This window comes from Ruminococcus difficilis (genome assembly GCF_016680995.1).
Window position 1 is genome coordinate 57,672 of sequence record NZ_JAEQMG010000061.1, and the last position, 41,787, is coordinate 99,458.

The following is a 41,787-nucleotide window of genomic DNA, read 5'->3' on the forward strand; positions in this document are numbered from 1 at the left end:
GATGTATTTGAACCATCTCAGATAGGTCTCATAGCTGATCGTGAGATCGCCGGGGAACAGAGCGGGCTCCGACGCGCCGATGTTGACGCCGGTCATGAACTGCTCTTTCCAGCCGCCGTTTTGATACACGCTGAAATATTGACCCTCCGCCTTGAAGCAGTAGCTCAGGTTGTTGGCGGTATCCATATATTCTTCGCTCGAGGTATCTACGTCGGAGCTTTTCCTGTTCTCACGGCCGAAGACAGAGAGCTGCTTGATACCGAACGGCGCGAGCAAGCCGGTTTGCGCCAGAAAAAAGAGCACGACAATGGTAGCGATAACAGAGATGACGATCTTCTTCATTGTTCAAACTCCTTACGCTTGATCTTGCCCCATGTTTTACGGAGCTTACGGTATTTGAGGATACCTTCCACACGGAAGATGGTGATGATCTGTCGGTAGCCGAAGTTCTCGAGGATCGCGTAGACGGAGATCGCGATGCTCTGCTTGGCGGTCATCGCGGCGCGGTGGGTGTACTGCTCCAGCACGAGGCTGCCCTCGGAGAGGATAACGCCCAGGGATACCGACAACAGGAAATAGATGACGAAGAAGAACATATTTAATTCACCCATGATCAGCGTGAACGGTATCAGGAAGTAGCCGATCGTCTCGACCAGCGCGCCGAATAACTCGAAGATCCAGTTGTAGGGCATCGATACCAGTCCGACAAAGCCGTAGCGCGGGTTGAAGGTCATGCTCGCGTGCGAGATCAGCGTATCCATCAGACCGATCTGCCAGCGGCGGCGCTGGCTGCGGATGTCGTTGAGCGACATCGGACCCTGTGTCCAGCAAACCGAGAATTCGTTGAATTTGACCTTGTATTTTCTGCAATGCTTGCGCATATAGTGGTGGATACGGACGACGATCTCCATATCCTCGCCGATGGTGTTCTTCTTGTAGCCGCCCACCTCGATAACGGTCTGCTTTCTGAACAATCCGAAAGCGCCCGATACGATGAGCAGAGAGTTGGACGCCGCCCAAAAGACACGACCCATCAAAAAGGAACGATAGTACTCGACGATCTGGAAACGCTCGATGAGCTTTTTAGGCATCGTAAAGCCCTTGAGCTCGCCGTCGACGATCTTGGAGCCGTTCGCGATACGCACGATACCGCCCGCGACCACGGTGCGGGAATCCTTGATGAACTCCATCGACAGGCGCAGCAGCGCGTCCTTCTCGATACGGGAGTCGGCGTCCAGACAGGTGAACAGCGGATACTTTGAGATATTGATGCCGGCGTTCAGCGCGTCGGATTTACCGCCGTTTGCCTTTTGTACATACAGAAGGTTGGGATAGGTCTTGCTGTAATAGACCGCCTCGATCTTCTGGGTCGGGATCTGGTAGCGGATCGAGGTCTCGATCTTGTGCATATGAAAGGCTTCGATGACCTTATCGCCCGTTTTGTCCGTTGAGCCGTCGTTCACGACGATGATCTCAAAATGCGGATAGTTGAGCTTCATCAGCGAGCGGACGTTCTGCACGATATGCTCCTGCTCGTTGAACGCGGGGATGATCAGCGAGATGGGCAGGAGGTTTTCGCTGTCCTCATAGCTGAGATAATCATCGGAAAAGGTCTTGTTATAGTTGCGGTTTACGCGGAAAAAAGACACAAACAGCTGGACGATGTATATTAAGTTGAGCAACAGCGTAAATGCCATGCAGAAGTAATTGAAAAAAACGATAAAGTGGCGTATCGCATTCAAAAATCCCACAGTCTGTTCCTCCTAATCAGATACTTTGCGTTAACGGATCGTCAATAGGCGTGCCTAAACGATCATAAAAAGCTTGCGATAGATAAAAGATCACGTGTCGACCGTCTTATACAGGACGTTCTTCATCGCGTCGGCGGCAAAACGGTCGTATCCGCCTAAAATCTCTTCCAGATCCTTGGGCGAGATATCCATGCGGGTGATCGACTGTGCCGCCGTCTGGCGCACCCACCATTCCTTGTCGCCCAGCGCGTGCTTGACGGTATTGAGCGCGCTCTGCGTCTTTAAGAGCGACAGTCCTCTGACTGCCGAGGAACGGATCACCCAGTCCTTATCGCCCGCGGCGATCTGCAGGATCTGTTCATCCTCGGGATAGCCGAACGCGGCAAGCGCCTTGACACAGGCGATCTTCAGCTGGGTATCGTTGCCCGACGCGCCCTCGATATACATATTTCTGAAGCCGTCGATCTTGTACTGCGCGATCGTCTTGATGACCGTACACTTCATATACTTGTTGCATTTTTCAAAGAGCTTTGCCGCGAGCTCCTCTCTGTCGCCGGTGAACTGGGCAAAGAACTCGTTGACGATCCTGCCCGAATACTGGGTATCGTTTTCGATGCTCAGCAGGTACTCGGCGACCTCATAGACGTCGCCCATCTGACACAGCGCCATCGCGGCGTTATAAGCCAGATCTCTGTCCTTGCTGCCGACACATTCCTTGATCTTATCGCGATACTCCATCGCCTCCAGATCGGCGAGCCTTCTGCAGGCATAGCCCTTGTGGTAGACGTCGCCCTCGTCGAGCATCTTGGCGTACATCTCGATGGGTTCGACCTGCGTGTTGATGCGCTCGATCAGCTTCTCTTTTGCTTCATCATCAAAGCCGGAGCCCTGATGTTCTTTGATTTCCTTGACAGCCATCTCATAAACGGTGAAATCTCCGTTTATCTCGTCTGCCAATGCGGTTATCTCGGCGTTACGGCTGCCCTCGGTGGGTGCATAGAGCACCCCTTCCACGTGGATATCAAGCCTGCGCCTGATGTTATCGTTGCGGGCTGTATGCTCATCCTGCAGTTCAGCCAAACGATAAAGAAGAATGTACTCTATGCCGATGATCAACAGGCACAGCAGTAACCCGATAACGCTTAACAGTTCGATCTTCAAGCGATTATCTCCTGATTGTCGGCCTCCCCGTCAGCCGTACTATTACGGCTGACGGGAGGTGGGGCTTTTCTCAATCCCCTTGTTTATTGTCCCGAAAAGTATTGTTTGAGTATATCAAAGCTCTCCTTGTGGCGGGAGGTGTATTTGACGGTCTCCCATTTGCTCCACTGGAATACTTTGTATCCGGGGTCGTGTTTATCCATGGGGAAGGCATACATGACGTCGCCCTCCTTGCGCTCGCCGATCATGACGGAGATCAGCGCGCCGTTGGTAGTAACGGTCTTGGCGGTATCTCCCTTGAACGAGTCGTCGTTGATCACGAGCTTTTTGGACGGATCGGCGACGTTGAGCCATGTCCACGGCAGGCGGATATAGATGGTCGAGCCGGTCTGGTAGAACTGGGTATCACCCGAGGTAAAGCCGCCGTAGCTCAGATCCGCCACCTTGTTGTAGTCGCCGGTGTAGCTTTCTTCCGTATATGCTCTGTCTTTGCTGCGGTCATAGGTATCGATAACGTACAGCGCGGCGTTTTGCTTGCCCTCAAAGCGGAGAGAATACTCCATACCGGAGAGGGAGTTCGCCGTGAAGTCGTCGGCGTAGTAATACTCGCCGTCGTTGCGCTGGAAGGTATCCAGACCGATGAACATGGCGTTATCTTTGTAATCGATCTCCTGTAACAGCTGCAGGGTGATATACAGATACCCCGCGTCACTGTACATGGAGACCGCCTGCGCCATATCGTCGTCGGAGAGGACCAGACCGGGCGTTTCCGGCATCACGCTGTCCATGGCGATCAGACCGGACATCTGTTTGCTGTCACAGGTGTTGTGCCACAGATAGCTGTCGGAAACGGAGGTATAGAATTCCATATCCTCGCTGACCTCGCTCCAGCTGTCGTTCAGGTCATATACGGTCGCGCCTAAGATACCACTGTCCTTTGCGGCTTTCAGCGCCGAGGTGATCCGCTCGCCCTGCTGTGTCTCGGTGACAGCGTCCTGATCGTAAACGGCGTTTACATCCGAGAACGATACACCCGACGCGAGTACAGGCGAGGTGACCTTTTTGAGCTCATTGAAAGCGCTCATATACTTTGATTCTATGGTGTCGGAATTCTTGCCGCCGCCGGCGATCTTATCGTTATCAAGATCGATATCACAGAAGTAATATTCCTTATAATCGGCAGACACGATGTCGTTGAAGACATACGCGTTTTTATCTTTTACGCCCGACATGTCCTTGATCATATTATAAGAACCGCAGACGGAGATGGGCGTATAGTAATCATAATCGTCGTAGGAGACCTTTTGAGCGGTATCGTACAGATACGCCGCAAAGCCCTCGACGCCCTTGCTGTCCTTGACATATTCGCCGCTGTAGGAGTAGTCGGAAAGTCCGGTCATCGCCGTGACATTCTTTGAGGTCAGCTCGGGATCGATGCTCACGCCCAGCACATACTCCGATACATCGATGAAGTAGGTGGCCGCGCCGAGCTTTTCACTTTGCGCGTGGCCGTTGCCGTGGAGGGCGTTGATCGACGTCGTGACGGCGTCTTTCCATTTTTCCAGACCGTCGGATTTTAGATAATCAGCGGCGCTGAGCTCATCGGGGACGGTGACGCGCTGGAGGATGTAGATCGTTCCGTTCTCCGGATTTTTGTTATAGCGGCTGACTGCCGCGTAGAATTCCGGCGGCAGAAGATCCTTTGCCACAAGACAGTTGATCCCCATCTCACCGGCGGATTTGATCAGATCCTCATAGAAGGTGAAATCGCGCGAATAGGTCGCCTTGCCGGGCTCCTGCGCGTTCAAAGCGGCTGCCTTGAGCGTCATGCCGCGCCACTTCTCGTCCTCGAGTATCTGGAAGCTGCCGTTATTGACGCGCGCGACCTCCGCGTGATCCTTCTTGTCCTCCACATACTGCTTGCTCTTGGTATCGGACAGGATGTGGCGAATCAGCGGATTATAGAACCGCCAGTAAAAGTTGGAAATATCGCCCTGTCTGTCGTAGGACAGGAATTTGAAAAACTGGTTGGAAAACAGGAAATCGCCGTAGCGGTCGCCGTTGACATAGTCGTTGCAGTCGCCCGCGAAGTAGTAGACGGGCGCGTAGCCTTCCTCCTGATTGCGGGAGATCGCGCAGAAGCGCGGCGTCTTGCTGATCTCACTGATTTTTTCCATACCGGTGGCGTTGAGGTCAAAATCAAAGGTCGCTATCGTCTCGACGCCGTAGTTCGGTTCGACCAGCTCGAACCAGTTATAGAAGTTGCATTTATCACAGCCGGAGAATTCCTTGCGGTATTCTTCGTTGATATAGATCCTAAGAAGATCCTTGGATAAGAAATCCGTGTTTTGTTCCAGAATGATGATCTTGCCGTCTGACGATACCAGCAGGATACCGGGGCCGGTAAAGCGCCATTCGACGCCTTCCTGCTGCTCATACATCGGAGGCGCCCAGTCGGGAACGTCGGTAAAGTCCTCCAGATCGACGATATATCTGCCGATCCACTTGGTCGGATTGACGCCGGTGAGCGCGATCAGCTGAGCGCGTACCGAGTCGGACAGCGGGGAGCTGAAGAAGGTGCTTTCCGTGATGATCGGCGCACCGCTCTCATGCGCGAAGGAGATGTAAGACATATCGTCTTCCGAGATACCGCCGTTAAGCGGAGAACCGCCGTTATAATGGCCGAAGGTATCGTTGCCCAGCCCGTAGGCGTCGGACAGATACAGCAGATCGGGTGTGGACTCCGCGTCCTTGAGCTCGACGTTGTGGTCGAAGTTGCCCTCTTCATCGAGCATGGGGCCGAAATAATCCTTTTTATAGTCGTAGAACTGTCCCTCGGGATTGACATACCGCTGCTGATGCAGGATCCAGTAAAAGCCCTGATGCTTACGGTATACGGTATGCTTGATGATGTTTTCATCATCTGCGTAGGCGAGTACGGTTTTGTCCAGTACCGCGACATTCATCACTTTTTTGGGGATCAGATGCCATATGCCGAACAGCAGGATGAGAAACAGGACGATGACGGCAGCCACGATGTGGTACCATTTGAATCTTTTGATATAGAACTTGACCTTTGACTTGCGCGCGTCCTGTTGCTCTTCAAAAGCCTTTTCCTCAGGCGTGGTCGGGACATAGTCATTCTGTTTATTCTTTTTTTCTTTTGACATGAACACACCGCCTTACAGTCGGTTATTGCGCGGCTGCCGGTTTCTTTGCTTCCGCTTCTTCGCCGATGAACGCAATGAACTTCTCGCAGATATCGGGATCGAAGAGCTTGCCTTCGTTCTCCTTGAGGTAATGCATCGCGTCCTCTTTGCTCCACGGCTTTTTATAGGTTCTTTCGGAGATCAACGCGTCATATACGTCGCAAACCGCGACGACGCGCGCCTCGATGGGGATCTCCTCACCCTTGAGGCCGTTGTTGCCGGTACCGTCGTAGCGCTCGTGGTGATAGCGCGCGATCACGGCGGCTGTGGCGAGGATGGGGTCGTCGTCATACGCCGAGAGGATCGTGTAGCCGAATTCCGTGTGGCTGTTGATCATCACGCGCTCTTCCTCGGTCAGCCTGCCTTCCTTATGGATGATGTCCTTCGGTACGGCGATCTTGCCCAGATCGTGCAGCTCCGAGGCGATGGAGATATGCTCGGCTCTTTCTTCGTCGATGCCGATCCGCAGGCACAGCTCACGGCTGTTGTTTCTGATATTGATCAGGTGATCGACGCTGCAGCCGTTATCGAGCTCTGTGTTCTCGGCGAGCTCGGCAAAGATCACGTTGATATCGCGGTGGGTGCCGTCGGTGAAGATATCTTCATAGGTGGTTACCAGACCGCAGTAGGTCGCTTCGATCATGCTGATGAAAAAGACGTCCATACCGTCCTTGATGTTTTCAAAGTGGAAGATGGCGCCGACTTCGTCTTTGTTTTTGAGGATATATTCAAAATAGGTTCCGGCAAACAGACATTCCCTATCATTCTTTCGTCCGTTTTGCTCGATCATCTCGTAGTTACAGGACGATATGCCGTTGTTGACCACTTCCGTGTATGTACCACCGTCTTTTACGGCGACGCAGTAGCGGATATCGGTGTTGTCCGGATTATACTTGACGATCAGATCAAGGATCTCGCGGACGGCCGTATCGTAAAACTTCGATTTGTCGCGGCAGTCGAGCATATTGCGGATAAACTGCGAGATGCCCTCTACCGATTTACTGTATTTGACGCTCTGATCGCGCACATCGATGGTCTGCTGTTCCAGCCGGAAATCGTGGATGTAGATGTATTCGAGCACGCACATGATGACGATCGAAGAGATCGTGACGTTATAGATATACAGGATCCTCTGGCGGGTGCTCATAAAGATCGCCGCGAGTACCATGATCATCACGCAGAATACGCACATCACAAAGACGGGCGCCGCGTATTGGATACGTCTGTCGAGCTGTACCATCGCCGTGCGGGCAACATACACCGCGGCAGCCGTGGTGAGCAGGCACATCAGCAGGATGGCGAGCTTGATCGTCAGCGGATTGAACGCCACCAATACCGCGATCGCGGAGATTCCGGACGCGAACAGGATGGCGATCGCGGTTTTGCGCGATTCCTTGAACAATCCGTTCAGGCACAACAGCACGACCATAAAGGTGAGGTGTACGGGCAGAGCGGTAATGTTCATCCACTTCGGCGTGTTGAAGAGATAGGTGACCTCAGGCAGCATATACAGCGCCAGAGCGAGTCCGACATAGAACAGCAGTCCCGATACGATGATCGAGCGGAACAGGCGTTTTTTGACTGCCGAGAGGAGTCCGAAGACGATCGCCGCCAAGAGACCAACTCCCATCATGATCAGTCCGATCATAAAGCCGGGCATGTTGGTGAACGCCGGGTCACCCGGAGGATTCAGATAGGTTTCAAACCGCACCGAGAGGGGCAGCTTGAGCATGACCTCCAGCTGTCGCTCCTGCGTGGACGGCTCCAGTGTGACGGCGTTGTAGCAGTTGCCGACATACTCCGCCGTATCGAATTGGTTATTATAGATCTCTTTGCCGTTGAGAAGGATCTTGACCGGCGCGAAATCGGTGATGAGCACAAGGTTGCTTGCCTTATCCGATGGCTCCAGCGTCTTTGTGAAATAAATATTGCCTTTTTTTCCTTCCGTTATGATCGGGTTCTGCGCGTTATAGATGCGCAGCTCACCGTCGGGCACGGAGCCCGCCTTTTCGGTATACAGATAGTTCCAGTTGGAAAAACGGTTCTCATCCGTATAGCTGTTGGCGACATAGTGCGCGACAAAGTAGACCGCAACGGTCAGCAAAAGGATGATCAGCGATATGCCCAAAAGGGGGAGAACTCCCCTTTTTGTGAATTTTTCATTCAGTTTTTTAAAGCCGATCTTTTTCATTTTTTGCGCTCCATCGAATATAATCTGTTATCATACCGAAACTCAAAAGCCCGATAATCTTATCGGTCTGCTTTTGTTGAATATCAGTATCAATACGTTAGTGCAGACGCGAATACTTTTTCAAAAGCTTTTTGACGTCCTCATCCGTTACCGGAGCGGACTCGGTTTGTTCGTTTGTCACGAGCAAATCGCTCACTTCATCCAGTATTTTTTTGATCTCCTCGTTATGCTCCTTGATCTTTCTCAGAGCACCGAGCAGGCGGGCGTTTTCACTCGCTAATTTATTATCTTCCATATCGAACCCTTTACTCCGCTTTCAGTGAATATATCACGGGCTTGTCGTCCTGGATCCTGACCGTGATGGTCGCTCTTCCGAACAAGGTCTTGCGCTCCAGCTCATTATAGAAGGTGGTGATGATCTCCGCCTCGTCCGAGCTGACGTTGACCGCGTCGATATTGTAATAGATGTTGGTGCCGTAAGAGGGAATCCACATCTCAAAGATCTTTTTGTCGGCGTTGTAGAGCATGGAAGAGGTGACGTCGAAGTCGTCCGTGCCGAACTGTGTCTTGAGTACGTCGCGGATCTGCTTTTCCTCTGCGCTGCGATACTGCACCGTCTTGTTGTTGATCGTATAAAAATCGTCATAGAAAACATGGATAAAGGCATACTGCACGGCGGCCTCGAGCGGAATATCCTTCGGCTTGTCGAACTTCTTTTGCGCCATCATGAATCCCAGCTCATAGGAGCGTACCGCGAAGTCCTTGACGTTGACCGAGACGTCACCGACATTTACGGGGTCGGTTTTGCCTTTTCCGTAGGCATAATAGCCGTCGCGTTCGGTCTCCTGATCTTCATCGTCGATCTTAACTTTATAGTCCGCCGTCGCTTCATCCTCCTGCTTCACATTGGGGTCTACGCCGCAGGCGGAAAAAGCCGAAGCCGCAAGGACAACAGCGGTGAGGAATGCCAGTAGTTTTAATGTGGTTTTTTTCATCATAAATCGCCCCTTTATAAGAATATTCCCTGACTCGTGAAAAATCAAGTCAAGGAATAGCCTTTTGGATAGATAAACAATAAATCAGCCGCCAAAATAATCGTGACTGTCTATTTTACTATGCTTTTGAACGGCATTTTCGCGCCGTTCTTTCAGCGGGATTTCAAGGTACTGAAAATATTATTTCCAGGTATAGTCGTTGACGCTGGTGAGGAACTCATCCTCGTAGATGCCCTCGCCGGAGTTGTTGGTGATGAGGATATCGGCGCTGTTGACCTTTTCATAGTTGTGATAAGCGTCACAGGTGATGGTCGAGCCGAGCGGCAGATTGACGGACAGGCTCTCAAGAGGCGTGTTGATGACCTGCTTGATACCGGTCTGCTTGTTGTAATCCTGACCCTCAAAGTGGAATCTGTACGCCATAAAGAAGCTGTTGACGTCGGTCTCGAGGTGCGTATCCTTCGCGTCGATGTTGATGATGATCTTCTTGCCTACATTGTCGATGATGTCGATACCCTTGACGGTGTATCTGTCGGGATCTTCTTTCGCGGTCTTAGCCAGTTCGTTGAACTCGTTCTGATGAACGACTTCCATTCTGTAGACGACGGTACCGCGGATGCCGTTGCCGTTATCGTCGAATTTGCCGTTGTCCCAGTTGACAGCGCACATCTGGAAAGCATATTCCTTGCCGACGGTGACGTCCTTCATCTCGCCGCCGTAGTATACGGTGCCGTCCTCAAATACGACCGCCATCTTCAGCGGAACGTCGATCCTCAGACCGGTCTTGCCCTCGTCAGCGGGCTCATCGGGGGTGACGGGTTCGTCGGGCTGTGTTTCCTGCTTCTTGATGCGAGCCCATACGGACACGGTGCCCGCGGGAGCGGAGTAGGTCATATCGCCCTTGGTGCTCTCGACCTTGACGTTGGCTACGTCAGTGATCGCGGCAGCGCTCTCACCGAAGAACCATCTGTCGGAGGAACCGAAGTAATTGTCGTTGATGGACAGAGAAGCAGCGTCCTTATCGACAGCGTAATTGCCTGCAGTCGCCGCAAAGAGCTCGACGTTGTCGCTGATCACGATGCTGTCAGCCACGGGAGTAGCGCCGTCTACGGGGGATTTCTGCTTGCTTGCGCCGATCGCGGTAGCCTGAGTCGCACAGATCGCGGTCACCTTGGCGTTGCCGGTGATCTCGATGGTGCCGCCGGTATGAGAACCTCTGCCGGAGCCGATCGCGGCGCCGCCGGAGTTGATTTCGTTTCCTCTGCTGTCTGCGGAGATCGCGGTAACGTCAGCGTTGCCGCCGATCTTAACATTGACTGTATAAGTGTCTTTATTGTATTTGGAGGAGCTGCTGGTGCCGCGGCCGCCGCCGATACCCGCGCCGCCGCAGGAACCGATCGCTACGACCTTGCCGCCGTTGATCTCAATGTCGGGTGCGGAGGAACCGTAGCCGCCGCCGATGCCCGCCGCGAATGTGCCGGGATCGTTTGCGTTGAGCGCAGCCAGATCGCTGTAATCAAAGCCCTGGTTCCATGCGGTAGCCGCATAGACCTCGCCGCCGTTGATGACGATACGGCCCGCACTGTAATCACCGACTGCCGCAACGCCGATCGCGCCGCCGCTGGTGCCGTAACCGGTACCGATACCCGCGCCGCACTCGTTGCCGTAAGCGTGGATCACGCCGCCGTTGATGGTGATGAGGTTTGCGTCAACATGATAGCCGGAGCCGATGCCGGAGCCTCTTCTGCCGGCAAAAGCGTTGATATAGCCGCTGTTGATGGTGATCTCGCCGACCTTGACTCTCTCTTCAGCCGGGATGTTGCGGTCGGTGCCGTAAGATCCGATCGCCGCGCCCCAAAGACCGCCGGTAACATTCAGAGTGCCCTGACCCTCAAAGGTGACCTTGGAGCCGTACTCGACTTCGATACCGCAGGAATATGCGTTGGAGTCGCCTTCGATGGTGTTGAAGCCCTCTAATACAAAGGTGACGTCGGATTTGTTCTTGACCTTGATCGCGGAACGACCGGTGGAGAATACGCCCGCGTCGGCAAGTGTGATCTTGCCGGTAACGCCGTCGATATCGACCGCGTTATAGTCGTTTTCATCGAGAACATAGTCGCCGTTTTCGTTGATGGTGATCGTTTTGGAATCCCCCTCAGCCGCGTTTGCCGCCAGCGGGATCACGGATACCAGCAGGAAAACCGCCAGTAATACACACATTATCTTTTTCATTATAATCATCCTTTCTTATCTGTCTTTTGCTTGGGTGATTAATACCATTTATTATATTAACAAACCGTCAGCCGCGTGACGCGGGATCGGGGTATTGCCGATAATAAAAATAACCGCCTGCGCAGTTCCTTACTCTCGTAAAAAACTATGCAGCCGGTCGGTCATATAGAATCGCTATTTAGACACCAGAGCTTTGCGTCCCCGCTTTTCAGCGAGTTTGCCCTTTTTAATATATCACCATTATTTTAACATAGTTCCTTTCAAATTGCAATACTCTATTTACTAAAATTTATGCTAAACTTTTGTGCAAATTTACTAAGGCAAAAGAATTATGCACAACGATCTTCATTTGTTCTGAGTCTGCAACGCTCTGTAAATTTATGATTCACATCTGACCGAAGGGAAAAAGCAGCAGCAACATAGCCGTTACTGCTGCTTTCTTGCAATAGCTAATTTTCATTTCTCAAAAAAATTACTTTTCCGATGGCGTCGGGGGCGCTTATTCCGGCGACTTTGCGCTGAATCCATGTCGCGTCAAGGATCGTGACCTTCTCGTCAAGGTCAACATCCGCCAATTGAAGCGCCTTTCTCGATAAGCCGATCATTTGGCAATCAAAGCGCTGGATCGTCGTCGCGTCGGTGACGGTGATCTCATTGTTGAGGTCGGCGTCGCCGATCAAGCCCTCCGTCACGGTGTCGGCGGGAATCAAGAACGCTTTGATGGGGAGATTATCGACCTGAAAATCCTTTTTGCCGTTCGGGTACCTCGCGTCGATCGCTTCCTGCGAATATCCCCGTGTCGCTTTGCTGAAGAAATACGCTTCCGCTTCTTCCTTCAACCGGGAAAAATCCTGCCAGCCCTTGCCTTGTCCCTGATCGATGAAGCTCTCACCCTCGTTGATCACCGAGCGGATGACAGCGCCGCTGCTCGCAAAGAAATTTGTGCAGACGCTGACAGAGATCGGCATATAGCTGCCTTTATCTTCGGTCGTTACCTGTGAGATCACGATCGAATAGCGCGTGCCCTTTTTCAGGAAATATTGATTTTGCAGATCGATCCGCTGATAACCCGCGTATTCCTTGAACACCTCTCCGCTTTCGAGCAGCTCGCCCGAATCCGGCTCGTCGGTGATGTTCGCATAGACCTTGTAGGTGATCGTGGACATCGGGTTGCATACCATGGAAGAGATCTGATAGAGATATCCGTCCTCCTCGGCGGTAAAGATATTCGCGGCGCGTGAAGTATTGTAGCTGAGCTCTTTATAGGCGACATCCTGCATCAGATCATACTGGTCGCAGTTCAGCTCGTAGAACTCGGTTTCATCATCGTCGTAAAAGGAGAAGGTGATGGGGGTGCAGATGCTGTGATCGTAATAGGACAGGTAGAAGTAGCCGCTGTCGCTGACGCCCCATTTGTTAGCGTTCGGGCTTTGATAGACGGGGTCGCCGTACTGTGTTTGACCGGCGGTGCGGCGATCCTCATCCGTCAAAGAGCCCCAGCTGTTCTTGACGATAAAAGCGCCGTTTTCGGGCGGGGTACTGCCCGCGACCGTTTCTCCCTCGACCGTTCTGGTGAAGTTTTCTTTGGCATAGTTATCGTCATAGCCGACGATCGTGACCAGATGGTTCATCTGTGTGGGACCGTTGTAGTACTGCGCCCAATTTTTGGTGTTCAGATATCCCTCGTCGTTCATATCCTCGTTGGGGCGGCTTTGATCCGCGAGCATACCGATGGATACGCCTCTGCCCTTGGACAGCTCGGATTTGATCGCCGCGACGCCGGAGCGATCGAACTGATATTCTCCCTCGTCATCCATTGTGCACGGACAGGGGAGGACAAAGCTACTCTTGAAGTACGCCTCGATCTCGGGAGAACGATAGGCGGCGGTATTGGGCAGCGTCCAGTCGTCAGCCGCGGAATACCCCGGCTGAGCAAGTGCGCTTCTGTAATAATTCATATCCTGCAGCCAGTTGTTTTCAAACCACGCGTCAAAGTCATCCACGGAATCGATAACGCCGGCGTCGGCAAAAGACTGAGCATAACGCTTTGTTTCACGATATACCCTTGCTTTGCGCAGGGTCGCCAGCTCTTCGCTGACCTTGTCGGGGTCGGAATTGCGCCAGCGATTCTTTCCGACATAGACATAGGGAAATTCGCCGTTGACCGATGTGCTCTCGTCAACGGGGCCGAATCCCGAAGCGTAGAAATTCACGCCGAAAAGCGGATTTCCCGCAATATCATACGCGAAATTGCGGTCGATCGATTCAGCCGCGGAAAGGTCGAAGCCTTCGCCGACCTGCGACGCGGGGATAGAGCCCGCCAGTACGTCGTCCTGTGTCAAGGCGTGGTGCATATACCAGCTGATGTATTTTTCCGAGAAATCGACCTGATCGTTCACTTCACCCGTCGGCACGCCCATATCGTTCTCATAGAGATAAGAGATCTCCGCCGCGCCCGCCATCGCGAACGCCCAGCAGGAGCCGTAGGGATTCTGTAGCTTGACGGGGGTGACATAGTTCTTACCGTTATAATCACGCAGATCGAGCTTGCCCGGCAGATCCCTTTCGAGATCGAGGAGCTTTTGCCGGTCGCTTGCGGAATCGGCGTTAAAATCATCGTCATTGCTGCTTTCTGCTGTCAGCGCGATGTCTTTATCGACCGCGCGGGCGGATAACCCGACAGCACAGCAACATCCGATGATCATGGATAACGCCAACAATAAACCGAGAGCTTTTTTCGTCATCATATTGATCTCCTTTCGCGGATTTGTGTCTGCCTGTACCTTCGGTTTATTTTATCATATCGTGATAAAATATGCAAGATAGGTGATCGGTGAAACAAGCCGTATCCCGCACACGGAAGCTCACTGTTTTTCGTAATGAAATACATAAAAAAGTATCGACATTTTATTATTGTTATGCTATGATACCCGTAGATTGAGATGCTGAATTAATCCATATGTATGCAATGGACCCGTCAGAGCTTGGATAGGAAAGGGGATAGACTATGAACAGACTGCAGGCGAATCTCTGTCTGATCTGCGTTACGATGTGCTGGTCGACAGAGGTCATCATCTTTGCCTGTATTCCCGACAGTGTTCTGCCGTTTGCGACGAATTTTATCTGCAACGCGATCGCGTCGGTGATCCTTGCCGCCTGTTTTTTCAAGCGCATCGGGAACGAACTGCGCCGATCGAAAAAGAAACTCATCCTGCGGTGTTTGGTGCTGGGAGCGCTCAACTGCACGTATAATACCCTGTATCTCTACGGCTTGAACTATTTTGATGTTTCTTCGGGAGCGTTCACCTTCTCGATGACGGTGGTGGTACTGCCCGTCGTACTGTTTACGCTGAGAAAGAAGGTCAAGGTCAAAACATGGGTATCCGTTGCCCTTGTCCTGCTGGGCATCGTCAGCGCGCTGGGCGAGAACGTAGCGAACATCAATCCTATGGGACTTTTCCTGATGTTTATGGGATGTCTCGTGCGTGCCGTCTTTATTGTGAAGCTCAACGATTTTGCGCGCGAACACGATTCCGTCACGCTCTCAACCTTTATTTCCATATTCGTTTCCGTCTTTAGCTTTATCATATGGTTCGCTCTCCAGCCGTCGACCTTCAGCGCGATCCCGTGGTCGGGTACGATCATCGCCAGCCTGTTCATCTATGCGTATTTTATCGTCGCGTTCGCGCAGACGTTGAATATCTTCGCGCAAAGGCGGGCTACCGCAACGGAGGCGACCATCATCTACGCGCTCGAGATCGTCTTTTCGCTGATTTGGGGCGCTGTCCTGCCGGAAACGCTGATTGAACGCACGATCCCGACTGCTTTTCAAATCATCGGAGCGCTGCTGATTGTAGCGGGCAGCGTGATCGAGATCGTTGACTTCAAAGGAAAAAGGAGGCTTGTCAATGGCGCTGAAAACCGCTAATATTCCCAAACCCGTGAAGCTATGCGCCCTGACAGTCATTCTGGTATTCGTTTATCTTGTCATCGCGATCCCGTTCAAGGTCATGAGCGTCATTCCCGGCTTCACCGATATCCGTCCGGTCATGCTGTTGAAACCGGTTTTCGGCATCTTCTTCGGGATCCCGGGCTGTCTCGCCTTTGCGATCGGGAACCTGATAGGGGATATCATGAGCGACAGCCTGAGGTGGTCGTCTATCGCGGGCTTCGCGGCGAATTTTCTGGGGCCGTTCGTATTTTACGCGTTCTGGCGATGGATCTCCAAAGAGCCCTTCTCGCTCAGAACAGGCAAAAGCCTGCTCAAGATGACGGCGGTCGTTATCGTTTCCTCGGTGATCGAGGCTCTTATCATCACGCCCGCGGTCAAGCTGATCTATCCCGATATCGATTTCGGCTTGTTCGCTTTGATGGTGATGATCAACGGAACGGTCTTTCCGCTGTTCCTCGGTATCCCTTTGATGATACTCATGCAAGAGGAACTACACATGAAACCGATCTGTCATAAAAATAACGTGGATAGGTAGCAACCCTATCCACGTTTTGTATTATCGGAAAAAGAAGGGCGCTCGATCCCGGATTTGGGAAAGAGCGCCCGATATTGATCGGTAGTTGATAAACAGAATGATTATCGATGCGGGTAACCTTGATACAAAAGCAAACGGCTTATCGATTGCTCTATACGTTTTCCGCGGGGGTATATCCCGAAACCGTCTCACCGACGGGATAAGCGATCGCCAGCTGTGCCAGAGATCGCTGGATCAACGACGCGTCGGTGATGCTCAATTCCTCGCCCGCGATCGTTCCTCTCAATGCGATCAGGTGATCGGGATCGTCCTGGACACGGGCAAGGACACGCTGAATGAAGGTGACGTCGAGCGCCGTGATCTGTCCGTCTCCGTCGGCATCGCCGAGGATATAGCGGTACGGATACTCTGCTTTGATTTGGTGATCCTTCGCGTACTGTGCCGCGTAGGAATCCTTTTCACAGCGGATGATCAGATCACTGTCATTCTCAAAAGCGTTATCCGCAATACTCGTTACGTTGTCGGACAGGTAGGCATAACGCAGCCCGGTGCATTCGCCGAAAGCGCGTATCTCTATCGTTGTCACGGAATCGGGGAGCATGATCTGCGTCAGGGAAGGGCAGTTGTAGAAGCACTGCTCGGGGATCGTGTCGATGCCGTCGGCGATCGTCAAAGCCCTCAGCTCCGCACAGCTCTGAAATGAGCCGAATGCCAGCGATACATTGGCGGGCAGCGACAGCTCTTCGAGTGAGGAGCATCCGCTGAAGGCGCAGCTGCCGATATTCAGCAATCCCGTCGCCTTATACAGATCCAGGGATGTGATCGGTTGGTTAAAAAACGCGTAAGCGTCAATGGTGACAACAGGCGCGCGCAGCAGCTTGTTCGGGATGGTCACATCCGTGCTTTCGCCGTTGTAGTCGTGTATCGTAGCCTCACCCTGATCGTTGATGTCAAAGGTGAACCCATCAAGCTCCAGATAGCTGTCGGCGGCGTGCGCGACAGCTGTCGTGCTGAAGATAAGCAGCACCAGAGCGATACAAATACAAAGAATTCGTTTCATAAGGCACTCCTTATCATATCTCATCGATGTTATCGCCCGGAGGAGGATCCCATCCTCCGGAGTTGATTTGACTGCTGATGACTTCCGGACTTCCTAAAATGACGTCCTGAAGACGGAACTGAACCAAGGTGAGTTCGGGGCAACTATATTCTTTTTTGTTCATATACCCCTCCTTTATCAGTTGGGTCAGTTCCCGGAGGAACTGCTTGTAATGTTTTCGATCTGATCGAAGCCGGCGGCGAGATTCTTTTCGGATTCCGTCTTGAGGCATACGTAGATCGAATTGCTCAGTGTGACCTGACCGTCCTTGATCATATAGGCGGTCGCCTTCATCAGATAGCGTGCGTTGGAATTGCTGTAATCTCTGACTTCGTTCTCACCCTCTCCGACGATCGTGCAGTTGTTCGGGAAGCAGTGAGCGAGTTCGATACGATCCTTGTTCGTCAGGTTGGTGGTGTCGATCGGGCTATACAGCAGACTTCTTGATTTGATGGTGGAGCTGTCGGTTTTATTGGTCGTGTTATACGTTTTGCTTCCTGCAAGGATCGCCGCCTTCAGCGGTTCCGCGTCGGAGGCATATCCGTAGTCGTTTTCGGGATGGAACACGCTGGCTTCCTTGAATTTGGCGCAAGCCTCAAAAACAACGCCGCATTGATAATCCCCATTGCCGAGGATCGTGATGTTGTTATCCTCAAAGGCGATCTCAAAGTCGTTGAACAGCAGATCGGTCGAACCGTCGGCGGGGATACTGTCGTTTTCATCCGTCCAGCGGTTGCGGGAGTAGTCCAGATGCGCCAGCGTGACGGAAGCAGGCTGTGTGGGTGCGGGCGTCGGCTCCGCGGCGGGTGTATCGGGATCTGTCGGTTCGGGATCGGCAGTCGGTGCCGCATCCTCATAGACCGGGGAGATCCAGTAGCTATCCATCATGCACAGGTCAAAGAGCGTATCATAACTCTTGGCAACGATCATATCGTTTTCGTTATTGCTCTTTCTGACAGCCCAGTAGCTGAACTCTTTGCCGTCATAGGTGTCGAGCGCATCGATCGCCAGCATTTGCTTATCGATTTTATGGTTCGCGGCATAGGGAAGCTGGAGATCGGTATACGCGCCGGTGGGAGTCGTGCGGTAATGGGCATAGACCGTTCTGGTGTCCTGTACAGCGGTGATGGTAGCGCAGGTCAGATTATCTGTCGTCGCTTCATCGCCCTCCGTGATGACCGTACCCGCCTTGACGGAGGTCTTTTCGATCATACCCTCTCTGTTGCTCCAGCGCAGGGTCTGACCGTAGTTGCTCTCATACGGAGCGTTCTCAAGGATGAATTCATCGCTCAGGCGATAGTCGCCGTCGTTGGTGATCGCGCAATTTTCGTTCTTTTCATCGAGCTGATCGGCGGTCAGCGTACCCTTTTTGACAAAGGTGCGCTCCGTGCCGTAGCGGTCGATGAACTGATAATTGATGGTGTAGGGCAGCTCGGTGATATCGGTACGGCGCTTGAATACCGCGATGATATGCTTGTCTTCGTGCCTGTCGAGTACATTCGTCAGCGCTGTAGGTGACCATTCACTGTCGGAATTCCAGTTCTTTTTACGGATAAACTTATAGCCGCCTTCGCCATCCGGTTTGGAGTAGTCCTCCTGCCACCATTCGGTGAACTCATATTTATAGAGCTTGTTATCGTTGGGCTTGGGCTCGATGCTGAGGGTGTAGCCCTGTTCCTTATCATACGGGAGGGGGCTGTTGTTTATGTAATTGAACGGATTGGAGAACGAGAAGTAAGAGCCGGTATAGCTGCCGTCGGGGTCGATCGGCGCGTTTTTGACGATCTCAGCCGCTTGGATATCCTCCTGAGTTTCACCGGAGTCGCCGCCGGAGGGCAGCGCTTCTTCCACATAGCGGAACTCAAAGTTCGCCTGCACCAAGTCCTGCTTGACGACAGCATAATAGGTGGCGTCATCCTCGGGCAGGGTATCTGCCTCTATGCCTAAATCGGCTTTGGTCAGTGTCAGCCACTTTGAAGGATCATTCTCGTCATACGCGACAAGCGGGGTACCGGTACCCTCGGGGTTATCGAACCAACCGAGGAAGGTGTAGCGGTGGGAGTGGAACGGCATGCCGTCGCTGTGTGTCGCTTCATTGAAGTTATAGAAGGTGACGTCATTGATCTTCTGATAGTCGTCTATCATCTGGAATGACAGGGATACGCCGCCGTAGAGGGGATCGCCGGTATTAAGGTCATAATCCACTTCGGTATAGGGATCATCCTCGTTTTGGCATACGACCTTATATTCCAGCTCGCGGTCATAGTGCTTCTTATAATATACCTTGACGAGGTTGACGTCGGGGTTATCGGGATTCGTCGGCGCGATCGTCAGGGTGACGTCGCCCGAGCCGATCCTGGTATAAGGAACAGCTTCGCCGTCGATCGTATAGGTCGTGTCGGCGGGCGCGGAGATGGTGATGGTTTTTTCGACCTTTTCGGGCGGATTATGATCAAAGGTCACTAAGATACCGTTCCATTCGCCGGTAACATCTTCACCGGCGGCTTTCTTTTGGTTGTATTCCTGTTCCGCGTGGTAATCGACGTACTGATAGACGTAGTCGTAGGTGTTTCGGTCATAATAGAGCCGGATGGTAGTCTTTGTCGTACCCGTGATCTCCACTTCGGCGTCATCCGCCGCCGTCGTGACGGTCGTACCGCCGGAGTCGGTCACGTATACCTCGTTGTGACCGGACACATGAGTGAAGCCGTCGGAGACGATCAGCTGCGGAACACGTTCCTGATACAGCTCGGAGAGGTCGACATAGGTGGATTCGACCTCGGGCGTATCGGGATTGTCCGTGATCTCCACCTCAAGATTTTCGGTCAGATAGTGCGAGTAACCGTCGTCGTCCGTGTTTTGCTTATAATACTCGACCTCATAAACATAGTTTTTATCGTTTTTGTTATAGTAGAAGGTGATCACGTTGGTCGCGAGCTCTTCCTCTTTCTGCGCATCGGCGTCGCTTTCGGTGGATGCGGTAAGCACGATCGACTGTGACATCTTCTCGGCTGTATAGCCGGGGATGAAAGGCGCGTCCTCTTTGATGGAGCCGTGGGTGGAGTACACTTCATCCTTACCCAACTCGGCAGGATCGAGCAGAGGCGTGCGGCTGGAAGCGTCCAAATACTGGACGCGGTAGTATACGCCGCGCTTCTGGATATATTCAAAGGTAAAGGTATTCGGCTCGTACTCGCTTGCCTGTGCGTTCGCCCTGATGACAAGGGAGTGGGATTTTGTCGTCGGCCACCAGTTGACGCTGTCCTCGGACCATGCGTGATCGGCGTTCAGCTCGGCGCCGCCCTTCGCGTCAAAGGTACGCGTCTTCCAGACAAAGGCTCTGCCCGTAGTGGGGTCGGCAACCTCATTCTCGGGATGATCCTGTTCGACATAGGTGACCTTATATTTCGCCGCCTCCTTGGTCGCCCATTCCGCATAGAGCTTGAGCCGCGCGCCTTCGGATAAGCTTGCCTCATGGTTCAGCGCCGTGATGGGGACGTTCTCGGGGTCGAAGCGGACGGGGATGTTATCGCGCAGATAGTACCAGCCCGCAAACATTGCGCCGGTGGTCGGCGGGATCAGGTCGGGACGGAGGTTATTCGGGTCTTCTTCGACGTTGGCGGGGATGTCCTTCATCTCCATATAATCGCCGTAGTGTACCGGAACCTCACCGTTGATCTTATTGGCGTCTACATAATAGTCGTTGTAGGTGGGATAGAAGCTGACATTGATGATCTTGGGATCCCATCTGGCGTACAGGGTAACGTCCTCCGCGGGCATTGTCGCGGTATCTTTATCGACCATACGGTAGTAGTAGGGGGTGTAGTACCAGCCCATAAAGTTGTAGTAATCTCTCAGATCTTCATTGAAGTAGACAGAATCGCCGTTATACCAGTAGCGGTATTCGCCCGCCAGATGTTCACCGTCTTCATGTGTGTATTCGGAGTTCAGCGGCGCGCCGTACATGACCTCGCGGGTCTTGTCCTCTTCCAGACGGTTACCGTTACGCCATTTCAGCACATAGGAAAGGCGGTGGTAGAAGAACTTGATGGTCGCGTGACGGTATGTGTTTGTATCATCCGACCAGTCGACGATCGTATTGGTGTTGTCGAGAATAATTTGACCTTTACTGTTTGTCCGTTTATTCTCGATACTAAAACCGGCTAAATCTGTAGGAACCTGATCGCTGCGAGCGGCATTCGTCTTATCGGTTAAGTTGTTGATCGGGTATTGGGAGCCGGAGTCGGTCGTTTCGATTCTGTTCTCTGTTTTGATACCGTAATAGCGCTTACTGCTGTCGTAAACAAACGGGACGGAGGGATCGACCTCTTCATACGAGGTGTTGGTTTGACGAACATATACATTCTCATATAAGCCTGCGTCGATCAATGCCTGCGGACCATCGGGACTGCCGTCGTTATTATTGTCGTCTTCCATTAAATTGATCTCTCTCGGCAGCAGTTCAATATAGTTTTCGTAGGTAAAGTGAAGGATCCTGTCGTTTCCGTAGTTCCAGTCATTCGACTTTGACGTATTCGTCCAAGAGAGCAGATAGTGCAGCTCATGCAAGGTGTTTTCTTTGGTCTTGAACATCAGCTCGTCGCCGAGCTTTTCATAAACACCTTTTACTGTGAAGTTATTTACGGAGGTATGGCTTGCATAATAATTGGTGTAATACTCCACCGCCCAGCTGCCGGGCTCGCAGTTCTGTCCGGCATACCCTTTTTTGGGGACGATGGTAATCGCGTCGATCAGCCATTTGCCCTTCAAGGGCGCGTCGTATCTTGCCTCTACCTCATAGTAATAATATCGGTATTTCTTTTTACTGTAGCCGGTATCCGTATAATCGATGTATTTTTCCTCGAGGTTTCCGCCGTTTTCTTTCAGGTACTCTTCCTTGACATGCGGCAAAGACTCAGTAATACCTGACTGCCACGAGCCTGCCGCCAAAGCCTCCATGTAATTCTCGTTGTTACCATAATCCTTGTTCGAAAATTTCTTGGTGCCATTGGTCAGACTGTAGGTATTGGTAAGTTGACCGTTCTCAAAATTCTGTCTTGCGTAGAAGAACTTCAGGGTAAAGTCTTTTCTGTTGTAGTATACATTCAAACGTGTGGTGCCGTCGCCGAGCACTTCAATATGCGTTTTTTGTTTGTCTGTTTCAAATATGCCGCTGAACTGGAGTTGAGAAACATCCTCGTTAAAATCATAGTACTTTTCTTTGCCGAGCAGTTCCTCGCTCTTGGCTTCACTGATGGCGGGAAAGTCGATGACCTGGTTCTGTTTGTTCAGCGGTCTGCCTTGGCTGTCTGTACGGGGAACGATCTGACCGTCGACCTCATCAACCGCCTGCGGACTCAGGTTATATTTGAAGAATTCTTTGATCTTCATCGTCTGACCCGCGGCGTTTTGGATCTCGGTATCGAGATTCACGAGTGAACCGGAGGGCACGTTATGGATATCCTTTGCCGCGACAACGGTGTAGTTTTGCGCGATCAGCGCTCTTGCTTCGTCAACATTGTGGATATGCTCCGGATCCTGGATATCATCGGCAGTGATATCGTGACCGTCGGGATTCTCGATCCAGTAGACGACGCTGTAGCTGGTGGTGCCGGAATCCCACATCGCCTTGTAGTGTGTATCGTGCGCGGGGATCGTGCCGTCGGTAAAGTTGAGGTAATATTGGCTGACGTCGAGATCCGGGTCGATCGGCTCGCCGTGCTCGTCGAACAGCGGCTCGCCGTTGCCGTCGAGCAGTTCGTTGCCGTCTTCGTCGATGAATGTCCATGTTTCATCATCGCTGAGATGATGCTCGATGGCATAGTCGGTGTAGGCGTACTCAAATTCCTTGGAATCTTTATCGGTACGCAGCCACCCCATGAAGGTATAGCCCAATCGCTTGGGCTCGGTGATATGGTAGGAGGACTGGTACTTTGCGTAAACAGGGTCAAGACCGTAGCCGTGCTCGCCGAGGTCAAAGTTGACGGTGTAGTAGTTACGGTCGTAGTAAACGCGGAATACGGTAGAACCGTCGGCGGCGATCGCGTCGGGCTCATGGAACAGGTTGGTAAAGCCCTCGAACTGGATATCCTCCAGATCGGTGGGGTTGGAGCCTGTCAGACCGTAGCGGTCGGTCAGCGTTGAGGGCAGGGTATTATCGCGCGTATAGAGGTCGTCGTACAGGTTTTGCTTGTAGTAGAGCGCGCGGTAGTGCGTCAATCCTGCGATATAATAGACGTCAGCGGTCTCGCTCGCGCTGATGGATGTGATGTTGAACGTCGTCGTCAAAGCGGAGTCGCCGCCCTCTTGGGCAGTCATCGGGACAAAACCGTCGATCGTCGGATTGGTGACGGTCAGGTTGACGTCGGCGCCTGCCGGGTAGGTCGCGACATACGCGTCACGCGCGGGGGTACCGTCCGCAAAATAATAATTGATGCGGACATTGTAATAGGTATCCGCAAGGACGCTGATGACCGCGACGGAGAAGATGGTCTCCAGCAGCAATATCAACGTGACAAACAACGAGGTGATCTTGATCAGCTTATTGTTTTTGCGGCTGTTATTCTTTTTGAGTGCAAAACGGTAGTCGATCTTCATCAATCATCATCTCCTTTGTAATAGCGCGGTCAGATTTGTGTGATCTAATCTTACCGCGGCAGGATGCGGTCTGTCTTTGCAGGGGATTCTACTTCTTGGTTCGTGCCCGTGACGGTTTGTCATCAAGCGCCGACAGACTCATTTGTTTGCATTAATTTGTATATGTTTATTAGAATCATAGTACGTCCAATTATTGTCCGATACCGAAAGCAATATATGCGGTTTTAACATAACGGTTTAGAGTGAAAATTTTATTAATTGTTCATATAACTTTTCTGAATAATTAGTAAACTTTCCCATTATAAAATGATAGTATTATACATTATATATAGAATTTTCTGAAAATTCAAGTAAATATTAACAAAATTTTATACAAACTTTCCGGATGAACCATGCGAATTATCGGCAAACTATGCAAAAAAATGAATAGTTTATCTGGCGAATCGAACGTCGGTCATGACTGTTACCGGATATTGTTGTATATTATCGTATCAGAGAACCAACTGTCTATCGTTATCGGTTGCTTATAGACAAACGCGCCGGATTCTGTTATGATACATAGTGGATCAGGTGGGTTCCGTCCTGCCTGTGATCGGAACAAACAGATATCTTGTGGTTAGGAGCAAAGGATGAAAAAACGTTCTTTGATTTTTATCATTCCGGCTGTGATACTGGTCGGACTATTATGCTACGCGGTGATCAACGCGTTGTGTATTTATATCCCGCAGGAAAAAGCGCAAAAAAGCTATCGGGATCTGAAAGAGAGCGTCCGTATCGTTGAGGACGACGCAAAGCGTCAGGATCAATCTTCCTCCGACGGCGCCGATACAAGCGGCGCGGATCACACCGGCGAGGAAGAGGCGATCACGGAATATGATTTCAAAAGCCTCAACCGCTATAATCCCGATTATGTCGGATGGCTCACCATCGACGATACGGTGGTGGATTATCCCGTGATGAAATCGTCAGAGAATGATCCCGAATTCTACCTTCACCGTGATTTTTACGGAGATTATTCGGTTTCGGGCTGTCTGTTCATTGGTGAAAAGTGCAACAGTGAATCCAAAAGCTTTGTGATCTACGGACATAATATGAATAACGGAAGTATGTTCGGTGCTTTGGATGAGTATTACGACTATGATTACGCGGAGCGGCACCGCGATATCCGTTTTTATGTCAACGGCAAAGAGCGTATCTACCGTGTTTTTGCCGCGTTCCAGACCAAGGTTTACGACGATCGCGACGATGTGTTCAAGTATTATGAGGCTGTGGGAGATCTGAGCAAAGCCGAATATGATCAGACGGTCGAGAACGTCAGGGCATTGTCGGAGCCAAAGCTCCCCGACGCGCCTGCGTATCCGGCACAGCTGATGTTCCTGTCTACCTGCAGCTATCATACCGACGACGGCAGGTTCGTTGTGGCGGCGTACAGAGTGTCATAACAGCGCTGCTTATGCATTATCCGAATAGCGATTGCGCGATTTGTCGAAGTTTGGCGAATCATCCTCCCTATTTCAATCAATTGTGACAGTTGACTTTTTTCTGTGTAAGGTGTACACTATCAGCAGAAAAATATGTGTAATACAACCAATTATTCCGTATACAGGGAGGTGCCAGTATGCAAAAGGCGTCTAATGTCATGCGTATCATAGGCATCGTACTGATCATATTCGGTATCGTGCTGATCGTTATCGGCTATGCGATGAATAATGATTTTTATGTACAGGTTGAATATTATTATGCAAACGGCAGCATGGATCAAACCGGTCTCAACGTACTGTATACCGGCATCGGTTTTTCGGCTGTCGGTGTGGTTTTGTTGATCTTCAGTCTGTTTCTTTCCGCCAGAATACGCCATCAGTACAAAGAAAAAACAAACGATCAGGATTATGACGAGTTTGACGACATGGTCGCGCAGCTCGCGGGCAACCGATCGATATTTGATGTGTTCCACAGCGAGGACAGGAGCAAGGCGTTCAGCTTTTACCGCAACAAGACCTTTATCCTCAAAGAGGGTGATCAGATCCACCGCGGGACAATGGAAGCGCTCGAGTGGGCAAACGAACGCCCGACCCTCTGGCGTATCACAATGGATCGCGACGGCAAACAGGAGAGCTATGAGGTCAGCAAGGTAAAAGAAAACATCCTCGTCAAAAACGACGAGGGGGAACAGATCTTCTATCGCGGCTGAGTTTGATAGGATCAATGAGAAGAAGCCTTCATCGGAGGGCTTCTTTTTACATGAGCCGAAATAATACTAATATTCATTCCGAAATAGGGCTGCGATGTTATCCTGTGAAAAAGCCTTGCGGAATACACGGTTTTGTGCTACTCTATTAAGGAACGCTTATTGATTCAAATAGTCATTGCGAGGGGCTCGACACTTGTGTCAGCCTCGTGGCAATCTCAACCAATGAAAAAGCTCAACACCCTCCTGAGCTGTGCAAGAGTGTCCGAAGTACGCTTTAGTGCTTGCACAGGGGAAGTATATTAAGGAAGTGCAATATGGACTGGACAGAAATCGCGGTCGAGGTCGGCGCCGACCGACTCGATGACGCGGCGGCTATCGCCAATATGACCGTGCCCTACGGCATCTATATCGAGGATTACAGCACGCTTGAAGAAGAGGTGCAACAGATCGCGCACGTTGATCTGATCGACGAAGAACTGCTGCAAAAAGACCGCAGCAAGGCGAAGATACATATTTACATCGATCCCGAGGATAATATCGGTGAGGCGGTACAGTTCTTGAAGGAACGTCTGACCGCCGCCGGGATCGGCTTCAGCATCGACCAAAGCAAGGTCAGGGAGGACGATTGGCGCAACAACTGGCGCAAGTTCTTTCAGCCGATGCCGGTCGGCGAAAAGCTGCTGATCAATCCGTCGTGGTTTACGGATACCGATCCCAAGGGGCGTCTGATGATGAACATCGATCCCGGTCTTGCGTTCGGAACCGGCAAGCATGAGACTACTCAGTTGTGTATGGAGGCGCTGGAGCGCTGTGTCAAGGGCGGCGAAAAGGTGCTCGACGTCGGCTGCGGCAGCGGTATCCTCGGCATCGCCGCGGTGATGCTGGGTGCCGACAGCGCGTTCGGCGTCGATATCGACGAGGTGGCGGTGCGTACTGCCAACGAGAATGCCGCGGTCAACCATGTCGACGACAAGGTGAGCGCGATCGCAGGCGATCTGGTCGATAAAGTCGACGGAAAATACGATATTGTGGTTGCAAATATCGTGGCGGATGCTATAATAGCATTGTCGGCTTCCGTCAGTAACTTCATGACGGATGAAGCAGTCTATATCATCAGCGGTATCATCGACACCCGCGCCGACGACGTCAAAAACGCGATCTGCGATACCTTTGACATCGTGGAGGAGAACACCCACCGCGGCTGGTACTGCTTTGTTTTGAAGAAAAAGCAGTCTTAACGACAGATGCTTTTGCTGTTATCATATACAACGGTCGGTTGACCGACCGCAAAATATACGGAGGTATTTATATGAAAAACCCTAACTCTAAATCGAACAAGCTCAACATCATTTTCTCATCCTTTCTTGTGATCGGCTACATAATCTGCACCTATTTCTTCTCTTCGATCGCCAGCCAGACTGTCGGTACATGGGGCAGTGTGATCCAGGTATTGATCATGGTGGTCTTCGGTCTGCTGCTGTTTTACGCGACCCGCGTAGGCGAAGGCAAACAGGTCAAGCGTTTCAGCCTTGCCGTACTGCTGCTGATCGACATCCCCGCTCTGTACATCATCCTCGCCGCGCTGATCCCGTCACTGCCGCTGCATAATTTTATCGCGCCGCAGAACGCGTCCATGGCGATGATGGGCATGACAGGTTCATCCGGTCCTTCTATCATCCTGATGCTCGCTTGCGTCGCGCTGGGCTACGGTATCCCGTACACCTTCTTCTCGGGCTATGAGATTCAGGAAGAGGGAGAAGAGACAGCTGAAGAAGCGGCTCAGGAAGCCGTTGTCGAGGGCGGTCTTGCCGAAGAGCTTGCCGAGACCGAGAAAGACGCGGAGGAAAAGGCTGACGAGGCAGTAGAAGAAGCATCCGAAACCGCAGAAGAAGCTGCTCAGGACGCTGTCGAAGAAACCGCCGAAACAGCAGAAGAAGCCGCTGAGGAAGCGACAGATAAAACAGAAGAAACCGAGAAAGAGGCAGAATAAAAATGAGCGAATGTACTCATGATTGCTCCTCCTGCGCCCAGAATTGCGCTTCGCGCACCGCGCCGCAGGATCTGCATGAAAAGTTGAATGATCTAAGCTCCGTCAAAAAGGTGATCGCGGTCGTATCCGGTAAGGGCGGCGTAGGCAAGAGTCTGGTCACCTCCGCGATGGCGGTGGAGCTCAATCGCCGCGGTCACAAGACAGCGATCTTGGACGCGGATATCACCGGCCCGTCCATCCCGAAGGCGTTCGGCATCACCGAGCGCGCCAAGGGCAATGAGTTCGGCATCATCCCCGAGACCACCAAGACCGGCATCGACATCATGTCCGTCAACCTGCTGTTGGAGAACACCACCGACCCCGTCGTATGGCGCGGCCCCGTGATCTCCGGCACCGTCAAGCAGTTCTGGTCGGAGGTCATCTGGAAAGACGTCGACTACATGTTCGTCGATATGCCCCCCGGTACCGGCGACGTACCGCTGACCGTGTTCCAGTCCATCCCGCTGGACGGCATCATCGTGGTCGCCTCTCCGCAGGAGCTGGTCTCCATGATCGTCAGCAAGGCTGTCAAAATGGCGGAGCTGATGAACGTACCCATCCTCGGCCTTGTCGAGAACATGAGCTACTTCAAGTGTCCCGACTGCGGCAAGGAGCATAAGATCTTCGGTGACAGTCATATCGACAAGATCGCCGCGGAATACGGCACCCGCGTGCTCGCAAAGGTGCCGATCGATCCCGATCTGGCGAAGTCGGTCGATACCGGAACCGTCGAGCTGTTTGTCGGCGACTGGTTCGAGAATGCCGCGAACACCATCGAGGATGAACTGAAAGTATAATGAAACAGGAAAACGCACCCGCTCGGGTGCGTTTTTAGTTTATTGAAAAAGAAAGTTTAGAAAGAGGAAGATGTTTTCCAAGGCTCCCTTTGGTAAAGGAGCTCCCCGTTGGGGAGACGTCGCGAAGCGACAGAGGGGGAGCCGCTTCCGGCGAGGAGGCTGTCCCCGAATGTGGGCTGAGGGATTGTATTAATTGACCGACCGAAGGGAGAAACCATAGGAAGGCTTTTACAGCAATTTTTGAAAGGCGGTGGGCAGGGGATAGCTGTTTTTCAGCTTGTCCTCCGTCACCCAAATGAAGCGATCGTTATGCTCTGTGACGGTCACATGATACGCCTTCATATACCAGTCGATATGGGTAAAAACGTGTTTCGCTTCTTTGGTGAACACGATGTCGATCGGTACTAACTCCCATTGCCGCAGGATCTCTTGCAGTTCATCGTCGGTGTGGAAGCCCTCGACATTCGGGAGCTGGTACATCCCCGACAGTAGCCCGGTATCGGGACGCTTCTCGATGGCGATCCTTCCGTCCGGATCGGTGATCATAAAGACGGATTTATCGGCACGCTTACGTTTCATCTTTTTGACGCGCACGGGGATCTGTTCTGTCAGCCCTTTTTTGTATGCGGTGCAGTGCTCTTGCAGCGGACAGCTTTCGCACAGCGGCGCGCCGTTCGGCAGACAGACCAGCTCGCCCAGCTCCATCAACGCCTCATTGAACGCGCCGGCACGCTGCGGCATGATTTTTTTGAGTTGTTCGGTGACGGTTTTTTTCGTCTGCGGCAACAGGACATTATCACGGCTGCCCTGTACGCGCGCGATCACGCGCAGGACGTTGCCGTCCACGGCGGGTACCTTTTCATCAAAGCAGATGGACGCGATCGCGCCCGCGGTGTATTCTCCGATCCCCGGGAGCTTTTTCAGCTCGATAAAGGCTTGCGGAAACTCCCCTCCGTATTCCTCCGTGATGACGATCGCCGCCTTTTTCAGGTTGCGGGCACGGCTGTAATAGCCCAGCCCCTCCCACAGCTTCATCAACGCGTCGTCATCGACCTTGCTCAGACTTTCGACATCCGGCAAGGCTTCCAGAAACCGCGCGTAGTAGCCCATTACGGCTTCGATCCGCGTCTGCTGCAGCATGATCTCGGAGATCCAGACATGATACGGCTCTTTGTCCTGTCGCCACGGTAATACTCTTTTGTTTTGATCGAACCAATTAAGGAGCGGCTCGACGATGGGGGAAAGGCTCTTGCTCATAAATGCTCCTATCAGTAAAGCGCGGTAGGGTACGGCGCTTGTCGACGTACCGTGTGGCAGAAGCGTTATTTTTTCTATCTTTGCGTTGTGATATAACTACGTTATCTGATCTTCCGCACCACTATTATACTATGAATAGGGTGTAAAATACAAGATTGACATTTACCCCCCTAAACCGTATAATGTACACAGTGATTTTTTAGTTTGCATTGCGAGATAACGGCGTGCGCGCCCGATTTCAACTGATAGAAAAAGGATGGATGAGTATGAGCTATGCTGACGAGCGTTTTATCGCGAATTGTAAGGATATTATCGAAAACGGCTTTTCCGACGAGGGGATGAACGTGCGCCCGTACTGGGGCGACGATCACTCTCCCGCCCATACGATCAAGCAGTTCGGCGTTGTGAATCGCTATGACCTCTCTAAGGAGTTCCCGATCATGACGCTCCGCAAGGTCTTTTTCAAGAGCTGTATCGACGAGCTGTTGTGGATATGGCAGAAGAAGAGCAATAATATCCATGAGCTCAAGAGCCATATCTGGGACAGCTGGGCGGATGAGAACGGCTCCATCGGCAAGGCGTACGGCTATCAGCTGGGCGTCAAGCATATCTATCCCGAGGGCGAGTTCGATCAGGTGGATCGTGTGCTGTTCGACCTCAAGAACCATCCCGAATCCCGCCGTATCATGACCAATATCTATAACCATCATGATCTGCACGAGATGGGGCTCTATCCCTGCGCCTACAGCGTGACGCTGAACGTCACGGAAAACAAGCTGAACATGATCCTCAACCAGCGCTCGCAGGATATGCTGGTCGCGAACAACTGGAACGTCTGCCAGTACGCGATCCTCCTGCATATGTTCGCGCAGGTGAGCGGCTTTGAGGTCGGCACCCTCCTGCACGTGATCGCCGACGCGCATATCTATGACAGACACGTTGACGCGGTCAAGCGCATCATCGAGCTCGAGCCATATGACGCGCCCAAGCTCTGGATCAATCCCGACGTCAAGAACTTCTATGATTTCACCTTGGATGATTTCAAGCTGATCGATTACAAATATCACGAGTTCAACGAAAAGATCCCCGTAGCGATTTGATAGTCTTCTTTTTGAGGGGAAGGCTTTAGGAGGCAACTATGAAACTGATTGTAGCGGTCGATGAAAAATGGGGGATCGGCAAAAACGGCGATCTGCTGTTATCCATCCCCGACGATATGATGTACTACCGCACGACGACCCGCGGCAAGGTCGTGGTGATGGGATATACCACTCTTCTCTCCCTGCCGAACAGTAAGCCCGCTCCCGCGCGGCTGAACCTTGTGCTCGCCGATATCAAGGATCTGCGGATCCCCGGCGCGGTAGTGTGCGGCAGTATGGAACAGCTGTTGAGATTGATCGGCTGTTTTCATCCCGACGATGTATTTGATGTGGGCGGCGGGTCGATGTACCGCCAGCTTTTGCCGTACTGCTCCGACGCACATATTACCAAAATGTGCTTTGACGGTGAGGCGGATACGTTCATCCCGAATCTTGACGAGCTTGACGGCTGGAGCGTAGCGGATGAATCGGAGCTGAAGGAGCATGAAGGGCTGAAATACTCCTTTGTCGTCTATCATAACGATTCTCCCAAGCCGCTGACGGCGGCACAGAAGCTGAGCACGAATATGTCGGCTTATTTCAAGAAGAAGGAACCCATGACGCTGACCCTGCCCGACACAGACGATCAGTCCTATCGCAAAGAACTGCGCTCGCTCCTTCACGCCTACTTCCGTCCGCTCGAAAAGGGTCTGAGCGCCGACGAGGTAGCGGAGTTCCTCGAGCAAGACGATCTCAGCTTTGAGGATTATCTGCGCGCGCATCATCAGATCGCGGATCTTGCGGATATCGAGGCACTGACCGAGAACTACGGCAGCCTGACCGATCAAACCGGCGCCGTGACCGTCGACAAAACGGATCTCTCCGCCATCGACGCGTATGCGGACGGCAAATGACCGTTGATTAATCTCTTACAAAAACATATAATTGTAACCGGAAAATAGCGGTAACATGATAATAAAAGTATCCCCTCTCGAATGAACGAAGCGTTCAAACGAGAGGGGTTTCCTCTTGGTTGAATTTATTGTGCAGAATAGTAAACAGTATCAAAACGGTATCAACAAGACTTTTGAAGTGTCAAAAAGTCAGTGTTTAAGCCATTTCTTTGACTTGTTTTATTATTCCCACTCGATTGTCGCGCAGGGCTTGGGTGTGAGGTCGAAGAGGACGCGGTTGACGTTTGCTACTTCGTTGGTGATGCGCTCGGTGATGTGCTGCAGCAGCTTAAAGGGCACATCCTCGACGGTGGCGGTCATAGCGTCCTTGGTGTTGACGGCACGCAGAATGACGGGCCAGCCTTCGGTGCGCTTACCCTCGGTCACGCCGACAGACTTGAAATCCGGGATAGCGGTGAAATACTGCCATACCTTACCCTCAAGACCGTTCTTCGCGAACTCCTCACGCAAGATCGCGTCGGATTCGCGGACAGCCTCCAGACGATCGCGGGTGATCGCGCCCAGGCAGCGAACGCCCAGTCCGGGACCGGGGAAGGGCTGACGGAATACCATGTTATCGGGCAGACCAAGCGCCTTGCCGACAACGCGGACTTCATCCTTGAACAGCAGCTTGACGGGCTCTACCAACTCAAACTGCAGATCCTCGGGCAGACCGCCGACGTTGTGGTGCGCCTTGACGCCGTCAGACTCGAGGATGTCGGGGTAGATGGTACCCTGAGCGAGGAACTCGATGCCGTCGAGCTTCTCAGCCTCCTCGGTGAAAACATCGATGAACTCTTTGCCGATGATCTTACGCTTTTTCTCGGGCTCGGGAACATTCGCGAGCTTATCGAGAAAGCGGTCGACAGCGTCAACATAGATCAGGTTCGCGTCCATCTGGTTGCGGAACACCTCGATGACCTGCTCGGGCTCGCCCTTGCGGAGCAGTCCGTGGTTAACGTGAACGCATACGAGCTGTTTGCCGATCGCCTTGATCAGCAGCGCCGCGACAACAGAGCTGTCTACGCCGCCGGAGAGCGCGAGAAGCACCTTTTTGTCGCCGATCTGGGAACGGAGTTCCTTGATCTGCTCGTCGATGAAAGCCTGAGCAAGCTCAGGAGTGGTGATTCTTTCCATAGTTTCGGGTCTTACATTTCCTTGCATATTATCCTCCCAAATACGATATATAGTATCTAATGGCTAAATTATAGCAAAATGCAGTGCTGTCGTCAATATCAATAAAATATAAACTACGTTTGAATATCTGCGATATTTCAGAGAAAATGTTGATTTTTCTATCATCTTGTGTTAACGTTAGTTTAGGTTAAGGCAAGGAGATATTGCGATGAGCTTTAATAAAACCATTCAGATGATCATTTTTGATAATAACCCTAATGGGATGATTATGTGTGAATTATCTAATTGGAATGGCAGGGTATTTAAGGTAGCAAGAGCTGAGTTGAATTCTTTCTATACTCGTAACGAATCTGTTTATACAGGGGTTTATTTTCTTTTTGGTAGAGATGATGATAATAATGAGACCATTTATATTGGTGAAGCAGAAAACATGCAAAGACGTTTAAAGCAGCATTTAAATGACGCCAATTATTGGAACGATGTGATTGTTGTTATCAGTAAAGATAACATTCTTAATAAAGCTCATGTAAAGTATTTAGAGAATCTATTTTATTCGCTCGCTATTAATTCAGGTAGAGCTACTATTGTTAATTCTAATGTTCCGACGAAGTCTTCAGTTTCGGAATATGATGAAGCTATGTTGGAAGAGTTTATCAGTAATTCTAAACTGCTCGTAAACACTTTAGGCTACAAAGTCTTTGATACAATCGAAGAAACAACGGTAAAAGATAACAATCGAGCCGAGATTAAACTATATATAAAAACCAAAAAAGGAGCAGATGCCGCAGGTTCAATTGTTGCGGACGGATTTGTGGTATATAGAGGATCTAAAGTATCCGCTACTTTTACAAAAAGTTTCACTTATCATAAGCAAAGGGATAAACTGATTGAAAACAGAACAATTGACGAAAACTTTACTTTTTCAAAAGACTATATTTTTTCCTCCCCGTCTACGGCAGCTTCTATTGTGATGGGACGAAACGCAAACGGTTTAACAGAGTGGGTCACTCAAGACGGAGTATCACTAAAACACTTACAAGAGGAATAGAGAAAACGGCTAACAAAACAGATTGTTTGTTAGCCGTTAATCATATAGTTCGTTTTTATCTCCCATCCCACAGATACTTGGAAAGATCCACTCTGCCGTCGATGAACTCCACGCCCTCGTTTTGCAGGAGGGTGATCTGTTCATTCACGCCGCCGAAGGCGAAGGCGGAGGACGGCTCGCCGTAGCGGTTGACCACGCGGAAGCACGGGATATGCTCGGGGTCGGGATTCACGTGCAGGGCGTAGCCGACGACGCGGCTCCAATGCGGATTGCCCGCGAGCATCGCAATCTGTCCGTAGGTCGCGACCTTGCCGTAAGGGATACGCCTGACGACGTCATAGATCAATTCAAACGAGTTTTTCATCATCATGCTTCTTTCTTGGCTGTTGTGATGTTTTGCGCCATATAAAGAAATCAAGCCCATAGCGATATTACGGCTATGGGCTGTGTTGTTTTATTCCGCTTTCATCTCGGTCAGCAGACCGTCGATCAGCTTGGTGAAGTTGGCGGAAGAATTGTCGGACGCCTTCTTCACCTCTTCGTGAGAGAGCTTTGCCTGCATGCCTGCCGCCAAGTTGGTGATACAGCTGACGGTGCAGACGCGCATGCCCATGTGCTTGGCGGCGATCGCCTCGACCACCGTGCTCATGCCGACGGTGTCGGCGCCCATGTTGCGATAGGCTTTGATCTCGGTGGGCGTTTCAAACTGCGGGCCGGTCGTCTGGATCATCACGCCTCTGTGGGCGGTGATGTTTTCCTTTTCGGCGACAGTTTCGACGATCGAGATCATGTCCTCGTCATAGATATGGCTCATATCGACAAAGCGCTCGCCCAGTTCGTCAATGTTCTCGCCGAGCAGCGGTGAGGGGACAAAACTCGAGATATGGTCGACGTTCGTGACAAAATCGCCGACCGAATAGTCCTCGTTGATCGCGCCGACAGCATTCGTCAAAATCACCGTTTTTGCGCCTAAAAGGTGAAGCACGCGCAGCGGCAATACGACCTCGGGCATACTGTAGCCCTCATAATAATGGACTCTGCCGTTCATGATGACAACCTTTTTGCCCTTGATCTCGCAAAAGATCAGGGTGCCGTCGTGACCCGGTACGGTCGATACGGGGAAGCCGTCGATCTCGCTGTAGGGGATCTCCTTGACGACCTTGACGCCGTCCGCGTAGTCGCCGAGTCCGCTGCCCAGTACCAGCGCGATATCGGGGACAAAATCGGTTTTTGCTTTGATTTGCGATACACAGCTTTGCAGCGTTTTGTAATACGCCTTTGCGTCAAAAGCCTCTTTGGAAACAGCGATCACATCCGATTGATCCGGAGTAGCGGTGGTCGGTTCAGCTTTTGAACAGGCGGTCAGCGCAAAGAGGAACAGTAGGATCAAAACCAGTGTGATTGCTTTTTTCATAAGGATAACCCCTTAAATATTGATCTCTGCGTTCTCGCGGTCGATGTCGGTGATCAGCGGGCGGGTCTTGTCGACGATCGCCTGCACCTGATCGGGACATCTGCCGATGTAGGCGCTCGGGTTGAGCACATCGGTCATCTCGCTTTCGGTCAGCGGGAAGTTCTCGTCATCGGCGAGCATAGAGAGCAGGTTGCAGGATTCACCCTTATCCATACCGGCGATCGCCTCCATGGAGCAGCGGCGGATGATCTCGTGCAGCTCCTGACGGTTGCCGCCGCGCTTGACGCCTTCCATCATCAGGTTCTCGGTCGCGATGAAGGGCAGATAAGTCATGACGGTTTTGTTGATGACGTCGGTGTTGACAAAGATATCCGCGGTGACCTTCTGCACGATGCGCAGTACCGCGTCGGCGCACAAAAAGCCCTCGGGGATGGATACACGGCGGTTGGCGCTGTCGTCGAGGGTGCGCTCCATCCACTGGACGGATACGGTCATCGGCGCGTTCAGCGCGTCAGCCATGAGATAACGTGACAGCGAGCATACGCGCTCGCACATCATCGGATTGCGTTTGTAGGGCATCGCGGACGATCCGACCTGCGTTTTCGCGAACGGCTCAAAGAGCTGACGATCGTGCTGTAACAGGCGCATGTCGGTAGCGAATTTGTGCGCGGACTGCGCGATGGAGGACAGCGCGTTGAGGATGCGCGAATCGAGCTTACGCGGATAGGTCTGACCCTGTACGTCAAAGATCTCGTCAAAGCCGAACGCGTCGGCGATCTTGCGGTTGAGGGCGTTGATCTTGTCGCCGTCGCCGTCAAAGAGTTCCACAAAGCTCGCTTCCGAGCCGGTCGTGCCGCGGCATCCGAGGAACTTGACGTTTTTCAGCGCGAAGTCGATCTCGTCGAGATCGGACACGAAGTCCTGCAGCCATAATGACGCGCGCTTGCCGACGGTGACCAGCTGTGCGGGCTGATAATGGGTGTAGCCGAGAGTCGGCATATCCTTGTGTTTTTCGCAGAAATCGCACAGGTTCGCGATGACCTTCAACAGCTCGCCGCGGATGTAGAGCAGCGCGTCGCGATAAAGCACGAGGTCGGCGTTGTCGGTGACATAGCACGAGGTCGCGCCGAGGTGGATGACGCCTGCCGCGGAGGGCGCCACTTTGCCGTAGGCGTGGATATGCGCCATAACGTCATGGCGGAATTCCTTCTCTTTCTCGGCGGCATAGTCAAAGTCGACGTCGGTGATGTGCGCCTCGAGGTCTGCGACCTGAGCGTCAGTGATGGGCAGACCCAGCTCACTCTCCGCTCTCGCCAGCTCCACCCAGAGTCTGCGCCATGTCTCGATGCGCGTCTGAGCGGAGAAAAGTGATTTCATATAGTCGGACGCGTAACGCGCCGAAAACGGACTTTCGTAGTTGTTTGTCATAGTGATGCTCCTTTTAGTGATCAGTGATTAGTGGTCAGTGATCAGAAATAGCAGATAGATTAGCGGAAAGCTTTGTTAGTATTTTACTGATTTCTTCAGACAGCGTAAAGGCATGATGGATCTGCTTTTCGGTAAAATACTCTAATCGTATACATATTAATAATTGTGTTTGCAATTCAGCGTTTGAGCCTCTGGCAATAGAAAGAAAATTAATAAACTCTTTTGTGGATTTTCGTTGTTGACCTTCTGCAATGTTGGAGGGAATTGAGACAGCCGCCCGACGCATTTGACTTGACAAGTTATAGTTTTCTTCTCGGGGAAGAAGGTTTGTCAATTGATAGACTTCTATGACAAGATCCATTGCTTTTTGCCAAACAAGCAAATCTCGATAATTTCTGATATACATATACGTTGTCCTATAACAATAGTGCTTTATGTTTTATGTTTCTGACCACTGGTCACTGACCACTGATCACTTCCAACATTATCGAATAATAATACTATCTCTCTCGGGACCGACGGATACGTACTTGATATAGCAGCCGATCTTTTCTTCGATATACAGCACATAGTCCTGCGCTGCTTTCGGCAGATCCTCAAAGCGTCTGACACCGCTGATATCCGTGCCCCAGCCGGGCAGATACTCGGTGACGGGCTCCGCCTTAGCCAGCAGAGAGGGGAAGGGGAAATGGTCGGTCTTACTGCCGTTCACGATATACTTGGTGCATACGGGGATCTGATCCATGTAGCTGAGTACATCGAGCTTGGTCAGCGCGATCGCGGTAGCGCCCTGCACCTTTACACCGTAGCGGGTCGCGACAACGTCAAAGGAGCCGACTCTGCGGGGTCTGCCGGTCTTTGCGCCGTATTCACCGCCGGCTTCACGGAGCTTGTCGGCTTCTTCGCCGAACCACTCGGTGGTGAAGGGGCCTTCGCCCACGCAGGTGGAATACGCCTTGACGACGCCGATGATCTCGTCGAGCTTCAGATGAGGCGCGCCCGCGCCGATGGGCGCGTAGGCAGCGATGGTGGAGGACGAGGTGGTGTAGGGGTGGATACCGTAGTCGATATCTCTCAGCGATCCGAGCTGTGCCTCGAACATGATGTTCTTATCCTGCTTCTCACAGCGATCATAAAAGCTGTCGAGGTCGCCGATGAACGGCATGAGCGGGATACAGCAGCGCTCGTACCACTCCTTGAGCTTCTCGCGGGTGGTCGGTTCGGCGCCGTAGACCTTCTCGAGGGTCAGGTTCTTCCATTCCATGATACCGTCGAGGTGTTCAAAAAACGCCTTTTCGTCAAAGAGCTCGCCCGCTAAAACGGTCTTTTTCTGATATTTATCGGAGTAGAACGGCGCGATACCCTGTTTGGTGGAGCCGTACTTCTTGTCGGCGAGGCGCTGTTCCTCCAGACAATCCAGCTCCTTGTGCCACGGCAGCAGCAGTGACGCGCGCGAGCTGATCTTGAGGTTGTCGGGCGTGACCTCCACGCCTTTGTCGCGCACATAGCGGATCTCGCCCAGCAGACTCTCGGGATCCACGGCAACGCCGTTGCCGATGACGGACACCACGCCCTTGCGGAATATACCCGAGGGCAGCAGGTGCAGCGCGAATTTGCCGAATTCGTTGATGACGGTGTGTCCGGCGTTGCCGCCGCCCTGATAGCGCACGACAACGTCATAGTCGGAGCTGATGAGGTCGACCATACGGCCCTTGCCCTCGTCACCCCAGTTGATGCCTACGATCGCAGTATTCATATGTACCTCCCGAATTTTGGTGAATGGTGAATAGTGAAGGGTGAATGGTGTATGGTGGGACACCCACACCCGAAAAGAACCCTACCTCCTGCAAGGCAGGTTTTTACTATCCGGATTATAGCACAAATCCCCTCAAAATAACAGACAGATATTGGAAAAATGAGTGAATTTCGGCTATATCACATAAGAATGGGATTTGCGAATAATAATTTATATCAAAAATATTCTAAAAAACTAAGAAAAAACAGTTGTAATTTTCAAAGTTTTATGGCATAATGTAATCGCACCAATATACTTTATAGGAGGTAATTATCATGTTTAAGAAATTTTTATCACTGCTGTTAGCAGTGATGATGGTCGTTTCCGTCATGGCAGTCGGCGTAGTCACTTCCAATGCGGCTACTACTGACGGCTTCACTCCCGAAAGCAGCAAAATCTATTTTGACGTAGACGGCACAGGCTGGACCATGGGCGCTAAGGACAAGATCGCTTTCTACATGGCAGGTGGCGACTTTGACACCGAAGCGAACCCCACTAAGCCCTTAGCTTGGGGCGCCAGCAAGCTGATTGGTACTGCTACTGCCAACGAGAGCGGTATTTTTGAGATCGATCCTGTTGCAAAGCTGGGTTATCAGTTTACCCCCGGCGTACAGTACAAGATCATTTTTGCGCAGATTATCGCTCCGCGAAATTGGGGCGCTCAGACCTGTTCTCTGTTCTTCACCACCGACTGCTTCGGTCACGTAGCGTATAGCGACGGAACCGAGATGGAGAACGACGTAGACTCCACCAAGAAGACTAAGACCGTATACTGGAGAGATATCGATCCCGAAGAGAACGGTCCCGTTCTGGCGATCACCTCGATCGGTAACGTTGTCGGTTCCTGTGTAGAGCAGGGCAAGACCAAGTATTCTCTGTTTGTCGAGTTCCTCTCCGAGGCAAAGACCGACTTCCAGAACAAGACTTGCTATGAGAACGCTCACAAGTATAAGTGTGAGATCGATCCTTCTTCCGCAGGTTACAAGTCTGAGCAGAAGCTGATCGACGATATCGGCGCAGGCTTAGGTTTGACCAAGGACGATATCAAGGCGGCGTTTGAGGAAGACGTGGTCAAATCTTATTTTGAGACCGCAGGCATTAGCTGCGCGTGGAGCTATGACGATTCCACCCTGCCCGCAGGCTCGTCCGCTCACACACATACTCCCGGCGAGCCGGTACAGGAGAACGTAGTACCCGCTTCCTGCAGGCGGAAGGCTCCTATGACGAGGTCGTATACTGCACCGAGTGCGGCGAAGAGATCTCCCGTGAGCAGAAGACCATCGACAAGCTCGCTCATACCCCCGGTGAGGCGGTACAGGAGAACGTAGTAGTCACTCACGATAAGACTACCTACGATGAGGTTGTATACTGCACCGAGTGTCAGGCAGAGATCAGCCGTACTCCCGTTGAGCTCCCGATCATCACCCATACCCTGACCTATGTTCCCGAGGTTCCCGCTACCGAGCAGGCTGCCGGTACCAAGGCGCATTACACCTGCTCCGGCTGTGATAAGCTCTTCTCTGACGCTGCCGGTACCGTAGAAGTCACTGAGGCTGATTTGGTTATCCCGAAGCTGGTACATATTCACACTCCCGGCGAGCCGGTACAGGAGAACGTAGTTCCCGCTTCCTGCACCGTGGACGGCTCTTATGACGAGGTCGTATACTGCACTGCGTGTCAGGAAGAGATCTCCCGCGAGACCAAGACCATTAAGGCTCCCGGTCACGAGCTCTCTCTTGTTGCAGAGGTACCCGCTACCGCTACCAAGGACGGCGTTAAGTCTCACTACGCTTGCGCTAATTGTGAAAAGCTCTTTGCGGACGCAGAGGGTACACAGGAGGTCACTCCCGAATCTCTCGTGATCCTCGCTGAGTTTGTTCGCGGCGACGTTAACAAGGACGGCATATTTGATTCGACTGACGTTACCGTTCTCCAGCGCGTACTGGTTGAATATGAAGTTCCCAGCTATAACGCGGTTGCCGCTGACGTTGACCTCGACGGCGAAGTCGACGCGATCGACGTAACCCTGATGCAGCGCGTACTGGCTAACATGACCACTTGGGATGCTTGGGACGCTAAGCATCCGGCTTGATCATTCACGATCTATCTTAACTGAATAGCACAATCCCCGAGGAGAGCTCTCCTCGGGGATTTTTTGCAGCTTGATCTTCCCGCAGTCATTGCCAAGGCTTTTGTTGCTTCTCGCAACTACTAAATGAAACGGAAACGTCGCCGTAGGGACGAGCATTGCTCGTCCGGCATCGCAGATGCTTTTCCTTCTATCTAAGGGTACCGCCTGATTCTACGCCCGTTATTCTCGGACGACCGATGGTCGTCCCTACGGAAGTGTCGGTTCTCCTCTTTGTGAGGAGTTGTTCAAATCTTTGATTTGGCTAACAACTCCCATGCAACAGCGCTCCAAGAGCAGGCTATGCCTGCGATTGGCTAAGCGCCACTGGCTGGGATTGCCACTTCGTCGTCGCACGCCGTACTCGTTAGGCATATCCGGTTGGTATGCCTTGAACTTGTGTGGCGGCTCCTCCTTTCCCCAACACGTGGGGCGTGTCGGGGTCCCCTTCAAGTGCCCTCGCAATGACGTAGTATTGTTATATTCCGAATATTTAACGACCGCTCGGAGGGCAGCCATATTTTTGCAAAAATAAAAGGCGGACAAACGTCCGCCTTGATCTTTTGCGTGATATTATTCAGCAAAACCGGAGTTGATCAGCTCTACCAGACCCTCTACCGCGTCGGTCTCGTCGGGACCGTCAGCGAAGATCTTGATGGAGGTGCCGCCGATGATGCCGAGGGAAAGAACGCCGAGGAGTGACTTAGCGTTAACCTTTCTCTCATCCTTCTCAACCCAGATGGTAGCCTTGTACTCGTTAGCCTTCTGAATAAAGAATGTCGCGGGACGCGCGTGCAAGCCTGCTTTGT

At 51.9% G+C, this 41,787-nt stretch carries 31 protein-coding genes, 1 pseudogene and 1 riboswitch (1 of these 33 cut by a window edge); of the genes and pseudogenes, 12 read left to right on the forward strand and 20 right to left on the reverse strand.

Annotation, left to right across the window (positions count from 1 at the left end; all coding sequences use genetic code 11):
- From JKK62_RS07450 to JKK62_RS07490, 9 genes are all read right to left on the reverse strand, one after another.
- Positions 1–342: the beginning of a family 2 glycosyl transferase gene (locus JKK62_RS07450; RefSeq protein WP_201427378.1), read on the reverse strand. It extends 1,899 nt beyond the left edge of the window; the window shows 342 of its 2,241 coding nt (coding positions 1–342); the start codon lies at positions 340–342; its stop codon lies beyond the left edge, outside the window.
- Positions 339–1,751 carry a glycosyltransferase family 2 protein gene (locus JKK62_RS07455; protein WP_366503176.1) on the reverse strand — a complete coding sequence of 471 codons (1,413 nt, stop codon included), beginning with the start codon at positions 1,749–1,751 and terminating at the stop codon, positions 339–341. Before JKK62_RS07455 ends, JKK62_RS07450 begins: the two co-directional genes overlap by 4 nt.
- A 90-nt stretch (positions 1,752–1,841) precedes the next feature.
- The gene (locus JKK62_RS07460; protein WP_201427379.1) at positions 1,842–2,912 is read right to left on the reverse strand and encodes a HEAT repeat domain-containing protein; all 1,071 of its coding nucleotides are present in this window, start codon (positions 2,910–2,912) and stop codon (positions 1,842–1,844) included.
- Positions 2,913–2,995: 83 nt separating this feature from the next.
- Positions 2,996–6,082 carry a hypothetical protein gene (locus tag JKK62_RS07465; RefSeq protein WP_201427380.1) on the reverse strand — a complete coding sequence of 1,029 codons (3,087 nt, stop codon included), beginning with the start codon at positions 6,080–6,082 and terminating at the stop codon, positions 2,996–2,998.
- Positions 6,083–6,104: 22 nt separating this feature from the next.
- A complete protein-coding gene (locus tag JKK62_RS07470; RefSeq protein WP_201427381.1) occupies positions 6,105–8,312 on the reverse strand; it encodes an HD domain-containing phosphohydrolase in 2,208 nt (735 codons plus the stop codon).
- A 97-nt stretch (positions 8,313–8,409) separates the two neighbouring features.
- The gene (locus tag JKK62_RS07475; RefSeq protein ID WP_201427382.1) at positions 8,410–8,607 is read right to left on the reverse strand and encodes a hypothetical protein; all 198 of its coding nucleotides are present in this window, start codon (positions 8,605–8,607) and stop codon (positions 8,410–8,412) included.
- Positions 8,608–8,617: 10 nt separating this feature from the next.
- The gene (locus tag JKK62_RS07480; protein ID WP_201427383.1) at positions 8,618–9,310 is read right to left on the reverse strand and encodes a hypothetical protein; all 693 of its coding nucleotides are present in this window, start codon (positions 9,308–9,310) and stop codon (positions 8,618–8,620) included.
- Between the two features lie 177 nt (positions 9,311–9,487).
- The gene (locus JKK62_RS07485) at positions 9,488–11,539 is read right to left on the reverse strand and encodes an autotransporter outer membrane beta-barrel domain-containing protein (RefSeq protein ID WP_201427384.1); all 2,052 of its coding nucleotides are present in this window, start codon (positions 11,537–11,539) and stop codon (positions 9,488–9,490) included.
- Between the two features lie 145 nt (positions 11,540–11,684).
- Positions 11,685–11,771: riboswitch (cyclic di-GMP riboswitch) on the reverse strand.
- Positions 11,772–11,988: 217 nt separating this feature from the next.
- On the reverse strand, positions 11,989–14,286 hold the full coding sequence (locus tag JKK62_RS07490; RefSeq protein WP_201427385.1) for a lectin like domain-containing protein: 2,298 nt from the start codon (positions 14,284–14,286) through the stop codon (positions 11,989–11,991).
- Between the two features lie 260 nt (positions 14,287–14,546).
- Here JKK62_RS07490 and JKK62_RS07495 point away from each other — a divergent pair, with 260 nt between their 5' ends.
- Both JKK62_RS07495 and JKK62_RS07500 read left to right on the forward strand, forming a co-directional pair.
- Positions 14,547–15,467, forward strand: a complete 921-nt coding sequence (locus tag JKK62_RS07495) for a DMT family transporter (protein WP_201427386.1) — start codon at positions 14,547–14,549, stop codon at positions 15,465–15,467.
- Positions 15,448–16,026: a hypothetical protein gene (locus tag JKK62_RS07500; RefSeq protein ID WP_201427387.1), complete on the forward strand. Its 579-nt coding sequence runs from the start codon at positions 15,448–15,450 to the stop codon at positions 16,024–16,026. Before JKK62_RS07495 ends, JKK62_RS07500 begins: the two co-directional genes overlap by 20 nt.
- 151 nt (positions 16,027–16,177) lie before the next feature.
- On the opposite strand, the gene JKK62_RS07505 is transcribed toward JKK62_RS07500, so the two are convergent.
- From JKK62_RS07505 to JKK62_RS07515, 3 genes are read right to left on the reverse strand one after another with little or no spacing between them, the layout of a single operon-like run.
- On the reverse strand, positions 16,178–17,086 hold the full coding sequence (locus JKK62_RS07505) for a leucine-rich repeat protein (protein ID WP_201427388.1): 909 nt from the start codon (positions 17,084–17,086) through the stop codon (positions 16,178–16,180).
- A gap of 13 nt (positions 17,087–17,099) precedes the next feature.
- Positions 17,100–17,249, reverse strand: coding sequence for a hypothetical protein (locus JKK62_RS07510; RefSeq protein WP_201427389.1), 150 nt, complete (start codon positions 17,247–17,249; stop codon positions 17,100–17,102).
- Between the two features lie 23 nt (positions 17,250–17,272).
- The gene (locus JKK62_RS07515; RefSeq protein WP_201427390.1) at positions 17,273–23,722 is read right to left on the reverse strand and encodes an InlB B-repeat-containing protein; all 6,450 of its coding nucleotides are present in this window, start codon (positions 23,720–23,722) and stop codon (positions 17,273–17,275) included.
- A gap of 629 nt (positions 23,723–24,351) precedes the next feature.
- Here JKK62_RS07515 and JKK62_RS07520 point away from each other — a divergent pair.
- The 5 genes from JKK62_RS07520 (at position 24,352) to JKK62_RS07540 (ending at position 28,739) form a co-directional block, all read left to right on the forward strand.
- Positions 24,352–25,164: a class B sortase gene (locus JKK62_RS07520; protein ID WP_201427391.1), complete on the forward strand. Its 813-nt coding sequence runs from the start codon at positions 24,352–24,354 to the stop codon at positions 25,162–25,164.
- Positions 25,165–25,340: 176 nt separating this feature from the next.
- Positions 25,341–25,913, forward strand: a complete 573-nt coding sequence (locus tag JKK62_RS07525; RefSeq protein ID WP_201427392.1) for a DUF4064 domain-containing protein — start codon at positions 25,341–25,343, stop codon at positions 25,911–25,913.
- Positions 25,914–26,227: 314 nt separating this feature from the next.
- The gene (gene prmA, locus JKK62_RS07530; RefSeq protein WP_201427393.1) at positions 26,228–27,151 is read left to right on the forward strand and encodes a 50S ribosomal protein L11 methyltransferase; all 924 of its coding nucleotides are present in this window, start codon (positions 26,228–26,230) and stop codon (positions 27,149–27,151) included.
- Positions 27,152–27,222: 71 nt separating this feature from the next.
- On the forward strand, positions 27,223–27,903 hold the full coding sequence (locus JKK62_RS07535) for a hypothetical protein (RefSeq protein ID WP_201427394.1): 681 nt from the start codon (positions 27,223–27,225) through the stop codon (positions 27,901–27,903).
- A gap of 2 nt (positions 27,904–27,905) precedes the next feature.
- Entirely contained in the window at positions 27,906–28,739 is an 834-nt protein-coding gene (locus JKK62_RS07540) for an Mrp/NBP35 family ATP-binding protein (RefSeq protein WP_201427395.1), read from the forward strand.
- A 228-nt stretch (positions 28,740–28,967) separates the two neighbouring features.
- On the opposite strand, the gene mutY is transcribed toward JKK62_RS07540, so the two are convergent.
- Positions 28,968–29,996, reverse strand: coding sequence for an A/G-specific adenine glycosylase (gene mutY, locus JKK62_RS07545; protein ID WP_201427396.1), 1,029 nt, complete (start codon positions 29,994–29,996; stop codon positions 28,968–28,970).
- Between the two features lie 266 nt (positions 29,997–30,262).
- On the opposite strand from mutY, the gene thyA reads away from it, so the two are divergent.
- On the forward strand, positions 30,263–31,096 hold the full coding sequence (gene thyA, locus JKK62_RS07550) for a thymidylate synthase (RefSeq protein ID WP_201427397.1): 834 nt from the start codon (positions 30,263–30,265) through the stop codon (positions 31,094–31,096).
- 38 nt (positions 31,097–31,134) lie between these two features.
- Positions 31,135–31,989, forward strand: a complete 855-nt coding sequence (locus JKK62_RS07555; RefSeq protein ID WP_201427398.1) for a dihydrofolate reductase — start codon at positions 31,135–31,137, stop codon at positions 31,987–31,989.
- Between the two features lie 222 nt (positions 31,990–32,211).
- Here JKK62_RS07555 and guaA read toward each other — a convergent pair.
- Positions 32,212–33,132 (reverse strand): annotated as a pseudogene (gene guaA / locus JKK62_RS07560) (glutamine-hydrolyzing GMP synthase); the annotation flags it as partial.
- 241 nt (positions 33,133–33,373) lie between these two features.
- On the opposite strand from guaA, the gene JKK62_RS07565 reads away from it, so the two are divergent.
- Positions 33,374–34,213 carry a GIY-YIG nuclease family protein gene (locus JKK62_RS07565; RefSeq protein WP_201427400.1) on the forward strand — a complete coding sequence of 280 codons (840 nt, stop codon included), beginning with the start codon at positions 33,374–33,376 and terminating at the stop codon, positions 34,211–34,213.
- Positions 34,214–34,268: 55 nt separating this feature from the next.
- Here the strand turns inward: JKK62_RS07565 and JKK62_RS07570 are convergent, their stop codons facing one another.
- The 5 genes from JKK62_RS07570 to JKK62_RS07590 all read right to left on the reverse strand — a co-directional run bounded on the left by JKK62_RS07570 (position 34,269) and on the right by JKK62_RS07590 (position 38,811).
- Entirely contained in the window at positions 34,269–34,583 is a 315-nt protein-coding gene (locus tag JKK62_RS07570; RefSeq protein WP_201427401.1) for an MGMT family protein, read from the reverse strand.
- A gap of 84 nt (positions 34,584–34,667) precedes the next feature.
- Positions 34,668–35,627, reverse strand: a complete 960-nt coding sequence (locus JKK62_RS07575; protein WP_201427402.1) for a purine-nucleoside phosphorylase — start codon at positions 35,625–35,627, stop codon at positions 34,668–34,670.
- Positions 35,628–35,639: 12 nt separating this feature from the next.
- The gene (gene purB / locus JKK62_RS07580; RefSeq protein WP_201427403.1) at positions 35,640–37,055 is read right to left on the reverse strand and encodes an adenylosuccinate lyase; all 1,416 of its coding nucleotides are present in this window, start codon (positions 37,053–37,055) and stop codon (positions 35,640–35,642) included.
- Between the two features lie 34 nt (positions 37,056–37,089).
- Complete coding sequence (locus tag JKK62_RS07585) at positions 37,090–37,461, reverse strand: four helix bundle protein (protein WP_201427404.1); 372 nt, start codon at positions 37,459–37,461, stop codon at positions 37,090–37,092.
- A gap of 78 nt (positions 37,462–37,539) precedes the next feature.
- Entirely contained in the window at positions 37,540–38,811 is a 1,272-nt protein-coding gene (locus JKK62_RS07590; RefSeq protein ID WP_201427405.1) for an adenylosuccinate synthase, read from the reverse strand.
- A gap of 314 nt (positions 38,812–39,125) precedes the next feature.
- On the opposite strand from JKK62_RS07590, the gene JKK62_RS07595 reads away from it, so the two are divergent.
- Together JKK62_RS07595 and JKK62_RS07600 are read left to right on the forward strand one after the other, a co-directional pair.
- Complete coding sequence (locus tag JKK62_RS07595) at positions 39,126–40,178, forward strand: hypothetical protein (RefSeq protein ID WP_201427406.1); 1,053 nt, start codon at positions 39,126–39,128, stop codon at positions 40,176–40,178.
- A gap of 230 nt (positions 40,179–40,408) precedes the next feature.
- A complete protein-coding gene (locus JKK62_RS07600; protein ID WP_201427407.1) occupies positions 40,409–40,942 on the forward strand; it encodes a dockerin type I repeat-containing protein in 534 nt (177 codons plus the stop codon).
- A 609-nt stretch (positions 40,943–41,551) separates the two neighbouring features.
- On the opposite strand, the gene JKK62_RS07605 is transcribed toward JKK62_RS07600, so the two are convergent.
- Positions 41,552–41,787 (reverse strand): HPr family phosphocarrier protein (locus JKK62_RS07605; protein WP_201427408.1); only part of this gene is annotated, 236 nt, incomplete at its 5' end.

What these genes read in the sequence shown, in the direction of transcription:
- JKK62_RS07520 (WP_201427391.1), top strand. Translation starts at nt 24,352, where the DNA reads ATGAAAAAACGTTCTTTGATTTTTATCATTCCGGCTGTGATACTGGTC.
- prmA (WP_201427393.1), top strand. Translation starts at nt 26,228, where the DNA reads ATGGACTGGACAGAAATCGCGGTCGAGGTCGGCGCCGACCGACTCGAT.
- JKK62_RS07490 (WP_201427385.1), bottom strand. Translation starts at nt 14,286, where the DNA reads ATGATGACGAAAAAAGCTCTCGGTTTATTGTTGGCGTTATCCATGATC.
- JKK62_RS07500 (WP_201427387.1), top strand. Translation starts at nt 15,448, where the DNA reads ATGGCGCTGAAAACCGCTAATATTCCCAAACCCGTGAAGCTATGCGCC.
- JKK62_RS07540 (WP_201427395.1), top strand. Translation starts at nt 27,906, where the DNA reads ATGAGCGAATGTACTCATGATTGCTCCTCCTGCGCCCAGAATTGCGCT.
- JKK62_RS07465 (WP_201427380.1), bottom strand. Translation starts at nt 6,082, where the DNA reads ATGTCAAAAGAAAAAAAGAATAAACAGAATGACTATGTCCCGACCACG.
- JKK62_RS07475 (WP_201427382.1), bottom strand. Translation starts at nt 8,607, where the DNA reads ATGGAAGATAATAAATTAGCGAGTGAAAACGCCCGCCTGCTCGGTGCT.
- JKK62_RS07585 (WP_201427404.1), bottom strand. Translation starts at nt 37,461, where the DNA reads ATGTATATCAGAAATTATCGAGATTTGCTTGTTTGGCAAAAAGCAATG.
- purB (WP_201427403.1), bottom strand. Translation starts at nt 37,055, where the DNA reads ATGACAAACAACTACGAAAGTCCGTTTTCGGCGCGTTACGCGTCCGAC.
- thyA (WP_201427397.1), top strand. Translation starts at nt 30,263, where the DNA reads ATGAGCTATGCTGACGAGCGTTTTATCGCGAATTGTAAGGATATTATC.
- JKK62_RS07495 (WP_201427386.1), top strand. Translation starts at nt 14,547, where the DNA reads ATGAACAGACTGCAGGCGAATCTCTGTCTGATCTGCGTTACGATGTGC.
- JKK62_RS07505 (WP_201427388.1), bottom strand. Translation starts at nt 17,086, where the DNA reads ATGAAACGAATTCTTTGTATTTGTATCGCTCTGGTGCTGCTTATCTTC.
- JKK62_RS07525 (WP_201427392.1), top strand. Translation starts at nt 25,341, where the DNA reads ATGCAAAAGGCGTCTAATGTCATGCGTATCATAGGCATCGTACTGATC.
- JKK62_RS07535 (WP_201427394.1), top strand. Translation starts at nt 27,223, where the DNA reads ATGAAAAACCCTAACTCTAAATCGAACAAGCTCAACATCATTTTCTCA.
- JKK62_RS07485 (WP_201427384.1), bottom strand. Translation starts at nt 11,539, where the DNA reads ATGAAAAAGATAATGTGTGTATTACTGGCGGTTTTCCTGCTGGTATCC.
- JKK62_RS07590 (WP_201427405.1), bottom strand. Translation starts at nt 38,811, where the DNA reads ATGAATACTGCGATCGTAGGCATCAACTGGGGTGACGAGGGCAAGGGC.
- JKK62_RS07510 (WP_201427389.1), bottom strand. Translation starts at nt 17,249, where the DNA reads ATGAACAAAAAAGAATATAGTTGCCCCGAACTCACCTTGGTTCAGTTC.
- JKK62_RS07515 (WP_201427390.1), bottom strand. Translation starts at nt 23,722, where the DNA reads ATGAAGATCGACTACCGTTTTGCACTCAAAAAGAATAACAGCCGCAAA.
- mutY (WP_201427396.1), bottom strand. Translation starts at nt 29,996, where the DNA reads ATGAGCAAGAGCCTTTCCCCCATCGTCGAGCCGCTCCTTAATTGGTTC.
- JKK62_RS07565 (WP_201427400.1), top strand. Translation starts at nt 33,374, where the DNA reads ATGAGCTTTAATAAAACCATTCAGATGATCATTTTTGATAATAACCCT.
- JKK62_RS07480 (WP_201427383.1), bottom strand. Translation starts at nt 9,310, where the DNA reads ATGATGAAAAAAACCACATTAAAACTACTGGCATTCCTCACCGCTGTT.
- JKK62_RS07575 (WP_201427402.1), bottom strand. Translation starts at nt 35,627, where the DNA reads ATGAAAAAAGCAATCACACTGGTTTTGATCCTACTGTTCCTCTTTGCG.
- JKK62_RS07555 (WP_201427398.1), top strand. Translation starts at nt 31,135, where the DNA reads ATGAAACTGATTGTAGCGGTCGATGAAAAATGGGGGATCGGCAAAAAC.
- JKK62_RS07595 (WP_201427406.1), top strand. Translation starts at nt 39,126, where the DNA reads ATGTTTAAGAAATTTTTATCACTGCTGTTAGCAGTGATGATGGTCGTT.
- JKK62_RS07470 (WP_201427381.1), bottom strand. Translation starts at nt 8,312, where the DNA reads ATGAAAAAGATCGGCTTTAAAAAACTGAATGAAAAATTCACAAAAAGG.
- JKK62_RS07570 (WP_201427401.1), bottom strand. Translation starts at nt 34,583, where the DNA reads ATGATGATGAAAAACTCGTTTGAATTGATCTATGACGTCGTCAGGCGT.